Genomic DNA, 57671 nt, shown 5'->3' with positions numbered 1-57671 from the left:
ATTTTAGCTTTATTTATGACGATTGGATATATTGCTTTTTATATAGGTTATGATGGAAATTCAGTGATTACATCTGATACAACTGGTTGTGAATTATCCTCTACTGGAGTTGAGTGTTTATCTTCTGATTTTGATTTTCAAACGGAGTATAATTTATATGGTATTTCAATCTATTTTTTAAATGAAACAGATCAATTTCAAGATATAGTATTTATTGGTGATTCAAGTTTGGTGTTTCAAGGAAATAGTGTTACTTTATTTTCTTCATCTACTCAGCGAATTACGTTTCCAAATTTAACTACACTATCTCAATCAAATACATTTGACCAGTTTTTTTCAACTTTTAAAACTGCTTTACTTGTTACGAGTATTCTTGTTGGGTTTTTAACGAATCTCATTTTATTGTTATTTGTATCTTTGGTTTCAACAATTCCTTTCTTAAGACTAAAGAAATTTATTCGTTTTAAAAAGCTCTATATTCTTGTAATATTTGCGATTACTCCGATTGCAATCTTAATGACATTTTACAATATTATTCCCATAAACAATGTATTATTTTTTGTGTTAATGATAATAGGATATCGTTCTCTTTACATTTTACAAAGAGAGCTGTTTACGACAACCTTTTTGCATCTTCAAAATCAACAACAAGAACAAGATGATAATATAATAGATTCTAGTTATACTGTAACGGATGTGGAAGAGGAAGAAACTGAAGATAATTTAGATGTTACAGAAGATTCAAAAGATGAAAAAGACTAAAAATGTTATTGATAATTTGATTTAGATATGATATGATACTTACAAATGCAATGAACTAGAGATAGTAGTATATTGATTCATTTAAAGAGACTTGGTGGATGGTGTAAACCAAGAATGAAGGTATATGAATTAGTCTAGGGAGCTAATGAAACGCAACTTGGGAGTTTCATTCGTGTTTCCGCGTTAAGGAATGAAAGTGCCAGATTTTATCTGGAACAAAGGTGGTACCGCGATGTTAAATCGTCCTTTCTTAGGACGATTTTTTTTATTGTTAAGGAGGAATCAATATGAGTCAATTTGTACCCAGTTTTAATCACAATGAAATAGAACCAAAATGGCAAAAAAATGGTATGAAGAAAAAGTATTTCAAGCTGTGGATTTTGATGAGCGCCCCAAATTTTATGGATTAGTTGAATTTCCATATCCTAGTGGACAAGGAATGCACGTTGGACACATGAGAGCCTATGCCTCTTTGGAGGTTATCTCACGAAAAAGAAGAATGGAAGGATATAATGTATTATTTCCAATCGGATTTGATGCGTTTGGACTGCCAACAGAAAATTATGCAATCAAGCATCAAATTCATCCAAGAATCGTTACAGATGAAAACATTTTGACGTATACAAGCCAATTAAAAAGCGCAGGATTTTCTTTTGACTTTTCGAGAATAGTAGATACTACTGATGAGACCTACTATAAATGGACTCAATGGATTTTCTTAAAAATGTATGAACATGATTTAGTCTATAAAAGTAAAACATATGTTAATTTTTGCCCTGATTGCAAGGTGGTATTATCCAATGAAGAATCACAAGGTGGAGAATGCGATCGTTGTGGAACAAAAGTAACTCAATTAGAGAAGGATGTTTGGTTTCTTAAAATAACAGCTTATGCTGATAAACTATTACAAGGGTTGGATGTACTAGAATCAAATAATCGAATTCATATTGAACAAGAGAAGTGGATTGGAAAGTCTACGGGAGCTTATATCAATTTTAACGTAAATGAGACTTCAGAATTCTTAAAGGTCTTTACAACAAGACCAGATACTATTTATGGAGCCACCTTTATGGTTATCTCTCCAGAACATCCTATTTTAGTGACGCTTAAAGATAAAATTCAAAATGGTATTGAAGTAAAAGAATATCAAGATCAATCCATTATGAAAACAGAATTTGAACGAACCCAACTTATAAAAGATAAAACAGGAGTTTTATTGAAAGGGATTTGTGCCATTAATCCACTCACTTTAAAACAGATCCCAATCTTTATTTCTGATTATGTCATGATTACTTATGGAACGGGTGCAATAATGGCAGTCCCAGGACACGATGAAAGAGATTATGAATTTGCTAAGAAATTCAATTTAGACATTGTAGAAGTTATTCAAGGTGGAGACATTTCAAAAGAAGCCTATACTGACACCGATACAGGAATTCTTGTAAACAGTGGTATCTTAAACGGTATGACAGTTGAAAATGCTTTAATCAAAATGATTGATTATCTAGAACAACATAAACTAGGGGAAAAAACCGATCAATTTAGAATGAAAGATTGGGCTTTCAATCGACAACGATATTGGGGAGAACCGATTCCTGTCATTTATTGTGATGATTGTGGAGTCGTTCCTGTTCCTTATGAAGATTTACCAGTTCGTTTGCCAATTGTTGAAGCTTTTCTTCCAACAGATACAGGAGAAAGCCCACTAGCAAACATTGAAGAGTTTGTAAATTGTACATGTCCTATCTGTCATAAACCAGCAAAAAGAGAAACGGATACTATGCCTCAATGGGCTGGATCTAGCTGGTATTTCTTAAGATATATGGACCCTCAAAACCCTTTAAGATTTGCGTCCAAAGAAAAACTGAAATATTGGGGTCAAGTTGATTGGTATAACGGAGGAATGGAACACGTCACAAGACATTTAATTTATTCTCGTTTTTGGAATCACTTTTTGTACGATATTGGAGAAATTCCATTTAAAGAGCCATACCTTAAAAGAACAGCGCAAGGTTTGATACTAGGTGAAAATGGCGATAAAATGTCAAAATCAAAAGGAAATGTTATCAATCCAATTGAAATCATTGATGAATACGGCGCGGATACTTTGAGAACCTATATTTTGTTTATCGGTGATTATGAAATGGCAACTCCTTGGAATGAAAATGGCTTAAAAGGATGTCGTAGGTTCTTAGATAAAATGTGGCGTTTATTTGAGAAAGTTACAAAGGATGATTTTTATTCTGTTGAATTAGAAATAAATATACACAAAACCATTAAAGGCGTTTCAGAAGATTTAGAAAATCTTAAATTTAATACCGCCATTGCAAAACTTATGACGCTTACTAATGATTTTACTTCAAGTGCTGCTATTACGAAAAAAGATTATGAGACATTACTTCAACTAGTATATCCTTTTGCACCTCACGTAACAGAAGAATTATGGGAGATGTTGAATCATAAAGAATCTTTAGTATTTGTAAATTGGCCAAGTTATGATGAGTTGAAACTAATTGAAAAGAAAATTGAAATTGTGGTAAATATCAATGGTAAAGTAAGAGATAGAATAGAAATGGCTTTTGATTCAGATAGTGAAGAAATAAAAACAAAAGCATTGAATCTGCCAAGAATTAAAGAGTTAATTGGGAATGACACCATCAAGAAAATAATTGTCGTACAAAATAAACTCATCAATATTGTAATCTAAATAAAGAAATTCACCCACTAATTGGTATATATGTTAGTGGGTGTTTTATTTGAGAGAATCCATTTATAAAAGAAATGAAAAAACAATTCAAATTGTGCCATTGTTCGATATGAATACTTGTAATAGGTGTCTTTCTTCAAAGGAAAGACATTACTTAGGAAGAGATAATTATGATCATTGTATGGACTGTGAGATTAATGGATATTTAGCTTATTCGACCAGATTATATCGATATAATCGATTTGTAGAAGAAAGAGAACATCGCTTAATACTGTCTTTTCCTCTAACTCAGATTCAAGAAAACGCTAGTAATTTTATCCTTAAATCGATTCAAAATAAACGAAGTTGTTTTTTAGAAGCAGTATGTGGTGCAGGTAAAACAGAAATGACTTTTAATGCAATACTGTATGCCTTAAACAAAAAAATGAAAATTTGCTATGCTATTCCAAGAAAACAAGTTGTCATTGAACTTGCTTCAAGGTTTCAAAAACATTTTCCAGACACAATCATTAAATCTTTATATGATCAATCTAAAGACGATGAGTTTGCTCATTTATTGTTATCAACGATGAATCAGTTAATTCACTACTATCAAGAATTTGACCTTATGATTGTAGATGAAGTCGACGCTTTTCCGTTTAAAGATAATCCATTTCTACAAAGATTAGTTCAAAAGGCCCTAAAACCAAATGGAATTATAATATATATGTCTGCCACTATTTCAAAAGAGTATTCTATTTTAATAAAGAAAAATATAATTGATCATTTTCAAGTATATTCAAGATTTCATAATCATTCCTTAGACTTACCTCAATTTGAACAAGTAATTCATTTAGAAAAAACATTTTCAAATAAAATGATACCAACAATTATTAAACAAAAATTGGATGAGTGGCAAAATTTAGGTAAAAAAGTTTTGTTATTTGTGCCTTCCATTTTATTTGGTATACGTATGCATCATATACTATTATCTTATGGATATTTGACAGAAATTTATCACAGTAAAATAAAAAATAAATCCTACATTTTGAACGAATTCAAAAAAGACAAATTTTTGTTTTTAATCACAACGACTATTCTTGAAAGAGGCGTTACATTTTCTAATATTAATGTTGCTGTTGTTTTATCAGACCATCCTATATTTACAAGTAATGTATTAATTCAAATTGCAGGAAGAGTCGGTAGAAATCTAATGTATCCAAATGGAGAAATTATATTTTTTTCTGAATTTATGTCGAAAGCAATGACAAAAGCAAAATCAAATTTGATTCTTATGAATAAACACAAATTATCAGAAAGAATTTACGTCGAATGAAATGTAAAATTTGTAATCAATTTTTTTTAATGGAAACCTCATTTCAAACTCTATTTCATTTTGAAGATATTTGTTCTTTATGTGAAAATGTATATTCACCAATTTTACAAGTTGAAGTTATTCCTTTTCAAGGAGGGCTCATACATTACTATTATTTATATGTTGATTTAACTATTGATTTTTCCAAAGAATTATATTTAATGAAATATTTAGTTAAACCTTTAAATGTAGCCATTTCACACAAAAATGATTTTGATATAATTCTATTTTTAGATTTAGATGACTATCAAAATTTGCCAAATTGGTTTACCTATTTTTCAAGTTATAAAAACATTATGTTTTATTCACTTGGAATATTTGATTTAAGTAAGTATGTGAGGATATTTTGAATATTTTGTAAAATTCCTGCGCCTTAGTTTACATCTAATTTTTTTGGTGTTATAATAAAATTGGATTTTAAATACAAAAAGGAGTGATTTGAATGAAACTTGATGTAAGAGGCAAGAGTGGGTTTGAAATTACAGATGCAATCAGGGCATATTTCGAAAAAAAGCTCAAAAAAATCGAAAAAGTATTTTCAGAAGAATTAGAAGCGTTTGTAGTTTGTAAGATTTACAAAGATTTAACAAAAGTTGAAATTACCATACCGATTAAATTCATTACCATCCGCGCTGAAGTCGAAGACAAAGATTTATATGCTGCAATCGACCACGCCATTGACAAATTAGAAGCACAAATTCGAAAAAATAAACACAAAATGAATCGAAGTTTACAAGAAAAAACAGGCTTAAAAGATGCATTCAAAAATGATGAGTTTAATTTAGAAGAATTAGAAAAAGAACTTATTTCTCCAATCAAGAAAAAGCGCATCAAATTAGACATTTTATCTCTTGATGAGGCCATTACTCAAATGGAATTACTAGGCCACGATTTCTTCATTTACTATAACGAAGATAAGCAAGTTAATTTACTCTACTTAAGAGATGATGGCAAATACGGTTTGATTGAAACCGAATAGCTAATTTAACAGTGACCTTTTAGGTCACTTTTTTTTGTATCAAGGTGATTTTAGTTGAATATAGGGTGTATTTTGTGGTATTATTATAGATGTTAACGAAGAGGTGAATAACATGTTTAAAATGTTTGATAGTAATAAAAAAACATTAAAAAGGTTAGAAAAAACTGCTCTACAAGTTCTTGCTGTAGAAGCAGAATATAAAGTGATGTCAGATGAAGAGTTGCAAGCAAAAACCGTGGAGTTCAAAAAGAGATATCTTGAAGGTGAATCATTAGATTCTTTGCTTGTTGAAGCATTCGCTGTAGTAAGAGAAGCATCCATAAGAGTTACAGGATTATCTCCGTTTAAAGTACAAGTAATGGGAGCTATGGTTATTCATGAAGGCAATATTGCTGAAATGAAAACAGGTGAAGGAAAAACATTGACCGCTGTTATGCCAGCTTATTTAAATGCTTTAACTGGAAAAGGTGTTCACATTGTAACCGTTAATGAGTATTTAGCAGGGCGTGAAGTAATTGGTGAAATTGGCGATTTGTTTCGTTTTTTAGGACTGACTGTAGGGTTAAACATCCGTGATTTAACTCCAGAACAAAAACAAGAAGTTTATAATTGTGACATTTTATATTCAACAAATAACGAATTAGGGTTCGATTACTTAAGAGATCATATGGTTATTTATAAAGAATCCATTTCTCAAAGACCTCTTAATTTTGCTATTATTGATGAGGTCGACTCTATTTTAGTTGATGAAGCAAGAACCCCTTTAATTATATCTGGAGGAGAAAAAAACACAGCAGAATTGTATAAACAAGCAAATTATTTTGCGATTCGTCTTAAACTTGATGAAGACTTCCAAGTGGATATTAAAGACAAAACCATCAATTTATCCGAAAAAGGAGTTCAATTAGCAGAAGAATATTTTCAATTAGATAATTTATATGATGTTACAAATGTTACTTTACTACATCATATTAATAATTCCCTTAGAGCCAATTTTATTATGACAAGAGACATCGATTATGTTGTCCAAGAGGGAAAAGTAATTATTGTTGACCCTTTTACCGGTAGATTAATGCATGGACGACAATTTTCTGAAGGACTCCATCAAGCCTTAGAAGCTAAAGAAGCCGTTGAAATAAAGAAAGAAACAACGACGTTAGCGACGATTACCTTTCAAAATTTCTTTAGAATGTACAAAAAATTATCTGGTATGACAGGTACTGCTAAGACAGAGGAAGAAGAATTTAGAAACATCTACAACATGTATGTTGTGGAAATTCCTACTAATATGCCAGTTGTTCGGAAAGATGAAAATGATTTGATTTTTGCTTCTATGGAAGCAAAATATAAAGCACTTGCGGAAGAAATTCAAAGAAGACATCTATTAGGGCAACCTATGCTTATTGGTACTATTTCGATTGAAAGTTCAGAGTTATTATCTTCTCTTCTTCGAAAAAAGAGCGTTAAGCATAATGTATTGAACGCAAAACAACATGAAAGAGAAGCGGAAATCGTTGAAAATGCAGGACAGAAATTTGCTGTTACTATCGCAACGAATATGGCTGGACGTGGAACGGATATTAAATTAGGCGAGGGAGTTGTCGCTTTAGGTGGATTAGCCGTCATTGGTACTGAAAGGCATGAATCAAGACGAATTGACAACCAATTAAGAGGACGAAGTGGTCGTCAAGGTGATCCTGGATATTCTAGATTCTATTTATCTGCAGATGATGATTTATTACGTCGATTTGGTGGAGACCGTTTCAAAAGAATGATTTCTATGATTACGGTTCAAAAAGGATCCGATACGGAAGAACCATTAGAATATGGCATGTTTTCCAAACTTGTTTTAAGAGCTCAAAGTCAAATTGAAGGTAACAACTTTGATCGTCGAAAAACTGTTTTACAATATGATGAAGTTTTACGTCGTCAAAGAGAAATTATTTATCAACAAAGAACGGACGTATTATTCAATGAAACCATTGAAGATTCTGTAAATCAAATGATTGAGGCCACTTTAACTCGAATCGTCAATAATCATGCAGATGATTTAGATGCTATGAGTAAAATGCTAGATCGTTTCTTTTCAAAAGATTCTATTGATTCAAAGATTATACAAAATAGTTCAACTAATATTCTTGAATATGTTTTAGACCAATACAAAAAAGAAGTGGAAGAAAAGAAAGCATTATCTTCCGTAAAAATTTATAATGATTTCTTAAAAGCGATTACGTTAAGAGTTGTTGATACGTACTGGGTTCAACACATTGATGCAATGAGTGAATTGAGACAATCCGTAACGCTTCAAAGTTACGGTCAAATTAACCCGTTTAGAGAATATCAAGAGTATGGGTTTAAAATGTTCGAAACAATGGTTCAAAACATTCAAAACGATGTGACAAGATTTGTTTTAAAAGCACAAGTCAGACAAAATACAGAAAGAGTTCAAGTCGCAAAACCTATTAGTACTCTTTCCGGAAAAGAAGATGACTCAAGAAAAAAACAACCAGTAAAAGTTTCTGAAAGAGTTGGAAGAAACGATCCTTGTCCTTGTGGAAGTGGGAAAAAATATAAATACTGCCACGGGAAAAACCAATAAAAGGTGATAATATGACCTATTTAGATTTAAAAACAATCATTTCCGATCAAAACGATCGGCTTTTGTTGTTAAAACAAGCCTTTAACATTGATAAATTTAGAGATAAATTGAAAAATCTAGATCAATTAACTTTTGCATCTGATTTTTGGCAAGATCCAAAATCAGCCCAACTAGTTATTCAAGAAGCCAACGAAATTAAATCATTGACGCAAATGTATGATGAAATCATTGAATTATATGAAACATTAGAACTAACTTATGAACTTTCTTTAGTCGATGACGAGTTGAATTTAGATAATATTCCCGAACTTACACATCTTTTCCAAAAGAAGACAGATGAATTGACCATTAAGATGTTGTTAAACAAACCTTATGACAAATTAAATGCAGTAATCGATTTTCATCCTGGTGCAGGAGGTACGGAATCACAAGATTGGGCCGAAATGCTATATAGAATGTATACAAGATGGGCCGATTCAAAAAACTTTAAAGTGACAGTACTAGATTATTTAGATGGAGACGAAGCTGGATTAAAATCTGCGACGATCCTTGTCACTGGGAAAAATGCTTATGGATATTTAAAAGCAGAATCAGGAGTTCATCGTTTAGTAAGACTATCTCCTTTTGATGCTTCTGGGAAAAGACACACGTCTTTTGCTTCTGTTTCGGTAGTTCCAGAAATTGACGAATCCATTGAGGTAGAAATCAATGAACAAGATTTAAAAATTGATACATATCGATCAAGCGGCAATGGTGGACAAAGCGTTAATACAACCGATTCAGCAGTCCGAATCACTCATTTACCGACTAAAACGGTGGTAACTTGTCAAAATGAAAGAAGCCAATTACAAAATAAAGATACCGCAATGCATGTATTAAAAGGAAAATTATTTCAACTTGAACTAGAAAAAAAACAAGCAAAATTGAATACTTTTTCTACAAGCAATGTTAGTAATGCATTTGGAAGTCAAATTCGATCTTATGTTTTTCATCCTTATTCCATGGTGAAAGATTTAAGAACAGGGTATGAAACATCAAATGCTGAAAAAGTAATGAATGGAGATTTAGATGATTTTATTCAAGCATATTTATTAAAATTTAGCGAATAAAAAGAGAGGGGTTCTATGACAAGAAAATTTCAACTTCGTCAAATAGGAAAATTAGAACAATATTTCTTTTTAACCATAGGCGTATTTATTATGGCATTTGCTTTTTACTTTTTTGTTATTCCTTCTGGAATTGTAACAGGAGGAGTGACGGGACTATCAATGGTCATCAATCGATATCTAGAAAAGGTGCCTATTTCGTTACTTGCCTTACTATTCAATATAATATTATTATTCTTTGCTTTAATATTTCTTGGAAAAAGAGAATTCGTAAGAAGTATTTACGGCTCATTTCTTTTTCCAGTCTTTCTTGCCCTATTTGAACTTACAATAACAAATCCAACTTTTGGTGAAAACGATCTTTTGCTGGTAGCACTTTATGCAGGTGGATTAATCGGAATCGGTTTTGCAATCGTTGTGCATTATGGTGGAACAACTGGTGGAACCGATATTTTAATTAAAATCATGAGAAAATATACGTTTCTTTCCCTTGCTGTTTGCGTATACGTTGTTGATTCAACCGTGATTGTGATTGGAGCCTTAACTTATCCTGCAGGATTGAGCGAAGGATTTATTAATGCACTTTATGCAATTGTTATTGTTTTCTTATCCGGAAAAGTAGCCGATTCTTTCTTGCTTGGAATGCAATCCAAAAAGGCCATTAACATTGTCACAGATCATCCAAAAGAATTAAAAGCCGCTATTTTCGCGACGTTTAGTAGAGGGATGACTGAAATTCAAAGTCAAGGTGGATACACAGAACATCAAAAAACACTATTAATTATGGTTATTCAAAACTCTGAATATCATTATGTAAGACAAATCATTTCTGATACAGACCCCAAAGCATTTGTTTTTGCGACTCCGGCTTCAGAAATTCATGGGGAATGGTCTACCAAAGAAGAGGTGTTTTTAAATCGTGATCAAAGTAAATCAAGTAAAGAAAGACAAAACAAAATATAAGGTATCATTTTTGTTTGAAAATCTTGAGGAGGTTTCATTTGTAGTATCCGAAGATTTAGTTGTTCAATACAGACTGCTTCGAGGAAAGGAATTTACTGATTTAGCCTACAAAACATTTGTTAAAGATCAACAAATGGATGAGTTTTATCAAAAAGCATTACGATTTGCTTTACAAAAACAAAGAAGCACACATGAAGTAAAAGAATATCTTTTGAAATTAGATTCTCAGACACTTTTTGTGGAATCAATTATTTTAAAACTTGATAAGCTAACTCTTTTAAATGACGAGAAATACGTTACAAGTATATTAGAAATTTATTTCTATCAAAAAAGAGTTGGGCCTTTAAAACTTGAAGAATTATTTAAACAAAAAGGAATTGAACCCACACTTTATAAAGATGCACTTTTTTCTATTCAAGAAAAAGACATTATCTTAAATCTAGAACTTTTATTTTCAAAAAAATTACCTACGATGAAATTACAATCTATTCGAAAAGCCATGATGCAAATGAAACAATTTCTTTATCAAAAAGGTTATTCTTTAGAAGTAGTATCTTCTTTTCTATTAAAACATCAAAGCGATTTTCTAAGTGTAATTGATGAAGAAAAACTTTTGCTTTTGGAAATGCAAAAACAACAAAAAAAATATTCGGCTTTAGAACTTTCAACTTTCGAAACAAAACAAAAAATAATTGCATCATTTATTCGAAAAGGATTTCAATATCAAGATATTAAAAAGATTCTAGAAAGGGGATAAAAATATGAATTTAAGGATGTCAGAACTTGATTTATATTTATTTAATGAAGGTAAATTAAAGGAAGCATATAAACATTTTGGCTCTCATTTAATCAAAGACGAATTAAATCAAACCCAAGGGGTTGAATTCACCGTGTTTGCGCCCCATGCTAAAATCATTTCTTTGGTAGGAGATTTTAACAATTGGGATTCTAGATCACATGTGCTTGAAAAGGTTGATCCTTCAGGGATATTTAGTATATATGTTCCTGGAATTGGAGAATGGGAAAAATACAAATATTGCATTGTTACAAGTTATGGCCAAACCATTTTTAAATCAGATCCCTATGCTTATTTTTCAGACAATCGTCCAGAAACTTCATCAAAAGTATATGATATTGAAGGGTATTCTTGGAATGATTTTGACTATCTAGATTCAAGAAGAAATAAAGACATCTTTTCTTCAAAACTAGCTATTTATGAAGTCCATTTAGGAACATGGATGATTAAACCAGATGGAACGCTTCATAAATACAACGAATTAGTTGATTACTTAATTCCTTATGTGAAAGCTCATGGATTTTCACATATTGAATTAATGCCAATTGTTGAACATCCCTTAGACGAATCTTGGGGATATCAAGGAACTGGATATTATAGTGCTACTTCAAGATATGGTGTGCCAAAAGATTTAATGTATCTGATTGATCGTTGTCATCAAGAAAATATTGGTGTCATCTTTGATTGGGTACCAGGACACATTTGTAAAGATAGTCATGGACTTTACTTGTTTGATGGAGAACCATTATACGAATATGATGATTACAAAATTAGAGAAAATGAAATATGGGGAACTGTGAATTTAGATTTAGGAAAAGGCGTAACAAAAAGCTTTTTAATTTCTAATGCATTTTTCTTTATGAATTATTTTCATGTAGATGGACTTCGAATTGATGCTGTGTCCAATATTATTTATTATTTAGGGGACTCCACTGTTGGAACCAATTTTCCTGCAATTGAATTCTTAAGAAATCTTTCCTATGCTTTGAAAGAACAAGACTCATCTGTTTTATTGTTTGCTGAAGATTCCACAACATTTCCTAATTTAACCACTTCTGTTAATGATGGTGGAATTGGGTTTGATTATAAATGGAACATGGGTTGGATGAATGATACACTAACGTATTTTGAAAAAGACCCTATATACAGAAAGTATCATCATGAGTTAATTACTTTTGGTTTGATTTATGCATATTCTGAGCGATTTGTACTTCCCTTATCCCATGATGAAGTCGTTCATGGGAAGAAATCGCTTGTTTCAAAAATGCCTGGAGATTATTGGCAAAAATTCGCTAATTTTAGGACTTTATTAGGTTTCCAATTTACACACCCTGGGAAAAAGCTTTTATTTATGGGCGGAGAATTTGCACAAATGCATGAGTGGAAAGATAAAGAAGAATTAGATTGGTTTTTATTAGAATATCCACTTCATGAGAGAGCAAATCGATTTGTAAGAGACTTAATCCAAGTCTATAATTATCACGCTCCTCTTTTTGAACTTGATCATGACCCAAGTGGATTTAGGTGGATTGATCAAAATAATGCAGATCAATCGATTTTTGTTTATGCAAGATATGCGAAAAATAAAGATAATTTTTGTATTGTTATCCTAAATATGACACCATCTTCTTATACGAATTATAAAATCGGTGTTCCAAGATCTGGAATCTATGAAGAAATATTAAATAGTGATAAAGACATTTATGGAGGATCTAATTTATATAATGGAAGTTCTCTTCAATCTGTTCAAGAGTCCATGCATGGGCTCTCAGACTCCATTTATGTAAATGTAGCACCTTTGTCAGTTAGTATCTTAAAGTATGTTTACGAAAACGATTTATTTCATCCCGTTCAAGAATAGGTGATTCAGTGAAAAAAACGATGGTCGCCATGATTTTAGTTGGCGGAAAAGGCTCAAGATTACAAGAAATGACAAAAGACACAGCTAAACCCGCTGTGTCTTTTGGCGCGAAATATCGTTTGATTGACTTTTCGCTTAGTAACATTACAAATTCAAATATAGATGTAGTAGGTGTCGTAACTCAATATGAGCCTTATGATTTAATGAATTACATTGGATCTGGAGCTTCTTGGGATTTAGATGTTATTGATGGAGGAATTCATTTTCTAACTCCGTTTGCTAGAAATGGAGATGTGTTATGGCAAAAAGGCACTGCACATGCCATAAAACAGTACTTTAATTTTGTGAAAGAATATGATGCAAGTTATGTGCTGATTTTATCAGGTGATCAAATCTATAAGATGGATTATCAAGAAGTGTTAGTTCATCATTTGAATCATAACGCAGAAATCACGATTGGAGCTACTAAAGTTCCCCAAGAAGAAGCAAATCGTTTTGGCATATTAGAAGTAGATTCAAATGACCTCGTTATAGGCTTTGAAGAAAAACCAAAACATGCAAAAAGCAATTTAGCTTCTATGGGGCTTTATTTGTTTAATACAAATGTACTAGAAGCTTTACTATACGATCCTAAAACAGAAGATCAAGTCGACTTTGGGAAAAATGTTATTCCACAAAGCATTAAAGAAGGATATAAAGTATCGGCCTATACTTTTAATGGATATTGGAAGGACGTTGGAACCATTTCATCTTTATATGAAGCAAACATGGATTTACTTGATAATCCTGATTTTTTGACACTTAATTCATCAAGACACTTACCAATTTATTCGAAATCATTAAATCTTCCTCCTCACATTATTTTAGAAAATGGAGTTGTAAAAAATAGCGTGATTGCGGATGGATCTATCATTGATGGAGAAGTGATGCATTCTACCGTTGGATATGAAATGATTATGCATAAAAAAGCTAAAATTGAAGACTGCGTTATTTTACCAAATGTTACCATCCTTGAAGGCGTCCATTTAAAAAAGGTCATCGTAAATAAAGGCGTCACTGTGCCAAAAAATTATAAGTTGATTTCAAAAGAAGTAATCTTACTCGATTTGGATAATCTTGATAAGGCAGGTAAAATCAATGAATAACCTGTGCATGGTAATCGACGCAACCATCAAAGGGAATTTTAGTAAACTGACAAGACATAGAATGCCAGGAGCGATTCCTTTTGGAGCGAAATATCGTTTAATTGATTTTACGCTTTCTAATTGTAAAAATTCACTTATAACAAATGTTGCTATTTTTCCTTATGGAAATTACCGAAGTTTATCGGATCATATTGGTTCAGGGGATCGATGGGATTTAAATCGAAGAAGAGATGGTATTTTTATTTTACCTCCTAAAAATTTAAATCTTACAGTAGAAGATTCTGTTAGTTTTCAACGAATGTATGAACACATTGAATATTTTAACAGAAGCAATCAAGAGTATGTGATTGTGACTCCTGCAAACATCGTTTGGAACACAGATTATCAGGTGTTTTTACATAGTCATTTAACCGAAAATGCAGATATTACTGAAGTGTTATCCATTGATAAAAAACGTTTAAAAACGTATATCATTTCCAAAAAATTACTACTAGAATACATTCTGAATTATGATTCCATTCAGTATCGAAATTTAAGTGATGTATTTGATTTCGCTCCAGGATTAAAAAGAAATCCTTACATCTTTGAATCGGCTTGTTTTTATGTGGATAGTCCTTATGAACTATATGTTGCAAATATGCAATTACTATTACCTCAAATAAGAAGTCAATTGTTTCATGTGAACAGACCTATTTTATCAAAAGAAACAATGTCTGCAGCATCAAGATACAGCGAATTTGCAAATGTGAAAAACAGTATTATAGCATCTGGTGCAGTCATTGAAGGAACGGTTATTAATTCTGTTATAGGAAGAAAAGCCCATATTAGGAAAGGCGCAACCATTTTAAATTCGGTAATTATGAATCAATGTGACATTGAAAGTAATGCATTAATCGAATTTGCTATATTAGATAAAGAAACAAAAGTTTTAAAAGATTCAAAAATAAAAGGCAGTATTTACCAATTGTTTGTTTCAGAAAAAAACCAAATTGTTGCATCTGATGAAGACATAAAAGTATTACAAATAACCGCGGAATGCTGGCCTTTCATAAAAACAGGTGGACTCGCTGATGTCGTGGGTGGTCTTGCAGAACAATTTAGTAGTCAAGGAATTTTATCTGCAGTTATGATCCCTTTGTACCCAAGAATTAAAGAGAAATATAGTATCTTTATGGAAATGAAAGCAGAACAAATTCTAATTTATGCCGAAGAAAAATACAAAGTAACTCTTTACGTGTATAACGATAAAACAACCACTTATTATTTTATTGAATCGTATGACTTCTTTGAAAGAGCAGAAGTATATGGATACGATGATGATGGAGATCGCTTTGCTTTTTTCTCAAAAGCTGCGATTGCTTTTCTTGATGTATTAGAGTCACTTCCTGATGTAATCCACTTGCATGATTGGCATATGGGACTGATTCCTCTTTTGTTACGAGAAGAAGAAAAATACAAGCATATCAAAACATTACTTACGATTCACAATATTGAATATCAAGGGATTCATGAAAGTGAAATTATACAAAAATTGGGAATTAAGAGTTTTTTCCCTATTCAACCTAAAATTAATTTTATGGAATTAGGTATTTCAATGGCTACTAAAATTTCAACCGTATCTGAAACCTACAAAGATGAGTTGAAATATGAATATTATAGTAAGAATTTAGTCGATATTATTAATCGAAGAGAACGAGACTTATATGGTATTTTAAATGGACTTAATAGTGATATAGGGCCGAAAAAAGATTTAGTTATTAGTCAAAAATATAATATTATCGATGCATTTGATGCAAAACCAGTTAACAAACTTGATTTACAAAAAAGGATGAATTTAAAAACTGGAAATGATTTCTTTGTTTTAGGAATGGTCACAAGAATTGTAGAACAAAAAGGGTTTGATATATTGATTCCTGCACTTTATGAAGCATTACAAAAAGAGCACATTCAATTTGTGATTTTAGGAACAGGAAAAGAACCATACATTGAAAGATTAAAAGAATTGAAATTGAAATTTCCTGATCAAGTAGCCTTAAATCTAGAATATGATGCAACGGAACCTAGTTACATTTATGCAGGAAGCGATGCATTCTTAATGCCTTCTAGATATGAACCTTGTGGAATAGGACAAATGATTGCTCTTCGTTATGGCACCATACCTATCGTAAGACAAACTGGCGGATTAAACGATACCATTGATTCTTTTGATTTTCTTACCAAAAGAGGAAACGGATTTAAATTTTACAATTATGATTCAAGAGATCTATTGTTTCAAATTAAAAACGCTTGTCAACTTTTCTTATCTAGTAAAAGAGATTGGAATCAATTAATCATTAATGCGATGAATTCAAGATTTTCACTTCAAGATAGTGCAAAATCATATATTGATCTTTATCGTATGATGCTATCAGAATAAGAGCAGTTAGTAAACGGTAACAAAGGTTCTAGCATAAAAAAACAAAGAAACGATGATATAATGGATGTTTAAGAGGTGATGAAATGAAATCAGATGTATTTTGTTCAAAAGACAATTTTATTAAAGTGTTTGAAGATAGATTAAAAAAGGATTATTTAACAACGATAACTGATTCTAATATCAGACAAAGATATAATGTGCTTGGAACTTTAGTAAAAGAAGCCATATCTGACGATTGGATGAAGACAAATCAAATATTAAAAAACGGCACTCAAAAAGAAGTCTATTATTTTTCTATGGAATTTTTAATGGGAAGACTCATTACAAATAATCTTATGAATTTAGGTATAAGAGATATCGCGGAAGAGGCATTTAATGAATTAGGAATTGATTTGAATGAAGTGGAAAACTTTGAACCAGACCCAGGGTTAGGAAATGGCGGTTTAGGAAGACTGGCTGCTTGTTATTTGGATTCAATGGCTTCGCTTAAAATTCCTGGATTTGGGAACTGCATCCGTTATCGTTATGGATTATTTCGTCAAAAAATCAAGAATGGTTACCAAGAAGAGCGACCAGACAATTGGCTAAGTGATGGCTATGTTTGGGAAATTCGAAAAGAAGAAGAATCGGAAGACATTCCTTTTTTTGGTTATGTAGATTATAAAGGTGGAATGGAATATATTCCTGGAGAATTTATTCGCGCTGTCCCATACGATGTTCCAATCGTAGGAGATCGAAACGGAGTGATTACTCATTTAAGAATGTGGAACGCTGAACCTTCCAGAAAGTACCCTAAATCACAATCTGCTTTTGATTATGAGGAAAAACTACAACGCATTTCAGGATTTTTGTATCCAGATGATACAACCGAAGACGGAAAAAGACTCCGTTTGATGCAACAATACTTTTTTAGTTCTGCTGGAGTAAAAAGTGTTTGTAGAAAACACAAACAAAAATACAACACTTTGCATAATTTGGCAGATAAAATTGTGTTTCATATCAATGATACACATCCAACCTTAATCATTCCTGAATTAATGCGAATCCTATTAGACGAAGAACATATGGAATGGGAAGAAGCTTGGGAAATTACAACACATTGCACAGCATATACCAATCATACGATTCTTGCGGAAGCCTTAGAAAAATGGTCTGTTTCCATTATGCAACCACTTCTTCCAAGAATTTATCAATTAATCGAAGAGATTAATCGAAGATTTTGTAATGATTTATTAGAAAGATATGGTTACGATTCTATGGATTTAATCAAAAGATTATCCATAGTTCAAAATGGATTGGTTCGAATGGCACATTTATGTGTCATCACAAGTTTTTCCGTAAATGGAGTTGCGAAATTACATACTGAAATATTAAAGAACATTGAAATGAAAGAGTTTTACAACCTTTATCCTGAAAAATTTATCAATGTGACAAACGGAATTACTCATAGAAGATGGTTAATGCATTCAAATAAGGAATTATCTCAATTGTTACATGATACCATTGGATCTTCTTGGGAGCGACATCCATTAGAACTTGAAAAATTTAAAGCTTTTAGGAAAAACAAAGAAGTACAAGAAAAATTATTACACATTAAACATCTAAAAAAACAAGCCTTAGCAAAAAGAATTTTTTCAGAACAAGGGTTAGTAATTGATCCAAATTCTATTTTTGATATTCAAGTAAAACGTCTTCATGAATATAAAAGACAATTATTGAATGCGCTTCATATTATGTACATATATCACATGCTAAAAACGAGCGAACCATTTAAAGAAAATTATGTTCCACACACCTTTATCTTTGGAGCGAAAGCGGCAGGGGCTTATTATTTTGCTAAAAAAGTTATCAAATTAATTAACACGATTGCCAAAAAAGTGAATCAAGACGAAGAGACAAACCTGTATTTAAAAGTAGTATTTGTTGAAAATTATAATGTTTCCTATGCAGAAATTATTATGCCTGCCTGTGATTTATCTGAACAAATTTCAACCGCCTCAAAAGAAGCGAGCGGAACTGGAAATATGAAATTTATGATGAATGGTGCTATAACGATTGGGACTGAAGACGGAGCGAATGTTGAAATTCACGAATTAGTAGAAGATGACAATATTTTTATTTTTGGACTGAATGCACAAGAAGTCAATCAATTAACACAAGACAAAACTTATCTTCCAAAAGCAATATATGACAATAATTTAGACCTTCAACTGGTCTTAAATCAACTCGTAAATGGATTCTTTGAAGATGTGGATAAGTTTGAATTTAAAGAGATTTATGAAAAACTTGTCTACGAAGATACTTATTTCATTTTAAAAGATTTTGAAGCGTATAAACTATCCCATGCAAGAGCAAACGAAGCATATAAAGACCGCTTTGCTTGGAGTGAGAAAATGGTTGTAAATATTGCGAAAAGTGGGATTTTCTCTAGTGATAGATCCATTTTAGAATACGCTGACAAAATTTGGCATGTAAAAGCAATGAAGTAACGAATAGTGGTCCAATTTAAATTGACCACTATTTTTCTAAAAAATTAGGATTTTACTAAAGTTTTTGGTATAATTTTATCGAGGTGAAATGATGAAAAAATGGATACTTAGTTTTTTAATATTAATAGTAGGATTTGGTGTTACATCTTGTAATAAAGAATTGATTGATTATTCCGTCGAAGATGCATTTTCTTTGATGAATGAAGCCATACAAGATTATCTAGATGCAACTAGTTTATCACTTGTTTATTCGGGAACTTATACATCTTCAACTTATAACAATGTTGAAAACATGGAAATAAAAATGAAAGAAATGGGAAGTTCAGACTTGATTGGAAAAGCTTCTATGGAAATCACTGAAAATTCTGAACTTGTAACAAATGTCATTTATTATGAAGATGGATATATTTATACCAATAACGTCACAGGTGAAGAAACGCAACTTACAAAACAAGTGTTAGATTATGCTGAATACGAAAGTCTATATTCTTCTTTTTTAAAAAGTCAAATTAATTATGAAATGACAAGAGAAGTACAAATAATAGTTAGTTTAGAACAATTAACAGTTCATTTTGAACTCGCTTCTGCTGAAGTTGAATCCACTTTTTTTGTAAGTCCTGTTTTAAGTACAGTTAATTTTGCGACAGTAGATGTTACTTTAAATCATGATGGAAGATTACTTTCTTTAAACGTGACTTACGATGGAACGATTTCATCGATTGTTGGTACAGAGACGTATTCCATTGTTATATCAAAAATCAATCAATACGTAATTATCGACCAATTGTCCTATTTAGAAAAAGCAAATTATGAAGAAGTTGACCCCAATGAAGAATGATTGGATTGATTTAAGCGTTTTAATCGATGAGAATACCTTGGTTTATCCAGGGGACCCTCCTTTTACTCGAAAAGCTTATTTCACTCATGAATTGGATTCATTTTCTCTTCAAGGATTTGAAACAGGGATGCATATTGGTACGCATCTTGACAGCCCTTATCATTTTTTAGATAAAGGGATATCCGTAGATGAAATCAAACTTGATAAACTAATTGGAAAAGCAAATAAAATTAGTGTTCAAGTCAAAAATTCGACAATTTTAACAAAAGATATCGAAGAAGCTTATTTATTGATACCTAGTAAACAGACAAAACTATTAATTGATACAGCTCATTCAGCCAAAATGAATACGATGTCTTACTTTGATGAATGTCCACTGTTTGAAAAAGACTTCATTGATTTCTTGAATACATATCAGATTGAATTAATAGGACTTGATTTGCCTACGATTCAATACTCTAAAAACAATCCTCTTCAAGCACACCTAGATTTACTATCAAAAGAAATAGTCATCGTTGAAAATTTAATTCATCTTCCATTATTAGAACAAAATGTATATTTTGTTTCACTTCCTTTAAAATTAAAAGGATTTGATGGATCAATGGTTCGCGCCATTGCAAAAAATATAAATACAAATGTTTGACTTCCTTTCGCTTTCGCTTTATAATAAGACCACAACTAAATAAAACTTCGGGGCAGGGCGTAACTCCCTACCGGCGGTATAGTCCGCGAGCTTTTGCATGATTAGGCGAAATTCCTAAACCGACAGTATAGTCTGGATGAAAGAAGATAAATCTTGTTTTTTTACAAGTTGATATTTCCCGAGAAATCGGGATTTTTATTTGAAGGAGAATGACTTTATGAAAAAAAGAAGCACTTCATGGCTAACAACGGTTGCCATTCTAGGAACAATTGCTGCATTGTTAATGCTTATTGAATTTCCTTTATGGTTTGCGCCACCTTTTTATAAATTAGATTTTAGTGAAATTCCAGTGTTAGTGGGAGCTTTTGCTTTAGGCCCAATTGCAGGAATGGCTATTGAAGCGATAAAAATATTGTTAAATTATATTTTCAATGGTACAATTACAATGGGAATTGGAGAAGCAGCTAATTTTATGATTGGGCTTTCTTTTGTTATTCCGGCAAGTATCATTTACCATAAATCTAAAACAAAAAGACATGCCATTATTGGACTGATTATTGGTGTGTTTACGATGACGATAATTGGCGGAATCTTGAATGCATTTGTTTTATTGCCAGTATATGCACTTGTTTATGAAATGCCACTAAATGACTTAATTGCTCTTGGAACTTTGGTTAATTCAAATATTTCCAATTTACAAACATTTATTTTTTTAGCGGTAGTACCTTTTAATCTTTTAAAAGGAATTTTGGTAAGTATTGTTGTTATATTAATCTATAAACGACTTTCACCAATGATAAAAGGAAAAGATTATGATGAAGAAAGCATTTAAGCTTTTTGACCAAAAAAAAATACTTATACTACTCCTGTTTAGTTTGTTATTTTTAACGGGGTGTGAAATGACAACTTCTACAACCACTACTATAACTAGAACAACGGTTACTTATCTAGATGTTTTAGATTATCAAGACTTTGAAGAGTACATCATTTTAGAAGTTTCAGATCAATTATCTATGCCAGAAAGTGTTTATTATTTATATTTTTATCAGTTAACTTGTACACATTGTAACGATATTAAACAACAAGTTTTGCACACGATAAAAGATTTGGAGTTTAATAAAGTTTACTTAGTTGAATCCCCTTCATTCAGTGATATTCACCCAGATATAAGCGTAACTTATACTCCATCTTTGGTAAAAGTAGTATTAGGAGAAGAAGTTGAAATTTATGTAGGACCAGATGATGTAATTGATTTTATCATTACTTTAAATTAAAAGGTGAGTGTCTAATAGACCTTCACCTTTTTTTTAATAAAATTTCTTGAGTAATTCTTTTTGTATTAACGGATGAATCATATGCATTGAGCGAGTATTAATATTGGAGAAATAGAAACGTTTATACGATTTAATGTTAGAATTTCCATAGGCGGATGAATAAATTAACTCCGAAACTGATTTGATGTTTCCTGAATCATCAAAAAACAAATTATAGATTTTTCGATTTGTTCTACCCTTTACCCCTACCGTAAATTTAAGTGTGGTTCTATTCTTCTTATGAATAATTTTATAATCTTTTATTTGATCGAGGGTTAACCAAAAAAGAAGCGTGTTCTTTTGGGTTAAGATATCAAGTGGTTTAATTGTCGAAAAAATTTGATTAGAGGACTTATAAAGAGAAATCATTATTTTGTTATCTAGATACATTTCTTTTTTTCTATCGATTAAATAAAGACTTTGCTCGAGTTCTAAATTGGTTGATAAATAAAGATACGGTTTTGGTGCTTTATAGTGAGATAATACTAATATAAGGAGTATCAGAAGAAGTATACTTCCTAGGCTAAGAAAGAAGACTAAAAAAAATTGTTGATATTCTGGATCAGTAAACTCCATAGGAACTTCATTAAAATCCATAGGTATTTGTGCTAAGTACAAAATGAAAAAGGTTATGAAGATAAAGAGTAAGGTTGGGAAAAAAATAAGTAAAATAATATTTAATAATAAATTTTTACGGGAAATCGTTGCAGTTTGAATTTTATTAAAATCAAATCCTATTTCAGATATGGTCATGTGTTTTCACCTCTCAATATCATATTATATTACAAAAAAGACAAATATATGGAAAAAAGGGTTATTTTTATTTTTTTATGTTCAAAAAAAACAAAAACAATGGTAAAATAAAGTTAATTCAAAACAAGAAGAGAAAGCGTGGTAGTATGAATACAGTTAAAATAGATAAGTATTTTCGGGGTATGATTGCCCACCGCGGTTTAAGCGGGATTGAAACCGAAAACACCATCAACGCTTTTGTTGCAGCTGCAAATAGAAGCTATTATGGAATAGAATGTGATGTTCACGCTTCAAAGGATGGTAAACTCATCGTTACTCATGATGATACACTTTTACGCCTTGGAATGCTTAATTTATATATTCCCAGTTTTAAATATGAAGAAATTCGTAAATTTACTTTAGTGGATCGCAAAACAGGAAATTTAAGTGAGTCCATATCTATTCCTAGACTATCTGAATATTTAACCATCTGTAAAACGTATCAAAAACATGCTTTAATAGAGCTAAAAGAAAATCTTTCTTACGAAAATATCGATAAAATTATAGAAGAAATTGAGTTGTTTTATGATATTACTCAAATAAGTATCATTTCTTTTTATGAAAAATTTCTCTTATACATCAAAAAGAAATTTCCGGATGTTCACCTTTTTTATCTTACCAATAGAATGTCTGAAAAAACATTTGATTTTTGCGAAAAAAACCAATTAAACATCGATATTGAACACAAAGCAATTGATGAAGCGACCATTAAAAGATTCCATCTTATCGGATTGAAAGTTTGCGTTTTCACGGTTGATGACAAAGAAATCGCAGAAAAACTTATTAAAATGGGCGTAGATTATATTACGTCTAACATCTTGGAATAACATGAGAAAAATCTTAGTCATTGGCGCAAGTAATATCGATATTATCGGAATTAGTCAAACGTCTTTGCTTAACAAAGATTCAAACGTTGGTCGCGTTAACATCTTCTTTGGAGGAGTCGCAAAAAATATTAGTGAAAACCTATTTCGTCTTGAAGAGGAAGTATCATTATTCACTTTTATTGGTCAAGATTATTTTGGAGATTTATTGAAAAATTATTTTGATTATTTAGGGATTGATTATCATCTATCCTTTATTGAAAAAGAAAAAGAAAGCGGAAAATATTTAGCTGTTCATGACTCAGATGGAAGTCTTTCTTTAGGAATAAATGATTTTTCGATTATTGACAATTGTAAAGCAAGTGATTTTGAACCTTTCTTAAAAGAAATAAATTCATTTGATGTATTGGTATTTGATACAAACTTGCCTCAAGAAACTTTATGTTACCTCATCCAAAAATTTAAAGACAAAGTTATTATCGTTGATGGAGTTTCGCAGTCCAAAGTAAAAAGAATTAAAACCGTGTTACCATTTATAAATATCCTAAAAGTGAACCTTCAAGAATTAGCTTCTTTGCTTGATAAAAAAGTAGATGATGTTATTCTAGGGGTGAGAGAACTCATTGATTTAGGGTTAGAACATGTCGTCGTTACCAACGGTAAAGAACCAATTACGTATAACATCGATAAAAAAATATATCAAACATTAATCTTTGAAACCAACCATGTTAAGACAAGCGTTGGGGCAGGAGATGCACTACTTGCAGGAATTATTTATGGATTTAACCAAGACAAGTCGATGCATGAATCGGTAGATTTAGGGAAAAAAGCTGCTAGTCTATCCATGGAAGTTGATCAAGCATGCAATCCATTACTAACTAAAAAAATCTTAGAAGAGTAAAGGAGTGTCAGAGGATGAAAAATTCAACCGTTGATGTACTTTTACAAAGACGAAGCGTGAGAAATTATTTGGACAAACCAATTAAAGAAGAAGATCTTAAATTGATTGTCGAATGTGGGCTCTTTGCTCCAAGCGCCAGAAACAGACAAAATTGGCATTTTACTGTCATTACAGATAAAGAAACGATTGAAGAAATCAATCGTTTAACCTTAGCTGGAATGGAAAGACTTAACATACAAAAAGAACCTGACTATCATGTTTTTTACCATGCGCCTGTCGTAGTGGTTTTAAGTTCTGCTATCGAAGGATTCAGTGAGTTGAATGCTGGATGTGCAATTGAAAACATGGCAATAGCCGCAAAATCAATAGGGGTAGATTCTTGTATTATTGGTCAAACAAGGTACATGTATCATCAAGCAAATCAAGTTGATATGAACAGGTTATTAAAAATCCCTGAAGAATACGAACACGACTGTTCCATCTGTTTTGGTTATATTGATGGTGAAAATCCACTTCCTAAACCAAGAAAAGAAGGAATCGTTGATTACATTAGATAAATAAGTTACCAATACTTTTGACAAGTCAAAAGTATTTTTTCTGTAAACAAGTTTTAAGTAGTATCATTTGTTAATTTTATAAATTCGTAGTATAATTTTTGTAATAGAGGTGGATAGTATGTGGGAAAAAACATATCAAAAATGGCTAAATTTTGAAGGCCTTGATTCTGAACTAAAAAACGATATGATTGGAAAAACAAACATCGAACTGGAAGAAATGTTTTACACTTCTTTGGAATTTGGGACTGGCGGAATGAGAGGCATTTTAGGTGCAGGTACCAATCGCTTAAATATCTATACAATTCGAAAAGCTAACGATGGACTTGCTAGGTATTTAAGGAAAAGATATGGAATTAATCAATTAAATCGTGGTGTTGTGATTGCTTATGATAACCGAAAAATGTCAAAAGAATTTGCTGAAGAATCCGCAAAAGTTTTAGGATATTATGGTATTAAAACGTATATATTTGATACTCTTCGCCCAACTCCAGAATTATCATTTGCGACACGTCTTCTAAACGCGCTTGCGGGAATTGTTGTAACGGCTAGTCATAATCCTCCACAATACAATGGTTATAAAATATACGATGAATTTGGATGTCAATTTACTCCCATTTACGCAGATGTAATTGTTGAAATGGTAAATGAAGTAGAAGATGTCTTTTCGATACCAGTTCGAAATTTTTTGGAATTAAAAAAAGAAGGACTTGTAGAAATGATTGGAAAAGATGTTGATGATAAATATTTAAAGTTAGTTAAATCCATTCAACTTCATCCTCAAATGAAAAAGAATATTAAAATTGTGTTTACACCTCTTCATGGAACGAGTGCTTTGCTTGGAACGAGACTTCTTCAAGAAACTAATTATGAATTTTATCCAGTGAAAGCACAAATGGTACATGATCCGTTTTTCTCCACCGTGAAATCACCAAACCCAGAAAATCCTGAAGCATTTCACCTTGCAATTGAATTAGGCAAAAAAGTAGATGCAGATTTGTTAATTGCAACCGATCCAGATGCCGATCGCTTAGGAATTGCTGTTAAAAATGATGGAAATTATATTTTGCTTACTGGAAATCAAACTGGAGCTATTTTACTTTATTACCTATTAAATGAAAAAAAGAAACTTGGTCTTCTTCCTCAAAAAGGAGTGGTTTTTAATACCATTGTAACTTCTGATTTAGGAGCGAAAATTGCTCGCTCTTTTGGATATGAAGTGATATCTACTCTAACAGGGTTTAAATACATTGGAGAACAAGCTAGATTTTTAGAATCAACAGACAAACAATTTTTGTTTGGATACGAAGAATCTTTTGGATATGTCATCAATGATGGAGTTCGCGATAAAGATTCACTACAAGCCATGCTTTTAGCCGCAGAAGCTGCTTCGTACTATAAAGAAACAGAACATAAAACATTATATGAAAAATTAGGTGATTTATTCGATGAGTTTGGAGCCTACTACGAAGATTTACATAATATTAATCTTCTTGGGTTAGAAGGAAAACGTCAAATCGATCGAATTATGACTTATTTTAGAAAACATCATTTAGACCAAATTTCTCACATAAAAGTTTCAAGCATTGAAGATTATGAAACGAGTATAAAGTATGAAGGAAAGAGTAAGTCAACTCTTCTTTTACCTAAATCCAATGTAATCAAATATATTCTTAAAAATGGATTATGGTTTGTGCTAAGACCATCTGGAACAGAACCAAAGCTTAAGATTTATGTGGGTGGAAACGACGTTTCTTTTGAAAAAGCGAAGACACTTGTGAAAGAAGTCTCAAAAGAATTATTGAAGTTAGTCAATCAAGTGAAATAAGAAGGTGAACAGGTTGGAATATATTATAGCAGTATTGATTGTTGTAGCAATCGTCGTCATTTATGTGGTAAGCTATGCCATCAATGAAAAAACAGCCGTTCCCAAAGGCTGTGAAAACTTAACAGATTTATCTGGATGTGGCGCTTGTTCGAATAATGGATGCTCTATTAAACAAACAATTGACATTGAGGAACATCATGTTAAATAATGATTGGGATTTGCTCTTAAAAGAAGAGTTTTCAAAATCTTATTTTCAAGAACTGGTCTCAAAAGTTAAAAAAGAATATGAAGAATATGAATGCTATCCCGCCATTCATGATGTGTTTCATGCATTGCGGTTAACCTCTTATCAAAACACAAAAGTTTTAATTTTAGGACAAGACCCTTATCATAATCCGTCTCAAGCTATGGGACTTGCCTTTTCTGTTAAGAAAGGGATTATGTTACCGCCCTCTCTTAAAAATATCTTTTTAGAACTTTCTACAGATCTTGGAGTTAAATGTCCTGTCTCAGGAGATTTAACAAAATGGACAAGTGAAGGAGTACTACTATTAAATGCCATTCTTTCGGTACGAAAAAACAGTCCTTTGAGTCACCAATCCATAGGCTGGGAAACGTTTACGGATTCCATTATTTCTTTGTTGAATCAAAAACAAACACCTATGGTTTTTGTTTTATGGGGAAGTTTTGCGAGAAGTAAAAAAGGCCTTATTACAAACTCCATTCACTTTATCGTTGAAAACGTACATCCCTCCCCTCTTTCGAGTTATAGGGGATTTATGGGATCAAAACCTTTTTCGAAAATCAATCAATTTTTACAAATAACAAATCAAAAACCAATCGATTTTACATTATAGTGCAGGGGAAATTATGCTAAAATTTAAATTAAGAAATTTGATATTTACAGGATTATTGGTGTCAATAGGAATATTATTAAGTCAATTATTTTCCTTTTATTACCCCCCATCTACTACCATTGTAAAATTTGGAATTGGATACGTTCCTTTGATTATTATTAGTCTTTTATTTGGGCCACAATACGGCCTGTTCGCAGGAATTACTCAAGACATTATTGGTTATTTTTTATTAGGTTCTGAAAGAGGAATCTTTTATTTTGGGTTTACATTAAATGCTATTTTGTATGGGGTATTACCAGGGATATTTATTTACCTAAAACGAAAAATAAAACCAAATAAATTTGTCTACTTTAACACAGCACTTTCTCTTGTGTTAAGTTTTGCTTCTATTTGGTATTTGTTTCATATTAATAGTCTCAGTTCTAATGCTAATTTTACTTTTATCTATCGTTATATTTTAGTATCCATTTCCCTTGTAAGTAGTTTAGGTTTGCTTTTTATAAACTATTATTTTTATTATAAAAAGAATGAGTCCAATGAATTTCAATTTATTTTTTTTGTTGTGACGATTTTATATTTCATTGTCTCTATCGTATTAACTCCTCTTTGGATTTACGATATGTATTCAATTCCGTTTTTTGTTCAGATTCCTTTAAGAATTCTAAAGATGCCAGTTGAAGTCATCCTTTATACGTTGATTTTGCAGCGGCTTCTTAAAGTCATTGGACTTCAGTTAAATCACGACACATAAAAATAAGGATTGCTTTTTTGAGCAATCCTTTTTTATACTTTATAGTTCTATTATTTTGACTTCGCCTGCTCCAAGATGGAAGTAAATTTTCCCGTCTGGAGAAAAATCATGATAATCTCTTCCCATTTCATAAGTTGCGTAGAGAAGTTTTCCAGATAACTTTTCATTGTTTGCTTTTTTTCGTAAGATTTCTAGGTTTGCATTACAGTGAATGTCACTATATACATTCGAATTAGCGACAACGAGTAAGCATTTATGAGTTTCTTCATTAAAATAGGAAACACCAATGACAGGAGTGTCAAACTCATTAAAGTAAAGTGGAACGTAGTTATCCAAATTAGTTATTTCATTTATCCAACGATTTCGAATCACTTTGATGCCATCTAAATGATCGGCTAATTCCCAACGATTTGGATTAAGATAATGAAGAGCATATTTGTCAAACAAGGCTAATTTTCCATAAAACAGATCGTTTATTGGTAATTTAAATTTGTCTTTGTCTGTACAATCAACGCCAGTATTCATCGGTTGAATTTCGTAAACTTCTTGACCTGAATTAATGAAAGGAACAAGATTGGGTAAAAGCATATTTAAGGTTGTAGTTAATCTTGCTAACACAACACCACCATCTCGCCCGGCAATTCTTGCAGTATCATGTGTTTCAGAACAAGCAAACATTGGAAGAGCAATTTCGCTTGCACCATAGATAAATTTGTGTAATTTCTTTTCCCAAATTCTAGGTTCCATCCAAAAACCATTTCCAATGATGATGTTATAGCCAAATTCTTTTGCTTTTAAAGCATTTTCAGTACTTAATTCCTCAGCGATAAAAGCAAAATCAGGGTCCACTTCTTTTGCTTTTTGAATAATCATTTTTAATAATTCTTTTGGTAGTGCATGCCCCATATCGATTCTTGCGCCATCAATACCATATTTGTTTTGATAATAAGGAATAATATTAGATAACGTATCCCATAAAGCAGTATTTGGAATTTTACCTGGGAATAAATTTGCCTTAATAGAATCAAATAAAATATAAGGAGGAGTAGTCTTGTCCTTTAAGTATTTAGCGGTTTCTGCTGGATGGTCTAAAAACATTCGAAAGAACGTAACATCTGTCCAAGGTGGTTGAACGTCGTTGATGTGATCTGAAAATGCAGGGGCAATTCGTAAATTAAAATTCTTTTCAATCAAAACGGATAAATCGTTTTGATTGTTTTTAATTAATTCATTCCATAAAACTTCATTTTGAGCTTTAGGGTTTACCTGAAACATGTTAATATGTCTTAAAACGTCCTTTGAAGCATACACATCTTTCATGAATTTAGCTTCAGGAGGTAATGTGTTTTCTAAGCCATCCACGTAAGGAACTTTGTAATTGTCATATTCACTAGCTTTTATCCAATAAAACCAATCAGGATGATCCTTAATTAAATCGTTTTCAACCGCATTGGTTCTAGGAATGATATCAATGACAACTCTCATGTCTAAGACATGGCAAGCCTCGATAAAGGCTTGAAACTCTTCTTCAAGTGTCATCTCATTTCCAGTCATAACTTCTTTTAGATTTGGATCAATATCAAAGAAAGAGGCAACTCCGTAAGGAGAACCCAATTCTCCTTTTTTATCTTTTAGTGAAAATCGCGATATTGGTAACATGTATACTGTATCGACACCCATTTTCTTTAAAAAAGGAAGAAGTGGTAACATTTTTACAAACGTACCTGTTTCTTTCATTTCATTAAAGTTTGACAAATCAAGAGAAAAACTTCGATCATGGTCCCACGCAGAAGAAGTTCGAATTAAAGTAGAATACAAAACTGCTTTTCTGACCCAGTCGCCTCCAAGAGCATTTTTAGGTAGTTTTACATTTTGAATTTTGCTTAAAGAAAGAGAATAATCTTTCTTTTCTAATTTACTTGGTAAAATATATGAGCTTATAATCTCACTGTAAAAACGATAAGGATTTACAAGGATCTCTCCACTAGGAAGTTTGCGTAATTCTTCTCCTTGATAGTCCCAAGCATTCCAAATATCTGGAACGACGTAATTGATTTTTCCTAAATGGATTTTATTTGATAATATGTTATAAAGCAAAGAAAGTTTTGATTGTGCCATATTTTCACCTCATTATTATTATACCAAATAAAAGACGAATAAATGTACTTATTTTAAATGTGTAAATGCTTACAATGCGTTCAATTTACTTTCAAAAAGCCTTGTTTTATAGTATAATACCATAGTGTAGAGGTGAAACAATGAAAAAACCTGTTGTATTAATTATAATGGATGGAATGGGATTAACAGAAAAAGGTCCGGGGAATGCATATGAACTTGCGAATAAACCTCATTTAGATCTTTTATTTAACGAATTCCCCCATATCGCAATCAATGCTTCCGAAGAAGCCGTTGGTCTTCCTGAAGGCCAAATGGGAAACAGTGAAGTAGGACATATGAATATTGGAGCTGGGCGAATTGTATATCAATCTTTAACAAGAGTAAATGTCGCAATAAAAGACGGAACCTATAAAACAAATCCAGCTTTTCTTCAAGCGTTTGAACACACCAAAAAATACAAATCAAAACTTCATATTTTTGGGTTACTATCAGATGGTGGAGTGCATTCACATATCAAACACATAAAAGCTTTATTTGATGCGGCCAAAGAAAACAAAGTGGAACACACTTATTTTCATGCCTTTTTAGATGGAAGAGATGTGCCACCTAAGTCAGCCGTGCTCTATCTTTCAGATTTAAGAGAAGAATTAGTTCAAAAACATTATGGAAGTATTGCCTCAGTTTCGGGAAGATACTATTCGATGGATAGAGATAAAAACTACTCTAGAATTCAGTTAGCATATGATGCAATGAGTTTTGGAAAAGCTCCTCATTTTTCCGATTGCGTTAAAGGAGTAGAAGCTTCTTATAACGAAGGAATTAATGATGAATTCGTGTTACCGTTTGTCGTAGATTCTTCTGGTTTGATTGAAACCAATGATGCAATTATTTTTGCTAATTTTAGACCAGATCGTGCGATTGAAATCGGTACTGCTTATTCGAATCCAGAAGCGTTGCCTTTACTTGATACTAAAAATGGACCTAAGAATATTCTCTTTGTCTCGACAATGAAATATTCTGATTCCGTTAAAGGGCCTATTGCTTTTGAGTTAAATGATTTAAGAGAAATGTATGGAGATTATATATCAGAACTAGGACTGAAACAATTAAGAATTGCTGAAACTGAAAAATATGCTCATGTTACTTTTTTCTTCGATGGTGGAGTTGATAAAGAAATTATTGGTGCTAAGCGCGTCTTAATTCCTTCTCCAAAAGTTCCTACCTATGATTCTTTACCTGAGATGAGCGCTTATGCAATCACGGATGCTGTTATTTTAGAACTTAACACAAGACAATTTGATACCGTTATTTTAAATTTTGCAAATGGAGACATGGTAGGACATACTGGCGTTATAAAAGCGGCTATTAAAGCAGTTGAAACCGTTGACGAGTGTGTGGGAAGAGTCGTAGACAAAGTCTTAGAACTTGGTGGAATTGCTTTGATTACAAGTGACCATGGAAATTGCGAAAAAATGTTAGCTGATGACGGTTCTCCTTTTACCGCTCACACCACAAACAAAGTACCATTGCTTATCACAAAAAAAGGAATCACATTAAGAGAAAACGGTAATTTAGGTGACCTTGCGCCAACGATGCTAGAATTAATGAACCTAGAAAAACCAAAAGCCATGACGGGCTCTTCCTTGATTATTACAAATGATGAATAAAAACCTTAAGACGATTAAAATAAAAGATTTATTGTTTGTCATCTTATACTCATCGGTCTTGCCTATACTACTTGGCGCACTGTTAGGCTTTATTGATTATTATTTACAAACAATGCTTTCATTTACATTCGCGTATATGTTATATTGGTTTATTGCTATATATATAGGAAAAACGGTAAGAAAACAATACGACAATCCTCATATCGTTTACACCATTATTGCAGGAATTGGCATGCTTTGTGCTTGGACTGTTTTAATAACGTTACCGTATGTGTATGCTCAAGCCTTATATCTAGGAGAACCGACTTTAGTTTTTTCACCTTCCATTTATTTATATGCGTTTTTAGATTTTTTCAATCCATTAATATGGATTCAATATTTTAGTCTTGATTTAATGATTCAACTTCTTATCTTAGGAGTTGGAACGTATTTAGGAATCAAAAGAACATTAATTTAGAGAAATACTATAAAAAAATAGTTTAGATAAAGGAGAATAAAAATGCCAAATATTACAAGTATTTTCGCAAGAGAAGTTTTAGATTCAAGAGGAAATCCAACCGTTGAAGTAGAAGTATATACAGAGTCGGGTGCCTTTGGAAGAGCAATTGTTCCAAGTGGAGCTTCAACTGGTGAACATGAAGCCATTGAACTTCGTGACGGAGATAAATCCCGTTACCTAGGAAAAGGTGTTTTAAAAGCAATTAAAAATGTAAATGATTTAATTGCTCCAGCTTTAGTAGGATACGACGTTACCATGCAAACATTCTTAGACAAATTGATGATTGACTTAGATGGAACTCCAAACAAATCAAAATTAGGCGCAAATGCAATTTTAGGAGTGTCTATGGCTTGTGCAAGAGCTGCCGCAGATTTAGTAGGATTACCTTTGTATTTATACTTAGGTGGATTTAATGCAAAACAATTACCAACACCAATGATGAATATTATAAACGGTGGATCTCATGCAGACAATAACATTGATTTCCAAGAATTCATGATTTTACCAGTTGGCGCAAAAAACTTCCGTGAAGCTTTAAGAATGGGAGCTGAAATTTTTCATAATCTTAAGAAAGTATTAAGCGCAAAAGGCTTTAATACTTCCGTTGGTGATGAAGGCGGATTCGCTCCAGATTTAGCTTCGAACGAAGCAGGTCTTGAAGTTATTATGGAAGCCATTAAAAAAGCAGGATATGTTCCAGGAAAAGATGTATACCTTGGAATGGATGTTGCAGCGAGTGAATTTTATAACACTGAAACCAAAAAATATATTCTTGGCAGTGAAAAAAGAGAATTAACAAATGTTGAAATGGTTGATTTTTATGCTACCTTAGTTGACAAATATCCAATTATTTCGATTGAAGATGGTCTTGACCAAAACGATTGGGATGGCTGGAAAATATTAACTGAAAAACTTGGAACTAAAATTCAATTAGTAGGTGATGATTTATTTGTTACAAACACTGAAAAATTATCAAGAGGAATTGAAAATCATATCGCAAACTCCATTTTAATTAAAGTTAATCAAATTGGAACCCTTACAGAAACATTTAACGCGATTGAAATGGCAAAACGTGCAGGATATACTGCAGTAGTTAGTCATAGATCTGGTGAAACAGAAGATTCAACCATTGCTGATATCTCTGTTGCTACCAATGCAGGACAAATCAAAACAGGTTCTTTATCTAGAACAGATCGTATTGCAAAATACAATCAATTACTTCGAATTGAAGAAGAACTAGGTGAAGTAGCTGAATACAACGGAATTAAATCATTTTATAATTTAAGAAAATAGAAACAACACATAAAAAACATGCTTTTGGGTCTTCCAAAAGCATGTTTTTATGGTATAATAGTAAAGTACGAATAAATTAAAGTCGATAAACGTAATGTATCGATTAGTAATAGGAGGATTTTTATGGGCTTTTTAGATTGGTTATTACTTGCTGTGTCTGTATTATTAATCGCCTTGGTAATGCTTCAGGAATCGAAAGATGATGGAAAGAATATGTTTTCTGGTGAAAAATCAGAACTATTTAAAAATCAAAAACAACGTGGACCTGAACTTTTACTCTCAAGAATGACAATGGGAATGAGCGTCGTTTTTGCAGTAGTAACCATCCTGGCATTGATTCTTTAGAACACATTACTGTGTTCTTTTTTTTCGCTAAACTTTGAAGGAGGTATTCGTTGTGAAAAATAAACTTTTAGATTTGATTCAAAAAAATAATTATAAATCAACTGATACTTTGGGTTTAGCCACTCTGTTAAGATGTGATACCAAAGAAGAGTTTCAAGCATTAACTAAAGCGCTTTATGAACTCGAAAAAGAAGGATTTATAGCTAAAAACAAAAAAGATAAATATAATTTAATAGAACGGTTTGGTTTTGTAAAAGGCAAACTAGATTTAAAACAAGCAGGATACGGTTTTATTTCTTTAGAAGAAGAACATCCCGATATCTTTATCCCAAGAAATAAAACGCTTGATGCAATGGATAATGATTTGTGTCTTGTAAAAATTACAAATCAATCTGGAAAAGATCGTTTTGAAGGCGAGATTTTAAAAGTCATAAAACGAAGCATTGAAACCATTATCGGAGAATACTTTCAAGGTGCTATTTTTCCAAAAAACCAACCAAATGATTTGGTTTTTAAACTTAAGAAAAAAGGAAATATTACACCAGTCGATCACTCGCTTGTCAAAGCAAAAATTATAAAATACTCTAAAGTTCATATTCTAGAATGTGAAATATTAGAAGTATTAGGGCATATGTCAGATCCCGGTATTGAAATCATTGAAGTGATTAAGAGTCATGATTTAAATATCGATTTTCCTGAAGACGTATTAAGAGAAACAAATAAAATCGAAAATGTTGTGAAAGAAAGCGAATTTATTGGTAGAACCGATCTTCGAAAAGAAATGATTTTTACCATTGATGGAGATGACACGAAAGACATAGATGATGCTATTTCAATCAAAAAAATAAGCGATACAAGTTATCTTCTTGGAGTACACATTGCCGATGTCAGTTATTATGTAACGGAAGACTCTTTTTTGGACAAAGAAGCTTTTTCAAGAGGAACCAGTGTCTATTTAGCTGATCGAGTCATTCCAATGCTACCACGAAACTTATCGAATGGGATTTGTTCTTTAAATCCAAAAGTAGACCGACTTACCTTAACTTGTCAAATGAAAATTAATCAATTTGGTAAAGTCACCAGTTATGAGATTTTCCCATCGATTATTCATAGTCAAAATCAAATGACTTATAATATTGTAAATGAAATTCTTGCGAAAAATAATACTGTGATGTCAAAATACCCTCATTTGCTTTCCTCCATTGAATGGATGAAAGAGCTTGCTGATATTTTAAATATCGCAAGAACAAAACTTGGATCCATCAATTTTGAGACTATCGAACCAAAAATACTTTTTGATGATCAAGGTAAAGTTAAAGATATTATTATAAAAGATCGAGGAATTTCAGAAAACATCATTGAAGAATTCATGTTAGTGGCCAATCAAGTTATTGCTTCACACATGGACCATCTACATTTGCCATTTATTTATCGGATTCATGAAAAACCAGACAGCGATAAATTAAGTGCACTTTTTAAATTTGCAAAAGAATTACAATATGTCAAATTTGTTCCATCTTTGATATCTCACATTGATTTACAAAATCTATTAAAAGATGTTGAAAATTCTAAATACGAAAAAGTCACAAATACGTTAATGCTTCGTTCTATGGCAAAAGCAAAGTATTCAGAATCCAATCTTGGTCATTATGGACTTGCATTTGATAATTACACTCATTTTACATCCCCCATTAGAAGATATCCTGATTTAATCGTTCACCGTACGCTTAGAAAATTCTTGTTTCTTCATCAAACAGATAAAGATTCTTTGCTTTCAGTTGAAACGAAAATGCCAGGAATTGCTCTTCAAAGTTCAAAAACCGAACGAAATGCTATGATTTGTGAACGTGAAGTAATGGACATGAAAAAAGCTGAATACATGGAACCTCATGTTGGCAACGTTTTTGAAGGGGTTGTTTCTTCACTTACTAGATTTGGAATGTTTGTAGAGTTACCAAACACCGTAGAAGGATTAATTCATATTACAACATTTAAAGAAGCCATTGAATTTCTAGAAGATAAAATGATCTATCTTGGAATTTCATCTAGAATCGAGTATACTATAGGCATGGAAGTAAAAGTTAAATTACTAGGAGTAAATAAACTGCTTGGAAGAATAGACTTTGAGCTAGTTTAAAGGAGGTCTAAAATGAAGGCATTAGCCAGCAATAAAAAAGTGTCACATGAATACTTCATTTTAGAAACGTTTGAATGTGGCATTGTATTACGTGGTACTGAAATTAAATCTATTCGACTTGGAAAATTAGCGATAAGTGATAGTTATGCAAGAATTAGTAATTATGAACTATATATTATCAATATGCATATTTCTCCTTATGAATATGGAAACATATTTAATCACAAAGAAACAAGAGAAAGAAAGCTATTGATGAAAAAGCACGATATCGTTAAACTTTCTTTAAAACTTAAAACAGAAGGATTAACACTTATACCTACAAAAGTCTATTTAAAAGATGGGTTTTGCAAGCTTGAACTTGCCCTTTGTAAGGGCAAGAAACAATACGATAAACGAGAATCACAAAAGCAAGAAGATACAAAACGTCGTTTGGTTAAAGTGATGAAAGACATCAAAAACTAACGACAATTTATGGGGCTGTTCTGGATTCGACAGGGTAGTTCGAGTTTGATAAGCATGCGATCGGTAGATCTAAAAATGCGCGGTTAAATATAACCGGAAACCAAAATTACGCTTTCGCTGCTTAAGAAGAAGTAGCGGGTTTGTCTTTGCCAGCCTGCGGGCCTAGATAAACTCCAGTTAGCAGGATAGCATCACTTTCTGCCACCTTAAGACTGTAGTGCGAAAATAATAGGGTTAGTCCCTTGATGGCGAGTTAACTGGCTGCCTTGAGATGAAATTTATCAGTGAACTAAGCATGTAGAAAGTCAAATGATTGGCTATTTTGGACGGGGGTTCGAATCCCCCCAGCTCCACCATCAATACACGTATCTGAGGTTGTTGTAGTATTTAATTTACTACATATACAACCTCAGTTTTTTTGTTTGCTAAAAAATATTTCATTAAAAAATAACTACATTAAGATGTATCACAAATAGTTGCAACTAAAGATATAAAGCTACTTATATATTTTAACTAGATATTTTTTTTGCTAGTTAAATATAAAGAAATTAAGAATAAAAATCAAGAGACAAAAAAGTTAATTTGAGTTTAAACCTTTTATTTCTAATTATTTAGTGATATAATTTTCAAGTATATATATTCATTATTATTACTATTTATTTAAAACACAAATAAGCATAAATCATATGACGTACATACAATGTTTTGAAAGGAGAAGTGTAATGACCTTTGGTCTATACACACACAATTATGAAAAGATTATTGTTATTAATTTCTATTTTTATCACGAGTATATTGCTAATGAGTTGTGATCTATTTAATCAACCAGTTACTATTACAACTACAACTCAAGCAGAGACTACAACGCAAACCGAAACTACTACTCAAACCGAAACTACTACTCAAACCAAAACTACTACTCAAACCGAAACGACAACGCAAACTGAAACAACAATTGAAGAACAGTTTGATAGCATTAGCGAAATCAGAAGCGGAACAGTAGGAGAAACCTACACAACAAGAGCAACAATAGTAGGAATAAGTAGTGCAGGATTATTAATATCAAATAATACAGAATATATGTATGTTTATCTTGGAACGCAATCAACATTAGAACTTGGAGATTATGTAGAAGTGACAGGGTCAACCTCACTATATGGAGGGGCAGTACAATTTACAAATAATAGTACAGTCCAAAAGATTTCAGATGGAACCTTAAGCGTTCCATCAACAGCGACAATTCTAAGTGGGGAAGATGTCACAAACATCACAAGTAGCTTCACAGTTGGAGAATATATAGAAGTAACGGGAACCGTGAATGTAAATGGAACCTATTATAACTTAACAATAGAAGGAACAAGTGTGATAGGTTCCTTACAAGGAAGTGGAATAGATTTTCCAGCATTAAACGGAGAAGAAGTTACCATAACTGGATATGTGTTATACGTTAATGGAAGTACCACACAGTACTTAAATATATTAGTAACTGATTTAGATGTCGAATCAACGGAACCATACCCTTCCTTTGATTTGACCATATTAACAATCAATGATTTACATGGATATATTGAGCAAAATGAAGATGGAACAAATGGCATTTCTAATACAGCTTATTTAATAGAACAAATAAGAAATCAAAATGCATTAGACGATGTTGTTCTTATCGCTAACGGTGACATGTTTCAAGGCACCGCTATTTCCAATATGACAAATGGTTTATCTGTGCTTGAATGTATGAACATGATGGACTTTGATGCTATGGGTATTGGAAATCATGAATTCGATTGGGGTATTGAAACCATTATGACATATTTTGATGGTGATGAAACAAATGGTGAGGCGAATTTTACACTTCTAAACGCAAATATATATTTATATGTGGATGATACAATACTTGCAATTGTTGATGGTAATATGTTCATGTATACAATCATCGAAAGAGAAGGCATTCAAATTGGCGTTATCAGCTATATTGGAGATGTATATAGTTCGATAGCACAAAATATTGTGCAAGATTATTATTTTGATTTAGATATTTCGGAATCAGTTGAAACCATTGCAACGGATTTAAGAGGTTTAGGTGTTGATATTATTGTGGTTAATATACATGGTGGTGACTCTAGTAATATAGAAAATTTCTATTATAATACGCAACTTGCCACCTTAAAAGATTCCAATGGAGACTACTTAGTTGATGTCGTCATTAATGGACATACTCACTCATATCAAACTGGAACAATAAGCCGGGTTGGAGGAACTCCTTTGATTCTTGTTCAGGCTGGAAGCTATAATGGCGCATTTGGAGAAATTGTATTAACTATGAATACAGATACCATGGAAATAACACACTATACCGTTCAATTAATCAATGTTTCTAGTGCAGGAACGAACTATGACGAAGAAATTGAAGCCTATATAGAGGATACACTTGCCAATTTAGATGATAGAATACTAGCCGTTGCTGGAGAAACAATTACTTCAAAAAGTGAATTATTTCAATGGACAGGCAATGTAATGTTAGCTGCGACTGGTGCTGACCTTGCTGTTAGTAATGCTGGTGGTGTACGTACTACTGGCAATATTATAGCTGGTGAAAATGTTACATTATCACAATTGTATGAAATAAGTCCATTTGATAATACCATAATTGTAATGGATCTTACTTATGACGAACTGCAAGTGTTTTTGACAAATTCTGAATTGTTTTATAAAATTAAAGATGGCTTAACATTACAAACGAATGAAACATATAAAGTAGCTATAATCAGTTTTGTCTATTACTGGACTCAGTATGAAAGTCTAAGGTCTAATGAAGATATTGACACAGGATTATATATCCGTGATGTGCTTGTTCAAGATATCGAAATTAAAGGGAATAATGAAGCTTTATTTTCTCCGATAAGTCATCCTGAATCCGATTTAGAACAATTAGTTACTTATAATTAATTATTTTCGATATACAATAATTTGAATAATTGATGAATTACAGGAAAGAAGAATGAAAAGAATATTTACGATTTTGGCACTTATACTAAATGCAATTGCCCTTTCAAATTGTGTCAATACAGACGAACAACTTGATGAGGATAGCACATATTTAACGAGTCACTATCTTGATATCTTAAATGATTATGGGTTTGTTGAAGACATGACAGAAAATGGAGTAACCCTTCTTAGAATGTTTCCTTTTTTAGGGGATGAACAGATTATATCGAATTTATTTGATTAGATGAGAGAACACATTACGGTGTGACAATAAGAATAAATTGTGTTCTCAGTAACTGAAATTATCTATAGTAATCTAAGATTTTTGTTATGAGAATAAGTAAATTTTACGATGATAAAACAGTTATATTCATAACCGAGGGTATGTAGTATTTCACACACTACATACCCTCGGATTTTTATTTGAGATATATCATCTCATTCAGAATTGATAACGTAATCATTTAGAAGTAATGAAATTAAATAATAGCCAAGCGATGTAAGAGTTATGCAATTTTACTTAATTTCATATATTTACTTTTCTACATTCATTATTGATGATATAATTTAGATAAGTGCCGTAATCATGCCTACAAAAAAATGGTTTAGTTTATCGGAGGAAGTTAAATGGTTAATCGTTTAAAGTTAGAATCAATAATAGTTTATGGGTTAGGAACATTATTGCTTTATATTGGTTTGTTTTTTAAATTTATGAAATTTAATTATGGCGATTCAATATATAATATTTCTGAATTTATTGTTCCAGTGATAGAATATATTTTTATTGTACTAGGAATAGGAGTTTTAATATATCAATTAATTAGTACGAAAGATATTTTTTCAATATATCATAAACTTATTAAAAAAGAAAACGATAATTCTATTCTAATAATTTTGTTATTCTCTTATCTTGTTCTAATCATTGGACCATTATTATCTCCATTTAAAATGTTTTTATTCTTATTTTTATATGCGTTAGTATTTTGCGGCTACTTTCTTACTATTAAAAAGGATTTTTTATACATTTCAACATGCCTATTTATTTTACTGCAGTTTTTTGATAAATTAATTTTTGTAACAATAGGCAACAATTTTGACATTGTATTTATGATAATTTTAACCATAAATTTGCTAATAATTTTAACAGTGGTGATAGATGGAATCTATAAGATTATTAAGAAAAAACATTATTTGTATAATCTTATATACTTAATAATAAATTCTTTCATCCTATTGTTAATGTATATGTTTGAAGAAGTATTTATATACAGTTCGAATTTTTCAACTAATGAAAATTATTTTATATGGTATTTACCAATAATTTGTATACCTTTAATTGTTTTATATCTAGTGAAGAAAACAAAAATAATTAAGTTATTTAATTAAACATTTTATAACAATCATTCTATTTTTAAGCAATCTTTTTTTGATACCTAACAAGTAATAAATACTAATGATATAAATCGCCTGAAAAAGCTATTTTTAGCATAATAATGTGATACAATTGGCGTGGCTTTTGAACAATTATCAAAAAAAATCAAGATAATAAAATTAATAGAATAAAGAAGGTACATTATGAATGGCAATAATAGAAAAGACATAAAACTAGGTTCTAACGTTATAATTGTTGAAAAACAGAATCAACGAAATGGAACTTTAACTGAAGGTGTAATACTAAGAATTTTAACAAATTCTCAAAATCATCCTCATGGGATTAAAGTAATGTTAGAAGATGGAACTGTGGGAAGAGTAAAAGAAATTAAGATATAACATTTAGGAGTATATATTGAAGGAGAAACTTACAATATGCCACATGACTTTGGAGTTATGTCATAAATATTTTTAACAGTTTGAAAATGATTCAGATATTTATATAAATCCTAATGAATTTAAAGAATACATTTATAACAAAGAAGTAGTCGACAAATACTATGAACATCAACAACAAGAAAACAGAAAGTTTTTTTTATCATGAGAATTGATGATCCAGTAGGAGAAATAATTCTAAAGAAAATTGACTTTGAAAAAAAAGAAGGAACATTAAGTATCTATTTACAAAACAATTCTGTAAATGAAAAAGGAATTGGAACTTGGGCGGGAAGACAAATAATTCATTATGCTTTTAATGAATTGAATCTTGAAACAGTTTATGCAGATATCGTAAAAAAGAACCTAAGAAGCCAGCATGCCCTTGAAAAAGTGAGATTTTTGTTTTTAAACGAAAACGAGAAGTTTCAGTACTTTTACATTAAGAAGAGAAAATAGAGCTACTAATAGTTTTTAATATTTATTATAGTCTTGTTGATAGGAGGTTTTTATTTTGAGCAATGTTATAATAAGAAAGGCAAATAGTAATGATGCAAATGGAAAAGGCTATGTGCATTATAAAAGCTGGATTGAAACTTATACAGGATTGTTTCCTGAAGAAATTATTGATCACTTAAGTTTAGAACGATCGATTCAAATAGCAAAAGATCACCCTGAAAACACCTATATTGCTATAGTTGACGGCAAAATTGTAGGCTTTTCAAGTTATCTTGAGGCAAGAGATGATGACTCTGAAAATAGTGGAGAAATCGTTGCGGTGTATGTGCTAAAAGATTATCAAGGTAAAGGGATTGGTAAAAGACTTATGAAGGTATGTTACCAAGAACTCTCTCACTTTAAAAAAATCTTGTTATGGGTATTAAAATCCAATCTTAAAGCAATTCGATTTTATGAATCTGAAAAATTTATTTCTGATGGTAAAACAAAGTTGCTATATGGAAAAGAAGTTATTAGAATGATAAAAGAATGAAATCACATTAGAAATTTCAAAAGGCAAGGAGGGTAAAGATGGCAAATATAGAATTTCTACAGATAAATAAAGAATCCTTTCAAACCATTGAATCCGCAAAAATGTTATGGATTCCATATGTTTTAGAAACAAAAAAAAATAAAAACGAAGAAATTGTATTAGACCAAATCAATGATAATTTGGTACGAAGAATCAACATTCAAGGACTACGAGATAGTATGCATTTTGAACTTTTTTATTTTAACAGTGAATGCATTGGAATTGCTAATTTTGCAATCGACTTGGGTGGAATTCGTGGGATTATTGAACCAGGATATGGGTTTATCATGGAGTTTTACATTGTTCCTGAAAAACGCAAGCATGGATTTGGAAGAATGTTTTTCTCTCATATTGAAAGCGTGTTAAAAGCCGATGGGGCCAATGCATTATATTTAACACCGGACTTAGTTACTGGTATTCCATTTTGGAAAGCTTTGGGATTTGAGAATAGCAAGAAGATAGACCCAGATAATCATATGCCTATTTTTATCAAAAAAATTTAAGTTGAATGCTTAAAACTGGATATATTATTGTAATACGAAATTGTATAAGAGATAAGGAGCGATTTATTATGAAAAAAATATATGTTATTTTTATGATATTTTTAGTTTCTTTTTTAAGCTGTTGTGATTATAGAAGTATGAATCCAAATATTGAATTAGCTAATTCATATGAATTATTATTCGACTTACCTGAAAATGTTGAGATTATCTCGGAAGAATTTGTATTTGAAATGGACAAATCAGATTATAATGATTTTTGCTATAGTCCCCCAATGGAAATTATGGCAACCTATGAACTAATTAATTCTGGTGAAGAAGCAGAGATTTCATTTGGATTAGCCTTTATAACTAATGTTAGAAATTATGATTCTAAGATACAAGATATAAAGATTATGTTATTTGATGATGAAATAATCTTAGAAAACAATCAAAATCATATCATTGTTAATGATTATCAATTTAGTGATGTTAATTATAGTTATTTTTATTCTCTTACAAGTATAGATGATATAAGTTTTCCTCAAAATATCTATAAATATCATTTGAGTAGCGAGATTGTTGAAGATGTATCATTCACACTTAGTGATACTTCTAAAATTATTATCAAGGGTGATTACACTAATATAAGCGGAGTAATTAATATGCTTTCAGCTACTGAAAGCACAATAATATATTCATTTGGAACTGAAGTAGCATTTACAACCAATAATATAATCCAATCAGAAATTGATTTAGATACATTGATAGAAGAAATTGAAACGAATGAAATAGTACAATCTTACGTAAAAAGAGAAATCAAAGATTTTTTAGAATCTGATCAAAAAATTACGAATCCAACAATCTTAAGTAACAGTGTTATTGAAGATGAAACAGACATATTATTTTTTAATACAAAAACGATATCGATACAAGAAAATTCCACTGCTACAATAAGATTAACTTATCCGTTATGGGCTTCTTATAATCAAATTGAAAATCGAAATAAATACAATTTAACCTATAATTTTTATTTTGACTCCGAAAGGTATGCTAACAGCACTATTGATATTCAAATTTATTTAATCTCTGAATATGATTTTGGTGTAGAATATCTAGATGATGAAACCAATTTGCTAATGGAAGGCATAAATGAAAATTATCATCTTCAGTTAAATACAATCTTTATTGAGTGAAATTTCAATTTGCATTAAAATATTTTGCTTAGCTTTGGAAAATAAGAACAAATAAAATAAGCTTAAAAATCTTATAAGGGCGGCTAAACATAGCTACCCTTATTTACAGGTTATGGTTAATAACATTAAATAAGTAATTGTTTGGATTTAAACTTTACAAAAGGGCTGTAAATTTCAAGATACAGAAATAGAAGTAGGTACGAAAAGCAAGTATATTTTTGGATAGTAAGATGCTATAATAATAAGAATAATATCGCTAATTAATCTAGTAACTTAACAGGATAAATTGACTTTTATTAGATAGGAGTGCATCAAGATATGAATCTAAACGAATATTTAAGCAACCCTTGCAGGTCATTATCTATACCGTATTGGAAGAATAAGATTATTGAAACTCCTCCAAACATTCAAATAATTCATGAAAAAGATTTTCTAAATTTAAAATTTAATTATCTGAAATCAGATAGGTTTTTTCGATTAATTCATCGATTGAAAATGGTTTCTAAAGAAGATGAAATCATACAAAATATCGACATGAAAAATGATATAAATGAATTAATCTATAAGATGAATAGTTGCTATCAAAAGGAAAAAATACGAGTATCAAAAGAAGATATTAAACAATGGATTTCAAGAAGTGTTTTTCAAGAAAATTTATGGGTTAAAATTGTAATAGATGGAAAAATTATTGCCAGTGGTATTGCAGAATTTGATTTTGAAGCTAAAGAAGGTGTTTTAGAATGGATTCAAGTTTTACCAAAATATCAAAGGCGAGGCTATGGGAAATTGATTATAAATGCTTTACTAAATCGATTATCAAAAAAGGCTAATTTTGTTACTGTTTCTGGTAGATTGGATAATACTTCAAACCCCAAAAAAATATACACTGATTGTGGATTTGAAGGAAATGATATTTGGTATGTATGCACTACTGAATAAAAATCAAAATGAATAATCAAAATCATTTTAATTAATGATTATATTACTATATAGTATCAATACCTTTTTAAAATTGTCCTGAAATTCAATCTCATAATTTAAAAAAATTCACGTATCGTGATTTATTGTATTTCAATATTTTTGGAGGAAAACGATGAACAAAAAATTATTATTTACTTCATTTATCATATTATTTGTACTTTTTGTTGTAGGAGGATATTTTTTTTCAATATATCTTTCCACTAATTCGAAACACACAATATATTTTGAAGAAAATGGAGGGTCCATTGTTTTGGATATCACTTTACAAATTGGAACAGTAATTGAACCACCATCAGACCCAACAAAAACTGGGTTTTCCTTTGGAGGATGGTACTTTGATTCTGGCCTTACAATTGTTTATACGTTTACAATAATGCCTGCAGAAGATACGACACTTTACGCGAAATGGAATGAAATCCTTCCAGAAGATGACCCAAGTGATTATACTTACCTACTCTTAGCAAATGATACTTATGAAATCACAGGGTATATTGGTTCTAACACAACATTAATCATTCCATCAGATTATTTAGGAAAAACGATAACAAGCATTGGTTCATTTGCATTCTATGAGTGTACTAGTTTAATAAGTGTTACGATTTCATCAAATATTATAAACATTGATTATTCTGCCTTTTATAATTGTAGCAGTTTAGAAAGTGTTACAATCTCAATTGGAGTACTCTTTATTGGCCAAAATGCATTCGCTAATTGCAGTAGTTTGACAGAAATTTCTATACCTTCAAGTGTGACGAGTATTGAAATGGATTCTTTCTTGAATACTAGTAGTTTAATGAGCATTACAGTAGAGGATGGAAATCAAAATTACTCATCTGAAAATGGTATTTTATTTAACAAACAAAAAACCATATTAATAGTATATCCAATAGGGAAAACAGAAACTAACTTTGTAATCTTATCAACGGTGACAAGCTTAGGCACAAGTGCATTCGCAAATTGCACTAGTTTAACGAATATAGAAATACCTTCGACTTTGACAAGTATAGAACCAGCAGCATTCTTTAATTGTAGCAATTTAATGAGTTTAACAGTAGATGATGAAAATCAAAATTATTCATCTGAAAATGGTATTCTATTTAACAAACAAAAAAACATACTGATTGTATATCCAAAAGGCAAGATAGATACAAGTTATCTGATCCCTTACAGTGTGACAACGATAGGTCCTAATGCTTTTGAAAATTGTAATAGTTTGACGACCATAACAATTCCAACAAGTGTGACGAATATTGATTCAGTAGCATTTTGGAATAACGACAGTTTATTAAATCTAATTGTAGATTCAGAAAACCAGTATTATTCATCTGAAGAGGGTGTACTATTCAATAAAGATAAAACGATATTAATTATGTATCCAAAAGGAAAAACAGAAACCAGTTATTTGATTCCTTTAAGTGTGACGAGCATCGGGTCAAATGCGTTTGCTAATTGCGAAAATTTAACAAGTATTACGATACCTTCGAATGTTACAACTATTGGCGATGTGGCATTCTATAGTTGTATCGGTATTACCAGTATAATGATTCCTGAAAGCGTGATAAGCATGGGATTCTATATCTTTGAATACTGCGATGATTTAGTTATTTATGCAGAAGCCACTAGTAAACCTAGTGGCTGGGATTCTGCTTGGAATTCGCACAATCTGTTTGTAGTATGGGGATATGAATCTTAGAAAGTCATCTAAATAAATTTGTTTAGTAATTTAATATGATACTTTTGAAGAGTTTAAAACATTAATTATAAATGAAGTATAGATAGTAATTTATACTATCTTAAGATTGCTGGTCTTTCTCTATAAGGTTAAACAGAGAACTTATAAATAAAGTATAATAACTAGATATAAATCAAGAAGTAGAAGATGAATGTAATATTGTTGAAGTCGCTCATCTTAAATATTTCTAGATTTAAAAGTAAAATTAAAACAGCTCACCTGAGCTGTTTTAATTTATAGTAAGAAATCTTTATTCCTTATAGATTTGCTGTCTTCATTGATTACAAATACGTATACCTGAAGATGAGCTTTTAGACAAATAGCGCTCATCTTCTTACGTATTAATGTTCATACATTATCGTTAATCTATTATGACAATGTATGTATATATATGAAGATGAAATATTATATATGAATATAATGTTGACAATATGAAAATATAAGTATATAATGTATTTATCGTGTTATATAAAGTTTTATATAGAAGACTGGATGGTGATGTTATGCCAAGTTACATTTTTTACACTGTAGAAGAAATTACTGAAATTTTAAAAGTAACACAAAACACATTATATAATTACATCAAGAGTGGAAGCCTAAAAGCGGTGAAAATAGGAAAATATTGGAGAATCCAGAGATTTGCTCTAGAAGAATTACTTGAAACCAGCACAAACATACCAAGTATTTTATAATTAGCAAATCTAGTGAATGATTTAATCGTAGTCAATTAGTATAAGTTGATAGAATCATATTATAAATGAATAATAATTATTTGACAATCGATTGCAATAAAAGCTAAATGTCTTGTAATAATAAATGATTTTAAAGAAAACTATTTACGCATTTGAAGCTACTTATGATTTAATAGAGGTAGTTAAGTCGTTTTAAAAGAGTATATATGCTTTTTTTGGAAAATGTAGTTGACAATATGAATATAGTGTCATACAATGAAACTAGTTTATAGGAAAAAGCATTTTAAAAAACGAAAAAAAGTAGACAGGATGGTGATGTTATGCCAGATTTCACCCTATATACAGTTGACGAAATTAAAGAGATTTTAAAGGTTACACAAAGAACACTGTATAATTATATTAAGAGTGGAAACTTAAAAGCAGTAAAGATAGGAAAATATTGGAGAATTAAGAAATCAGATCTTGAGGAATTTCTTGAAAATGGTACAAATAAATTAAAAAGCGAAAACTAAAGATTGATTTTAAAGTTGATTCATTATTTAGAAGTATCTGATGCGTTGTTTTTTGCAAGCAAATTTAATCTTTAAGACACAAAAGAACAGAATATTCTGTTCTTTTTTTTTAAGTAATAATTATTTAATTCAACAAGATAAACCGGATACAGTACAGAAAAAGCTTATTGCTTTTAAGGTTCTTTCTTAACTTATTACATAGAAGGCTAGATTCCTATTTATATCTATAAATTTAGGTATAAACAAGGAAATGGGGGAAACTAGAAAATAAATTGAAAGAAAAGAGTATTAAAAGAAGTAGTTTGAAATAAACCATATACATTACTATCAAAGTAGTATAGAATGAGTGAACATTTGTAATACTAACTCTTTTTAGTGTTTTTAAATTGCGAATAAAATTCAGGGGGAAGAAGAAAAATGACTAAAAAGGAAGTATATGAAATTCCAGAAATTGAAATAATTGAATTTGAACTTGAGGACAGCATTGCCTTGAGTGGAGACTTGGGTCCTACTACCATTTGTAGCGAAGGAGTTTGGTAATTATGAAAAAACTTCTTATATTTGTATTTAGTCTTTCGTTTATTTTTATAATGAGCAGTCAAATCATTAAAGTAGAAGGAATTAATGTTGTTACATTTAATGTACAATCTTATTTTGATGAATTCAATCATACAGATAATGTTGTTACAGATGCAGTATATGGATCAACCGTATCATTTGATGCGAGTCTCGCATCAACGGCAGACTTTACTTTTAAATATTGGGTGATTAATGATGTCGTTGAATTTCATTCTGCGGTCGATGACGAATTTTATATTCTAGATAACATGTCGGTAAAAGCGTTGTTTTCACCAAGTGACGCACATTTAGCTGTGTTTTTAGATTCCAATGGAAAATATTTAGATCTTAATTATGTAGTAGATGGAGGTACAGCTGTAGCGGATGGTGATTTTGTTGAACCTACAAAGCCTGGGTATTCTGTCACAACCAATAAGTGGGACAAATCACTTACTAATATTACAGAAGATACTGTATTTATTTTACAGTATGAAAAAACGACAAGTGATACGTTTGCTTTGTCAGTTGTAAATGGAACTGGTAGTGGAACATATGACTTTAATACTGAAGTGATTGCCATTGCAAATACCGCACCAGCAGAACAAGTCTTTAGTCATTGGGAAGACTCTAATTCAAATATTGTATCATATACTTCAACCTATACGTTTACTGTGTTAGCAGATAAAACCATCACCGCAGTTTATGCTGGAATTGCTCCAACTGTAATTTTACTTGTTGCGACTCAAGAAGTATCATTAAGAGTGGGATATTATTCATATTTATCTCAAGTCTCGGTTCCAGTTGGATATACTATAATTGAATATGGAGTTGTTACTTCAGAAACATTAAGAAAACCAAGTTTAGCCTATGATAATTGTGATCAAATTTATAGAGCTACACTCATGAATCAAAATACGAAAGAATATGTGATTTCTATACCTATCAACCATTTTTATGCTAGATCCTATCTAATCATTAAAGATGGAAGTGAAGTGATTACAAAGATTTATGGACCTCTTGTTTCTTATATTCCAGAGGGATCATCCGTTATTATCTTTGATAGTAATGACGGATCAGCAGTTAGTCCAATTTTACAAGTAGAAGGCAGTGCAGTATCAGAACCCGCAAGTCCAACCAAAGATGGATATGATTTTGCTGGTTGGTATAGTGATACTGAATTACTCGTACCTTATACGTTTAGTACCATGCCAGTTGATAATGAAATGTTATATGCAAAATGGACTTCTTATCTTGCTTATACACTGAAAGTTGATGAAACATATGAGGTGGATGGACGTTTAGGGGATACAACAAATATAGTCATTCCTTCGACTTATGAAGGTGTAGCAGTAACAAGTATTCGTTCTTATGCATTTGATTCTGACTTTGATTTAACCGGAGTTATTATATCCGAAGGAATTTCGGAACTAAAAGAAGGTGCATTTTGGAACAATACGAATTTAAATTATGTAATATTGCCTAGCACCCTAACTTCAATTGGGTCTGAAACGTTTTTCAATTGTGTTAGTTTAAGCAGTGTAATCATACCACTTTCTGTTTCTACAATGAGTTCGTATGTTTTTGTTAATTGTGAAACAACAACAATATATATCGAAGCATCTAGTATACCAGTTGGTTGGGAAATTCCTTGGAACACTCAAGGAGGAATAGAAGTATGGGGATTCTATTTATCCAATAATACTTCCACAATCACATTTGAAAGTAATGGAGGTTTGGCAGTAGATACAATTGAACAATTAGAATTTACACCAGTAACAAAACCTTCGAACCCTACAAGAGGTGGTTATGATTTTGGCGGTTGGTATAGTGACGCAGAATTTACAACACCGTATATTTTTAGTATTATGCCAATTGATGATGTAACAGTATATGCGAAATGGACTTCTTATCTTACTTACCTACTAAAAGACGACTTGACCTATGAGGTCACTGGCCGCACAGGAGAAACGACTAATATCGTTATTCCTTCAACCTATTTAGACGTAGCAGTAACAAGTATTGGAGCGAATGCCTTTTTAGAAGACGCTGCTTTAACTGGTGTTGTTATATCGGAAGGAATTCTTGAAATAAAAGAACATGCTTTTGAAAACGATAATAGTATTACAAGTTTTATTTTACCAAATACATTAATAACCATTGGTGCCTATGCATTTGCTTATAGTACTAATATAAGTAGTATAATTATACCTTTTTCAGTAATGTCAGTGGATATGTTTATTTTCGAAGGATGTTTGAGTACTACAATAAACATTCGAGTTCCAGGTATTCCTGTCGGTTGGTCACCTTTATGGAACGTTTATGGTGGAATAGAAGTATGGGGATATACTGAGTAATATTAGTGAATAAACGAAATTAGAATATTCATAAATTATAATTGTTAGTGCAATATTTTAAAAATATGAGAGCAAGATTTCTAAGTTTTTGAGGAAATTCTTGCTCTTTTTTTAGTTTGAAAAATTTATAACACATATATGCCAAGAGGAAAGAAAAGAAGATATTTATTGGTGTTCATATATACATGGTATTGATAACTAAAGCAAAATTTAAACTTTAAGCGAGTTTTTATGAAACAAAAAAATCGAAATTATTTTTAAGAGTCAATTTATTTATAAAATAGATAATGCTATAATAATATTAAATTTGTCAATGATTACTATTTAGAATTAGATAAGGAGAAAGAAAAAATGAAGAATGAAAATTCAACGCTTGAAATCAAACAAATGATATTAAACTCAAATACCGTAGTGGTTAGTTCATTGGATAAGAACGGATATCCGACATCAAGAGCTATGCTGATGTTGAATGAAAAAACATCTTTAAGTGAGATGTATTTTTCCACAAACACTTTCTCATACAAGGTGATTCAGTTTCATGAAAATTCAAAAGCATCTCTTTATTTTCACACAACTAATCCATTTAGAGGACTATATCTCAAAGGAGAAATCAATATTATATTCGATCAAAAGATTAAGGACTTTTTTTGGCATGAAGGAGATGAAAAATATTATAGATTTGGTAAAACAGACCCAAATTACTGCATTCTCAAGTTTACTCCTGTTGAAGGAAACTATTATTGTGGATTAAGAATCGATCGGTTCGTGATATTCGATGGCGAGATTCAATTGGTCAAACCAGATTTAAATACTGAAGTACCTGATTTCTTGAAGCAACTTTATAAGGAATACATAAATAAAATGAAAACACAAAGTAATGAAAAATAAGTTATCGTTTCCCTTTTTTAATAAAATAAAAACCACAATTGTATTATAAGTGATTCAACACAAACAAGATTACTCTAGCAAAATTAAGGATACAAACGATTTGATTAAAGCCTCTTTTGGCTTTTTTTTGTGGTGATTCTTATCAATGATGTATAGAAAAATATAAAGTGTAAGTCACAGTTGATTAAATTATCAAAGTGTACTTTTTAAAATATAAATCAAAAATGACTTTACTTTTTTCTTGTTATTAATTAAAATATTATATATGACTACAATTGTAGGCGAAGGAGTGATGGCCGTGGAGAATAATCAGATAACAAATTCAGAGTGGCGAGTAATGAGCGTTTTGTGGGAAGAATCTCCGCTTTCAAGCAGAGAAATTATTCAAAGATTGAACATTGACAAAGCCTGGAGTGATAATACTGTAAAAACATTTATCAGTAGACTTGAAAAAAAAGGATTAATCGGTTTTAAAACACAAGGGAGAAAGCATTTGTTTTATCCTCTTCTAGGTGAAAAAAAATGTGTTGAAAATGAAATGTTTATGATTGTAAGGAGAATTTATGGAGATCAACTTAGATATTCGACAAATCACTTTGAATTTTACGGTGATAATAAGATTGATTTTATAAATAAAATCGCCCTATATTTAGAAAATAATCACGGGAAAATACTACATGAGTTAAACTCAAGTTTGGATACAAAACAATCTGTATATATCTATAAAAATCAATTGAGACTTCATTCGGCCCTTGGAGTTGAAAATGCACCGTTATGGATTCGTGCTGGTGGATCATGGGGAATCATTCATTTAGCCCCTGAAAGTTCTTTTATTGATAAATCTCCGGAAAAAATAGCACTACATGTATTTACTGAAATTATACTATATCGAATTGATAGTAACATTCCAAGTTGGATATCAAAAGGTGTTTCAGCATATTATGGCGATTGGTTATCAAAAGAAAGAATAATTAATGTTCTTCAAACAAATATTGATAACATTAACTTAAAAAGTCTGTTAAGTATCAATGAAGATTTTATTAAATTTGCAAAACTTTATGGATTTGAAATTTCTTATACAATAGTGAAGTATATTTGCGAAAAATATGGGACGGATACTCTAAGTAATTTTATCCGAAATTATGACCAATATAGTGAAGTTTTTGGAGTTTCGAAAGAACAGTTTTTTGAAGGATGGATGCATTTTATTAAAAATGTCTATTTTTAAGAAAAAGGAGATATATATGAAAAAAAAGTTAAATTTGTTATGGATTACAACAATAATTGTTCTTATGTTAGGGTGTACTCAAACTACTACACAAATGGAAGCAGTAGAAAATGATCAAGTTTTTGCAAATCTTGAAACATTTTCTTTGCTAGAGTTGCAAGAAGACTATGACGATTTGGTTTCAAAGTATGAACTGGAGAGTCCTAAGCTGTTTACAGATATTGTAGAAATGGAATCCATTATTATTTCACAAAGAGAAAAATTAGTAGATTCCATGAATGAAATCGAATTTTTAAGAGTTTTAGCTCCTGTTGTTGCTAGTATTAATTGTGCACATAGTAGTATTAATCTATCTAGTACAACATATGAAACCATTCATGATAGTGGTAAATTTTTTGCTTTGGATGTAAAAATCATAAATGATGAAATTGTAGTGATTGATAACTCTTTTGAAACTACAGTTAGCGTTGGATCTATAATCGAAAGCATTAACGGAATTCTTTCTTCTGAAATTATTACTCGATTGAAAAATAGTATTCCTTCAGATGGTCAAAACGAAACAACTAAATACAGTCGTATAAATGAAGACTTCAGAACTTCATTTTATCTATACATCGATGCTAGTGATTCTCATATATTAGAGTATAAAGAATCGGATTCTGACTTGATAAAAATTATCAAAATAGATGCTCTGACTATTCAAGAAATCTACCAAGAAAACAGATATGGAAACTGGGTTCCCTACGAGGCAGAGTACGGTGATGCTTATGCAATATTAGATATGAATAGTTTTCAACCTTTTGATGAGTATTCAATTACTTTATACAATAGCTTTATAGATAATTTTTTCTTGACAGTAGAATCAGAAGGAATACAAAACATTATTCTTGATGTTCGAGACAATGGTGGTGGAGATCCTATGATTACTAGTCACCTTTTCAATTATCTTGCAAAGGAAGAACAAGCGTATTTTAGCCAAGATGTACCAAACTATTATAGTGGATTGAAAAATATTATTCCTTTCCTTGAACCTCATTTTGAAGGGAATTTGTTCGTAATCATGAATGGAGAAAGTGGATCTTCTTCAGGACATTTACTTGCTTTACTTAAGTATCAAGAGGTTGGTGTATTTATTGGAGAAGAGTCAGGAGCATCTTATGTGGTTTCAGATAGCACCATAGGGCATGCTTTAAATAACACTAAATTAAATTTTAGACTATCTCAACAAATTTGGGATGTAGTTGTATCTGGTTTAACCGTTGGCAGAGGAATTATGCCTGATTATGAGTATAATCTCAGTTTATCGGATTATCTTTCTGATGAAGATGATCTTTTACTGTATACCATTAGTTTAATTGATGATTTTACGGACTAGAAATCATTAATATTATTATTTATTCAAAATTGAGCCTACTTTTTCATAATTATTTAAAAAAGGATTATAATAAGTCTAGAAGTAGAAATGAGGAATAAATATGAATCTAACAAATCAAGAAGCAGAATCCTTTTTTGAAAAAGCTAGTCAATGGGAAAAAGAGTATCTAAAACTAAGAGAAATAGTAAAGAGTACAAATTTGACAGAAGAATTCAAATGGAAGCATCCATGCTACTCACTTAATAAAAATAATGTTGTATTAATCCATGGATTCAAGGATTATTGTGCGCTATTATTTATGAAAGGTGCGCTATTAAAGGATTCAGAGAACGTTCTTATTCAACAAACAAAAAATGTGCAAGCACAACGTCAAATACGATTTTCCAGCTTAGAACAAATCAATCAAATGAAATGGGTCATTAAAACCTATATCGAACAGGCGATTGAAGTTGAAAAAACCGGATTAAAAGTAAAATTAAAAAAAGAAAAAGACTTTCATCTTACTGAAGAATTCCAAAGAAAAATAGATTCAAGTCCGGCCTTAAAAGTAGCATTCGATCAATTGACTCCTGGCCGAAAAAGAGCATATCTTTTATATTTTTCAGCTCCAAAACTTTCTAAAACAAGAGAATCAAGAGTTGAAAAGTATATCTCTAAAATTCTTGATGGTTTAGGATTAGATGATTGATTAATATTTAAAAATAATTTCAAAAACAAAGAATGCTTAAAAATAATGATTGGCAATTAATATATGAGGTGAAACGTATGAAAAAGAGGAAATTAAGTGGCATGACTGTAGAAGAATTATGGCAATTATTTCCAATTTTTTTAGTGCCTTATAATAGTCTATGGGTGAGTTATTATAACGAAGAAAAAGAAAATTTATTGAATTTTCTTACAAGCAATCAAATAAAAAGAATTGAACATATTGGAAGTACAGCTATACCAAATATTTATGCTAAAAATATTGTTGATATACTGGTTGAAGTTTATCATGATTTCAATATAAAAGATTTGATACATTGCATTTGTGAAGCTGGATATATTAAAATGAGTGAAACGACTAACAGAATTTCGTTTAATAAAGGATACACAGAAAATGGTTTTGCTGAAAAAGTCTATCATTTGCATTTTAGAAACGAAGGAGATAATGATGAGTTATATTTTAGGGACTATTTAATTGACAATCCATATAATTTAAAAGAATACGAGTCATTAAAACTACAGTTATGGAAAAAGTTTGAGCATGATCGAGATGGCTATACCAATGCTAAAACATCGTTTATTTTAAGCATGACAAAGAAAGCCAAAGAAATTTATAAAGATAGATACCAATAAATACAATAGAAAGTAATGAATTCTAAATAATAATGAATTTATTAATTATACCTTGACAGCCTAGGCATAGTGATTTATAATATATACATAGGCAGACTAGGTAGGCGCAAAAATGGAAAAAAAATTGAATGAATTTGTAATAAACTATTTTGACGTTGAAGAAAGAGTTGTAAATGAAGAAGCCATTAAGGAAATCAGTAGTAATCTTATTGATAGATATCATGACTTATTGATTCAAGGAAAATCAGAAGAACAAGCTTATATTGAATGTGTTAGTTCATTAGGAGATATAAGAAAACTACTTACGCAAGATAAACAAGTTAATGCGAGCAATATTACTGTTCAAATGCAAGTATTACTTTTCTTTCTTTCTAGCATAAGTATCGTATCTTTCTTTTTCTCGTCAGGAGTGGGATTAGGGTTTTTACTAATAAGCATCATTCTTTTTTCGTATTTGTATCTCAACATTTATAAAAAAGCAAAACAAGGATTTGTTTATAACAATGGCATTTCCTTTATGGAGGAACTTTTAAAGCTGACTAAATCATTATTTCCTTTAATGGTTATGTGGATAATCTCCGCAAGTTTATTGATTTTGGAAACAATCTTAATCCTTTTTTCAAATATTGATAAATTAATAATTCAGATGTTTTATCAAAGCACTCCAGTTGCGATTTTTTTCTTAATGTGGCTTTTAATTTTTGTAGTAACCTTCGTATTTGTTTTTCCCAATTATGCCATGGTTATAAAACGTTACCAATTCATTTCAAAGAATAATACTACTGTTTTTCTATTTAATAAAATCATAGATAAAATGAAACCACAAAAATATAAAAGTTATTCAATCTATAAAAAACGAATCTATTTAAAATATGTAATTCTTTCAATTCTTCATGTGTTTGTGACAATGTTTGCAAATACAAAAGAGTACTATCACGGGCCCATCGTTTTTCCTGATGGAGACATACAAATCAGAACTATTTTATCTGACACGTCCCCATTTTGGGAGAAACTACTTCAAAATATATCCAGCTTTTGGGTTATATTATTGTTTATAATTTTAGTTACAGGAGTAGTCTCGTTTCTATTTGCATTAAATTACAAACCATTAATTCTAAAAAGAATCTTTTTAATGTTTAATGTTTTCTGGTTAATTGGCATACTAATAATTGCAATTTCATTTATGTTTTATACCGGTGTCATTCATGATTTTTCAATGGTTATCTATTATTCTTTAGGAATTGTTGCAATCCAATTTGCTTTTTTGATTTTAAATCGAAAAATTAAGGAATTGTTATATGAATGAGAAAAAGAATAGTTTATTTGGAGATCTTCTTCGAGGAAACACTGATAAAATATTGCTTTCAATTCTAATGAGAGAAGATTCCTATGGATATAGAGTTAATAAGATATTAAATGAAGAAACAAACCATCTTTTTTCATTAAATGAAGCAACATTATATACAACATTCAAAAGATTAGAACAAGAACATCTAATAAAGTCGTATTGGAAAGAAT

Annotated in this window: 51 protein-coding genes, 1 other RNA gene, 1 riboswitch and 1 other annotated feature (1 of these 54 running past the window's edge); of the genes, 50 read left to right on the top strand and 2 right to left on the bottom strand. The window is 30.9% G+C overall.

Annotation, left to right across the window (positions count from 1 at the left end; all coding sequences use genetic code 11):
- From KJ971_02080 to KJ971_02000, 17 genes are all read left to right on the top strand, one after another.
- Positions 1–762, top strand: the 3' portion of a protein-coding gene (locus KJ971_02080) for a DUF1189 domain-containing protein (GenBank protein MBU1144632.1). The gene continues 93 nt to the left of window position 1, outside the view; 762 of the gene's 855 nt are visible here — the last part of the coding sequence; its start codon lies beyond the left edge, outside the window; its stop codon occupies positions 760–762.
- 41 nt (positions 763–803) lie between these two features.
- Positions 804–1013, top strand: a binding site (T-box leader).
- Between the two features lie 83 nt (positions 1014–1096).
- Positions 1097–3469 carry a leucine--tRNA ligase gene (gene leuS, locus KJ971_02075; protein ID MBU1144631.1) on the top strand — a complete coding sequence of 791 codons (2373 nt, stop codon included), beginning with the start codon at positions 1097–1099 and terminating at the stop codon, positions 3467–3469.
- Positions 3470–3518: 49 nt separating this feature from the next.
- A complete protein-coding gene (locus tag KJ971_02070) occupies positions 3519–4784 on the top strand; it encodes a DEAD/DEAH box helicase family protein (GenBank protein MBU1144630.1) in 1266 nt (421 codons plus the stop codon).
- A complete protein-coding gene (locus KJ971_02065) occupies positions 4781–5173 on the top strand; it encodes a hypothetical protein (GenBank protein MBU1144629.1) in 393 nt (130 codons plus the stop codon). Before KJ971_02070 ends, KJ971_02065 begins: the two co-directional genes overlap by 4 nt.
- Before the next feature lie 92 nt (positions 5174–5265).
- Entirely contained in the window at positions 5266–5802 is a 537-nt protein-coding gene (gene raiA, locus KJ971_02060) for a ribosome-associated translation inhibitor RaiA (protein ID MBU1144628.1), read from the top strand.
- A gap of 112 nt (positions 5803–5914) precedes the next feature.
- Positions 5915–8401 carry a preprotein translocase subunit SecA gene (gene secA, locus KJ971_02055; GenBank protein ID MBU1144627.1) on the top strand — a complete coding sequence of 829 codons (2487 nt, stop codon included), beginning with the start codon at positions 5915–5917 and terminating at the stop codon, positions 8399–8401.
- A gap of 11 nt (positions 8402–8412) precedes the next feature.
- On the top strand, positions 8413–9510 hold the full coding sequence (prfB, locus tag KJ971_02050; GenBank protein MBU1144626.1) for a peptide chain release factor 2: 1098 nt from the start codon (positions 8413–8415) through the stop codon (positions 9508–9510).
- A 15-nt stretch (positions 9511–9525) separates the two neighbouring features.
- Entirely contained in the window at positions 9526–10470 is a 945-nt protein-coding gene (locus KJ971_02045) for a YitT family protein (GenBank protein ID MBU1144625.1), read from the top strand.
- On the top strand, positions 10427–11227 hold the full coding sequence (locus KJ971_02040) for a RecX family transcriptional regulator (protein ID MBU1144624.1): 801 nt from the start codon (positions 10427–10429) through the stop codon (positions 11225–11227). Before KJ971_02045 ends, KJ971_02040 begins: the two co-directional genes overlap by 44 nt.
- A 4-nt stretch (positions 11228–11231) precedes the next feature.
- The gene (glgB, locus tag KJ971_02035) at positions 11232–13127 is read left to right on the top strand and encodes a 1,4-alpha-glucan branching protein GlgB (GenBank protein MBU1144623.1); all 1896 of its coding nucleotides are present in this window, start codon (positions 11232–11234) and stop codon (positions 13125–13127) included.
- 8 nt (positions 13128–13135) lie between these two features.
- Positions 13136–14272, top strand: coding sequence for a glucose-1-phosphate adenylyltransferase subunit GlgD (gene glgD / locus KJ971_02030; GenBank protein MBU1144622.1), 1137 nt, complete (start codon positions 13136–13138; stop codon positions 14270–14272).
- Positions 14265–16688: a glycogen/starch synthase gene (locus tag KJ971_02025; GenBank protein ID MBU1144621.1), complete on the top strand. Its 2424-nt coding sequence runs from the start codon at positions 14265–14267 to the stop codon at positions 16686–16688. Before glgD ends, KJ971_02025 begins: the two co-directional genes overlap by 8 nt.
- Before the next feature lie 83 nt (positions 16689–16771).
- Positions 16772–19177 (top strand): glycogen/starch/alpha-glucan phosphorylase, encoded by a 2406-nt coding sequence (locus KJ971_02020; protein MBU1144620.1) that lies wholly within the window; start codon positions 16772–16774, stop codon positions 19175–19177.
- A 91-nt stretch (positions 19178–19268) separates the two neighbouring features.
- Positions 19269–20015, top strand: a complete 747-nt coding sequence (locus KJ971_02015; protein MBU1144619.1) for a hypothetical protein — start codon at positions 19269–19271, stop codon at positions 20013–20015.
- Positions 20005–20658: a cyclase family protein gene (locus KJ971_02010; GenBank protein ID MBU1144618.1), complete on the top strand. Its 654-nt coding sequence runs from the start codon at positions 20005–20007 to the stop codon at positions 20656–20658. Before KJ971_02015 ends, KJ971_02010 begins: the two co-directional genes overlap by 11 nt.
- Positions 20659–20697: 39 nt before the next feature.
- Positions 20698–20810: riboswitch (FMN riboswitch) on the top strand.
- Between the two features lie 65 nt (positions 20811–20875).
- Positions 20876–21490 carry an ECF transporter S component gene (locus KJ971_02005; GenBank protein ID MBU1144617.1) on the top strand — a complete coding sequence of 205 codons (615 nt, stop codon included), beginning with the start codon at positions 20876–20878 and terminating at the stop codon, positions 21488–21490.
- A gap of 67 nt (positions 21491–21557) precedes the next feature.
- Positions 21558–21932 carry a hypothetical protein gene (locus tag KJ971_02000; GenBank protein MBU1144616.1) on the top strand — a complete coding sequence of 125 codons (375 nt, stop codon included), beginning with the start codon at positions 21558–21560 and terminating at the stop codon, positions 21930–21932.
- A 33-nt stretch (positions 21933–21965) separates the two neighbouring features.
- On the opposite strand, the gene KJ971_01995 is transcribed toward KJ971_02000, so the two are convergent.
- Entirely contained in the window at positions 21966–22724 is a 759-nt protein-coding gene (locus tag KJ971_01995) for a hypothetical protein (GenBank protein MBU1144615.1), read from the bottom strand.
- 146 nt (positions 22725–22870) lie between these two features.
- Here KJ971_01995 and KJ971_01990 point away from each other — a divergent pair, with 146 nt between their 5' ends.
- The 7 genes from KJ971_01990 (at position 22871) to KJ971_01960 (ending at position 28478) form a co-directional block, all read left to right on the top strand.
- On the top strand, positions 22871–23590 hold the full coding sequence (locus tag KJ971_01990) for a hypothetical protein (GenBank protein ID MBU1144614.1): 720 nt from the start codon (positions 22871–22873) through the stop codon (positions 23588–23590).
- 1 nt (position 23591) lies between these two features.
- On the top strand, positions 23592–24488 hold the full coding sequence (locus KJ971_01985) for a bifunctional hydroxymethylpyrimidine kinase/phosphomethylpyrimidine kinase (GenBank protein MBU1144613.1): 897 nt from the start codon (positions 23592–23594) through the stop codon (positions 24486–24488).
- A gap of 14 nt (positions 24489–24502) precedes the next feature.
- On the top strand, positions 24503–25045 hold the full coding sequence (locus KJ971_01980) for a nitroreductase family protein (protein MBU1144612.1): 543 nt from the start codon (positions 24503–24505) through the stop codon (positions 25043–25045).
- 118 nt (positions 25046–25163) lie between these two features.
- Positions 25164–26870 (top strand): phospho-sugar mutase, encoded by a 1707-nt coding sequence (locus tag KJ971_01975; protein ID MBU1144611.1) that lies wholly within the window; start codon positions 25164–25166, stop codon positions 26868–26870.
- 13 nt (positions 26871–26883) lie between these two features.
- Positions 26884–27078, top strand: coding sequence for a hypothetical protein (locus KJ971_01970; GenBank protein ID MBU1144610.1), 195 nt, complete (start codon positions 26884–26886; stop codon positions 27076–27078).
- The gene (locus KJ971_01965; GenBank protein MBU1144609.1) at positions 27068–27727 is read left to right on the top strand and encodes a uracil-DNA glycosylase; all 660 of its coding nucleotides are present in this window, start codon (positions 27068–27070) and stop codon (positions 27725–27727) included. The genes KJ971_01970 and KJ971_01965 overlap by 11 nt, the downstream gene beginning before the upstream one ends.
- A gap of 13 nt (positions 27728–27740) precedes the next feature.
- Positions 27741–28478: a folate family ECF transporter S component gene (locus tag KJ971_01960; GenBank protein ID MBU1144608.1), complete on the top strand. Its 738-nt coding sequence runs from the start codon at positions 27741–27743 to the stop codon at positions 28476–28478.
- 39 nt (positions 28479–28517) lie between these two features.
- Here KJ971_01960 and KJ971_01955 read toward each other — a convergent pair whose 3' ends face one another.
- Positions 28518–30596, bottom strand: coding sequence for an alpha-amylase (locus tag KJ971_01955; protein MBU1144607.1), 2079 nt, complete (start codon positions 30594–30596; stop codon positions 28518–28520).
- Positions 30597–30736: 140 nt separating this feature from the next.
- On the opposite strand from KJ971_01955, the gene gpmI reads away from it, so the two are divergent.
- The 26 genes from gpmI to KJ971_01825 form a co-directional block, all read left to right on the top strand.
- The gene (gpmI, locus tag KJ971_01950; protein MBU1144606.1) at positions 30737–32263 is read left to right on the top strand and encodes a 2,3-bisphosphoglycerate-independent phosphoglycerate mutase; all 1527 of its coding nucleotides are present in this window, start codon (positions 30737–30739) and stop codon (positions 32261–32263) included.
- Entirely contained in the window at positions 32253–32720 is a 468-nt protein-coding gene (locus tag KJ971_01945; GenBank protein ID MBU1144605.1) for a hypothetical protein, read from the top strand. The genes gpmI and KJ971_01945 overlap by 11 nt, the downstream gene beginning before the upstream one ends.
- 42 nt (positions 32721–32762) lie before the next feature.
- Entirely contained in the window at positions 32763–34055 is a 1293-nt protein-coding gene (gene eno, locus KJ971_01940; protein MBU1144604.1) for a phosphopyruvate hydratase, read from the top strand.
- A gap of 123 nt (positions 34056–34178) precedes the next feature.
- Positions 34179–34400: a preprotein translocase subunit SecG gene (gene secG, locus KJ971_01935; GenBank protein ID MBU1144603.1), complete on the top strand. Its 222-nt coding sequence runs from the start codon at positions 34179–34181 to the stop codon at positions 34398–34400.
- 52 nt (positions 34401–34452) lie between these two features.
- Positions 34453–36537, top strand: coding sequence for a ribonuclease R (rnr, locus tag KJ971_01930; GenBank protein MBU1144602.1), 2085 nt, complete (start codon positions 34453–34455; stop codon positions 36535–36537).
- 12 nt (positions 36538–36549) lie between these two features.
- Positions 36550–36999: an SsrA-binding protein SmpB gene (smpB, locus tag KJ971_01925; protein ID MBU1144601.1), complete on the top strand. Its 450-nt coding sequence runs from the start codon at positions 36550–36552 to the stop codon at positions 36997–36999.
- An 11-nt stretch (positions 37000–37010) separates the two neighbouring features.
- Positions 37011–37355, top strand: a transfer-messenger RNA (tmRNA) gene (gene ssrA, locus KJ971_01920).
- 445 nt (positions 37356–37800) lie between these two features.
- Positions 37801–39945, top strand: a complete 2145-nt coding sequence (locus KJ971_01915) for a 5'-nucleotidase C-terminal domain-containing protein (protein ID MBU1144600.1) — start codon at positions 37801–37803, stop codon at positions 39943–39945.
- 52 nt (positions 39946–39997) lie between these two features.
- The gene (locus tag KJ971_01910; GenBank protein MBU1144599.1) at positions 39998–40228 is read left to right on the top strand and encodes a hypothetical protein; all 231 of its coding nucleotides are present in this window, start codon (positions 39998–40000) and stop codon (positions 40226–40228) included.
- Between the two features lie 1331 nt (positions 40229–41559).
- Positions 41560–41754 (top strand): YwbE family protein, encoded by a 195-nt coding sequence (locus KJ971_01905; GenBank protein MBU1144598.1) that lies wholly within the window; start codon positions 41560–41562, stop codon positions 41752–41754.
- Positions 41755–41955: 201 nt separating this feature from the next.
- On the top strand, positions 41956–42249 hold the full coding sequence (locus KJ971_01900) for a GNAT family N-acetyltransferase (protein MBU1144597.1): 294 nt from the start codon (positions 41956–41958) through the stop codon (positions 42247–42249).
- A gap of 55 nt (positions 42250–42304) precedes the next feature.
- Positions 42305–42781, top strand: a complete 477-nt coding sequence (locus KJ971_01895; GenBank protein ID MBU1144596.1) for a GNAT family N-acetyltransferase — start codon at positions 42305–42307, stop codon at positions 42779–42781.
- Positions 42782–42819: 38 nt separating this feature from the next.
- Positions 42820–43323: a GNAT family N-acetyltransferase gene (locus tag KJ971_01890; GenBank protein MBU1144595.1), complete on the top strand. Its 504-nt coding sequence runs from the start codon at positions 42820–42822 to the stop codon at positions 43321–43323.
- 68 nt (positions 43324–43391) lie between these two features.
- The gene (locus KJ971_01885) at positions 43392–44495 is read left to right on the top strand and encodes a hypothetical protein (GenBank protein MBU1144594.1); all 1104 of its coding nucleotides are present in this window, start codon (positions 43392–43394) and stop codon (positions 44493–44495) included.
- Between the two features lie 318 nt (positions 44496–44813).
- The gene (locus tag KJ971_01880) at positions 44814–45434 is read left to right on the top strand and encodes a GNAT family N-acetyltransferase (GenBank protein MBU1144593.1); all 621 of its coding nucleotides are present in this window, start codon (positions 44814–44816) and stop codon (positions 45432–45434) included.
- Positions 45435–45588: 154 nt separating this feature from the next.
- Positions 45589–47169, top strand: coding sequence for a leucine-rich repeat protein (locus KJ971_01875; protein MBU1144592.1), 1581 nt, complete (start codon positions 45589–45591; stop codon positions 47167–47169).
- A 542-nt stretch (positions 47170–47711) separates the two neighbouring features.
- On the top strand, positions 47712–47900 hold the full coding sequence (locus KJ971_01870; GenBank protein MBU1144591.1) for a helix-turn-helix domain-containing protein: 189 nt from the start codon (positions 47712–47714) through the stop codon (positions 47898–47900).
- Between the two features lie 320 nt (positions 47901–48220).
- Positions 48221–48412 carry a helix-turn-helix domain-containing protein gene (locus KJ971_01865; GenBank protein ID MBU1144590.1) on the top strand — a complete coding sequence of 64 codons (192 nt, stop codon included), beginning with the start codon at positions 48221–48223 and terminating at the stop codon, positions 48410–48412.
- 542 nt (positions 48413–48954) lie between these two features.
- Complete coding sequence (locus tag KJ971_01860) at positions 48955–51324, top strand: leucine-rich repeat protein (GenBank protein ID MBU1144589.1); 2370 nt, start codon at positions 48955–48957, stop codon at positions 51322–51324.
- Between the two features lie 351 nt (positions 51325–51675).
- Positions 51676–52212: a pyridoxamine 5'-phosphate oxidase family protein gene (locus tag KJ971_01855; GenBank protein ID MBU1144588.1), complete on the top strand. Its 537-nt coding sequence runs from the start codon at positions 51676–51678 to the stop codon at positions 52210–52212.
- A gap of 265 nt (positions 52213–52477) precedes the next feature.
- Positions 52478–53440 (top strand): BlaI/MecI/CopY family transcriptional regulator, encoded by a 963-nt coding sequence (locus KJ971_01850; GenBank protein ID MBU1144587.1) that lies wholly within the window; start codon positions 52478–52480, stop codon positions 53438–53440.
- A gap of 16 nt (positions 53441–53456) precedes the next feature.
- A complete protein-coding gene (locus KJ971_01845) occupies positions 53457–54815 on the top strand; it encodes a hypothetical protein (protein ID MBU1144586.1) in 1359 nt (452 codons plus the stop codon).
- A 94-nt stretch (positions 54816–54909) separates the two neighbouring features.
- Complete coding sequence (locus KJ971_01840; protein MBU1144585.1) at positions 54910–55503, top strand: DUF1801 domain-containing protein; 594 nt, start codon at positions 54910–54912, stop codon at positions 55501–55503.
- Between the two features lie 77 nt (positions 55504–55580).
- Positions 55581–56153, top strand: coding sequence for a GrpB family protein (locus tag KJ971_01835; protein ID MBU1144584.1), 573 nt, complete (start codon positions 55581–55583; stop codon positions 56151–56153).
- Between the two features lie 112 nt (positions 56154–56265).
- On the top strand, positions 56266–57459 hold the full coding sequence (locus KJ971_01830; GenBank protein ID MBU1144583.1) for a hypothetical protein: 1194 nt from the start codon (positions 56266–56268) through the stop codon (positions 57457–57459).
- On the top strand, positions 57452–57671 hold a 220-nt coding region (locus tag KJ971_01825; protein MBU1144582.1), incomplete at its 3' end, for a PadR family transcriptional regulator. The genes KJ971_01830 and KJ971_01825, both read left to right, overlap by 8 nt.

Source organism: Bacillota bacterium (assembly GCA_018818595.1).
Classification (GTDB): Bacteria; Bacillota_I; Bacilli_A; order Izemoplasmatales; family Hujiaoplasmataceae; genus JAHIRM01.
This window is presented reverse-complemented; position numbering and strand designations above follow the sequence as displayed.

Bases quoted from the DNA above. Each gene is read 5' to 3' on its own strand.
- KJ971_01890 (MBU1144595.1), top strand. From the start codon at position 42,820: ATGGCAAATATAGAATTTCTACAGATAAATAAAGAATCCTTTCAAACC.
- KJ971_01995 (MBU1144615.1), bottom strand. From the start codon at position 22,724: ATGACCATATCTGAAATAGGATTTGATTTTAATAAAATTCAAACTGCA.
- KJ971_02015 (MBU1144619.1), top strand. From the start codon at position 19,269: ATGAAAAAATGGATACTTAGTTTTTTAATATTAATAGTAGGATTTGGT.
- KJ971_01975 (MBU1144611.1), top strand. From the start codon at position 25,164: ATGTGGGAAAAAACATATCAAAAATGGCTAAATTTTGAAGGCCTTGAT.
- prfB (MBU1144626.1), top strand. From the start codon at position 8,413: ATGACCTATTTAGATTTAAAAACAATCATTTCCGATCAAAACGATCGG.
- KJ971_01850 (MBU1144587.1), top strand. From the start codon at position 52,478: ATGACTACAATTGTAGGCGAAGGAGTGATGGCCGTGGAGAATAATCAG.
- KJ971_01990 (MBU1144614.1), top strand. From the start codon at position 22,871: ATGAATACAGTTAAAATAGATAAGTATTTTCGGGGTATGATTGCCCAC.
- KJ971_02045 (MBU1144625.1), top strand. From the start codon at position 9,526: ATGACAAGAAAATTTCAACTTCGTCAAATAGGAAAATTAGAACAATAT.
- KJ971_02025 (MBU1144621.1), top strand. From the start codon at position 14,265: ATGAATAACCTGTGCATGGTAATCGACGCAACCATCAAAGGGAATTTT.
- KJ971_01845 (MBU1144586.1), top strand. From the start codon at position 53,457: ATGAAAAAAAAGTTAAATTTGTTATGGATTACAACAATAATTGTTCTT.
- KJ971_01875 (MBU1144592.1), top strand. From the start codon at position 45,589: ATGAACAAAAAATTATTATTTACTTCATTTATCATATTATTTGTACTT.
- KJ971_01835 (MBU1144584.1), top strand. From the start codon at position 55,581: ATGAAAAAGAGGAAATTAAGTGGCATGACTGTAGAAGAATTATGGCAA.
- secA (MBU1144627.1), top strand. From the start codon at position 5,915: ATGTTTAAAATGTTTGATAGTAATAAAAAAACATTAAAAAGGTTAGAA.
- smpB (MBU1144601.1), top strand. From the start codon at position 36,550: ATGAAGGCATTAGCCAGCAATAAAAAAGTGTCACATGAATACTTCATT.
- KJ971_02000 (MBU1144616.1), top strand. From the start codon at position 21,558: ATGACAACTTCTACAACCACTACTATAACTAGAACAACGGTTACTTAT.
- KJ971_02010 (MBU1144618.1), top strand. From the start codon at position 20,005: ATGAAGAATGATTGGATTGATTTAAGCGTTTTAATCGATGAGAATACC.
- KJ971_01880 (MBU1144593.1), top strand. From the start codon at position 44,814: ATGAATCTAAACGAATATTTAAGCAACCCTTGCAGGTCATTATCTATA.
- secG (MBU1144603.1), top strand. From the start codon at position 34,179: ATGGGCTTTTTAGATTGGTTATTACTTGCTGTGTCTGTATTATTAATC.
- KJ971_01855 (MBU1144588.1), top strand. From the start codon at position 51,676: ATGAAGAATGAAAATTCAACGCTTGAAATCAAACAAATGATATTAAAC.
- KJ971_02065 (MBU1144629.1), top strand. From the start codon at position 4,781: ATGAAATGTAAAATTTGTAATCAATTTTTTTTAATGGAAACCTCATTT.
- leuS (MBU1144631.1), top strand. From the start codon at position 1,097: ATGGCAAAAAAATGGTATGAAGAAAAAGTATTTCAAGCTGTGGATTTT.
- KJ971_01985 (MBU1144613.1), top strand. From the start codon at position 23,592: ATGAGAAAAATCTTAGTCATTGGCGCAAGTAATATCGATATTATCGGA.
- KJ971_02005 (MBU1144617.1), top strand. From the start codon at position 20,876: ATGAAAAAAAGAAGCACTTCATGGCTAACAACGGTTGCCATTCTAGGA.
- KJ971_01915 (MBU1144600.1), top strand. From the start codon at position 37,801: ATGAGTTGTGATCTATTTAATCAACCAGTTACTATTACAACTACAACT.
- KJ971_01870 (MBU1144591.1), top strand. From the start codon at position 47,712: ATGCCAAGTTACATTTTTTACACTGTAGAAGAAATTACTGAAATTTTA.
- KJ971_01955 (MBU1144607.1), bottom strand. From the start codon at position 30,596: ATGGCACAATCAAAACTTTCTTTGCTTTATAACATATTATCAAATAAA.
- KJ971_01885 (MBU1144594.1), top strand. From the start codon at position 43,392: ATGAAAAAAATATATGTTATTTTTATGATATTTTTAGTTTCTTTTTTA.
- KJ971_01865 (MBU1144590.1), top strand. From the start codon at position 48,221: ATGCCAGATTTCACCCTATATACAGTTGACGAAATTAAAGAGATTTTA.
- gpmI (MBU1144606.1), top strand. From the start codon at position 30,737: ATGAAAAAACCTGTTGTATTAATTATAATGGATGGAATGGGATTAACA.
- KJ971_01900 (MBU1144597.1), top strand. From the start codon at position 41,956: ATGAGAATTGATGATCCAGTAGGAGAAATAATTCTAAAGAAAATTGAC.
- eno (MBU1144604.1), top strand. From the start codon at position 32,763: ATGCCAAATATTACAAGTATTTTCGCAAGAGAAGTTTTAGATTCAAGA.
- KJ971_01905 (MBU1144598.1), top strand. From the start codon at position 41,560: ATGAATGGCAATAATAGAAAAGACATAAAACTAGGTTCTAACGTTATA.
- raiA (MBU1144628.1), top strand. From the start codon at position 5,266: ATGAAACTTGATGTAAGAGGCAAGAGTGGGTTTGAAATTACAGATGCA.
- KJ971_01965 (MBU1144609.1), top strand. From the start codon at position 27,068: ATGTTAAATAATGATTGGGATTTGCTCTTAAAAGAAGAGTTTTCAAAA.
- KJ971_01910 (MBU1144599.1), top strand. From the start codon at position 39,998: ATGAAAAGAATATTTACGATTTTGGCACTTATACTAAATGCAATTGCC.
- KJ971_01945 (MBU1144605.1), top strand. From the start codon at position 32,253: ATGATGAATAAAAACCTTAAGACGATTAAAATAAAAGATTTATTGTTT.
- KJ971_01860 (MBU1144589.1), top strand. From the start codon at position 48,955: ATGAAAAAACTTCTTATATTTGTATTTAGTCTTTCGTTTATTTTTATA.
- KJ971_02020 (MBU1144620.1), top strand. From the start codon at position 16,772: ATGAAATCAGATGTATTTTGTTCAAAAGACAATTTTATTAAAGTGTTT.
- KJ971_01830 (MBU1144583.1), top strand. From the start codon at position 56,266: ATGGAAAAAAAATTGAATGAATTTGTAATAAACTATTTTGACGTTGAA.
- KJ971_01980 (MBU1144612.1), top strand. From the start codon at position 24,503: ATGAAAAATTCAACCGTTGATGTACTTTTACAAAGACGAAGCGTGAGA.
- glgB (MBU1144623.1), top strand. From the start codon at position 11,232: ATGAATTTAAGGATGTCAGAACTTGATTTATATTTATTTAATGAAGGT.
- KJ971_01960 (MBU1144608.1), top strand. From the start codon at position 27,741: ATGCTAAAATTTAAATTAAGAAATTTGATATTTACAGGATTATTGGTG.